This is a genomic window from Actinomadura meyerae (assembly GCF_900188445.1).
GTDB lineage: Bacteria > Actinomycetota > Actinomycetes > Streptosporangiales > Streptosporangiaceae > Spirillospora > Spirillospora meyerae.
Window position 1 is genome coordinate 55,942 of record NZ_FZOR01000007.1, and the last position, 56,000, is coordinate 111,941.

The 56,000-nt window shown below is 73.6% G+C and carries 52 protein-coding genes and 4 tRNA genes (2 of these 56 only partly in view); 35 read left to right on the plus strand and 21 right to left on the minus strand.

Going from position 1 to position 56,000, the window contains the following annotated elements; all coding sequences use genetic code 11:
• A protein-coding gene (locus CHF16_RS09900) for an ArsB/NhaD family transporter (RefSeq protein ID WP_089325653.1) crosses the window boundary here: on the minus strand, positions 1-375 show its beginning. It extends 906 nt beyond the left edge of the window; the window shows 375 of its 1,281 coding nt (coding positions 1-375); it begins with the start codon at positions 373-375; the stop codon falls past the left edge of the window.
• Positions 376-606: 231 nt separating this feature from the next.
• Between CHF16_RS09900 and CHF16_RS09905 the strand changes: the two genes are divergently transcribed.
• From CHF16_RS09905 to CHF16_RS09920, 4 genes are all read left to right on the plus strand, one after another.
• The gene (locus CHF16_RS09905; RefSeq protein ID WP_089325791.1) at positions 607-1,404 is read left to right on the plus strand and encodes an ABC transporter ATP-binding protein; all 798 of its coding nucleotides are present in this window, start codon (positions 607-609) and stop codon (positions 1,402-1,404) included.
• A gap of 1 nt (position 1,405) precedes the next feature.
• On the plus strand, positions 1,406-2,761 hold the full coding sequence (locus CHF16_RS09910; RefSeq protein WP_089325654.1) for an FtsX-like permease family protein: 1,356 nt from the start codon (positions 1,406-1,408) through the stop codon (positions 2,759-2,761).
• Positions 2,762-2,878: 117 nt separating this feature from the next.
• Positions 2,879-3,301, plus strand: coding sequence for an OB-fold nucleic acid binding domain-containing protein (locus CHF16_RS09915; RefSeq protein ID WP_179271462.1), 423 nt, complete (start codon positions 2,879-2,881; stop codon positions 3,299-3,301).
• Positions 3,302-3,347: 46 nt separating this feature from the next.
• Positions 3,348-4,025: a DUF3159 domain-containing protein gene (locus CHF16_RS09920; protein WP_245868326.1), complete on the plus strand. Its 678-nt coding sequence runs from the start codon at positions 3,348-3,350 to the stop codon at positions 4,023-4,025.
• 70 nt (positions 4,026-4,095) lie between these two features.
• Here CHF16_RS09920 and CHF16_RS09925 read toward each other — a convergent pair whose 3' ends face one another.
• Both CHF16_RS09925 and CHF16_RS09930 read right to left on the minus strand, forming a co-directional pair.
• The gene (locus CHF16_RS09925) at positions 4,096-4,755 is read right to left on the minus strand and encodes a potassium channel family protein (RefSeq protein WP_089325656.1); all 660 of its coding nucleotides are present in this window, start codon (positions 4,753-4,755) and stop codon (positions 4,096-4,098) included.
• A complete protein-coding gene (locus CHF16_RS09930; RefSeq protein WP_089325657.1) occupies positions 4,755-5,420 on the minus strand; it encodes a potassium channel family protein in 666 nt (221 codons plus the stop codon). The genes CHF16_RS09925 and CHF16_RS09930 overlap by 1 nt, the downstream gene beginning before the upstream one ends.
• 225 nt (positions 5,421-5,645) lie before the next feature.
• On the opposite strand from CHF16_RS09930, the gene CHF16_RS09935 reads away from it, so the two are divergent.
• Genes CHF16_RS09935 through CHF16_RS09945 form a run of 3 tightly spaced genes read left to right on the plus strand, consistent with a single transcriptional unit; the run spans position 5,646 to position 10,217 of the window.
• The gene (locus CHF16_RS09935; protein ID WP_089325658.1) at positions 5,646-7,679 is read left to right on the plus strand and encodes an APC family permease; all 2,034 of its coding nucleotides are present in this window, start codon (positions 5,646-5,648) and stop codon (positions 7,677-7,679) included.
• Positions 7,672-9,009, plus strand: a complete 1,338-nt coding sequence (locus CHF16_RS09940) for a class I SAM-dependent RNA methyltransferase (protein ID WP_089325659.1) — start codon at positions 7,672-7,674, stop codon at positions 9,007-9,009. The genes CHF16_RS09935 and CHF16_RS09940 overlap by 8 nt, the downstream gene beginning before the upstream one ends.
• 32 nt (positions 9,010-9,041) lie before the next feature.
• Positions 9,042-10,217 carry a GNAT family N-acetyltransferase gene (locus tag CHF16_RS09945; RefSeq protein WP_089325660.1) on the plus strand — a complete coding sequence of 392 codons (1,176 nt, stop codon included), beginning with the start codon at positions 9,042-9,044 and terminating at the stop codon, positions 10,215-10,217.
• 21 nt (positions 10,218-10,238) lie between these two features.
• Here the strand turns inward: CHF16_RS09945 and CHF16_RS09950 are convergent, their stop codons facing one another.
• A complete protein-coding gene (locus CHF16_RS09950; protein WP_089325661.1) occupies positions 10,239-11,264 on the minus strand; it encodes a glycoside hydrolase domain-containing protein in 1,026 nt (341 codons plus the stop codon).
• A 217-nt stretch (positions 11,265-11,481) separates the two neighbouring features.
• On the opposite strand from CHF16_RS09950, the gene CHF16_RS09955 reads away from it, so the two are divergent.
• Both CHF16_RS09955 and CHF16_RS09960 read left to right on the plus strand, forming a co-directional pair.
• Complete coding sequence (locus CHF16_RS09955) at positions 11,482-12,276, plus strand: DUF11 domain-containing protein (RefSeq protein WP_089325662.1); 795 nt, start codon at positions 11,482-11,484, stop codon at positions 12,274-12,276.
• The gene (locus CHF16_RS09960) at positions 12,254-13,180 is read left to right on the plus strand and encodes an LLM class F420-dependent oxidoreductase (protein ID WP_089325663.1); all 927 of its coding nucleotides are present in this window, start codon (positions 12,254-12,256) and stop codon (positions 13,178-13,180) included. Before CHF16_RS09955 ends, CHF16_RS09960 begins: the two co-directional genes overlap by 23 nt.
• A 73-nt stretch (positions 13,181-13,253) precedes the next feature.
• On the opposite strand, the gene CHF16_RS09965 is transcribed toward CHF16_RS09960, so the two are convergent.
• Positions 13,254-14,969 (minus strand): MFS transporter, encoded by a 1,716-nt coding sequence (locus CHF16_RS09965; protein WP_218826610.1) that lies wholly within the window; start codon positions 14,967-14,969, stop codon positions 13,254-13,256.
• Positions 14,970-15,144: 175 nt separating this feature from the next.
• On the opposite strand from CHF16_RS09965, the gene CHF16_RS09970 reads away from it, so the two are divergent.
• Entirely contained in the window at positions 15,145-15,879 is a 735-nt protein-coding gene (locus CHF16_RS09970) for a TetR/AcrR family transcriptional regulator C-terminal domain-containing protein (RefSeq protein WP_245868327.1), read from the plus strand.
• Here CHF16_RS09970 and CHF16_RS09975 read toward each other — a convergent pair.
• Entirely contained in the window at positions 15,876-16,691 is an 816-nt protein-coding gene (locus CHF16_RS09975) for a TIGR02452 family protein (RefSeq protein ID WP_245868328.1), read from the minus strand. The two genes, CHF16_RS09970 and CHF16_RS09975, sit on opposite strands and share 4 nt — an antisense overlap.
• Before the next feature lie 86 nt (positions 16,692-16,777).
• On the opposite strand from CHF16_RS09975, the gene CHF16_RS09980 reads away from it, so the two are divergent.
• Positions 16,778-18,247 (plus strand): 3' terminal RNA ribose 2'-O-methyltransferase Hen1, encoded by a 1,470-nt coding sequence (locus tag CHF16_RS09980; RefSeq protein ID WP_089325666.1) that lies wholly within the window; start codon positions 16,778-16,780, stop codon positions 18,245-18,247.
• Positions 18,244-20,790 carry a polynucleotide kinase-phosphatase gene (locus CHF16_RS09985; RefSeq protein WP_089325667.1) on the plus strand — a complete coding sequence of 849 codons (2,547 nt, stop codon included), beginning with the start codon at positions 18,244-18,246 and terminating at the stop codon, positions 20,788-20,790. The genes CHF16_RS09980 and CHF16_RS09985 overlap by 4 nt, the downstream gene beginning before the upstream one ends.
• 106 nt (positions 20,791-20,896) lie before the next feature.
• Here CHF16_RS09985 and CHF16_RS09990 read toward each other — a convergent pair whose 3' ends face one another.
• The 4 genes from CHF16_RS09990 to CHF16_RS10005 form a co-directional block, all read right to left on the minus strand.
• A complete protein-coding gene (locus tag CHF16_RS09990) occupies positions 20,897-21,163 on the minus strand; it encodes a TFIIB-type zinc ribbon-containing protein (RefSeq protein WP_089325668.1) in 267 nt (88 codons plus the stop codon).
• A gap of 66 nt (positions 21,164-21,229) precedes the next feature.
• Positions 21,230-22,165, minus strand: coding sequence for a phosphotransferase family protein (locus CHF16_RS09995; protein ID WP_218826611.1), 936 nt, complete (start codon positions 22,163-22,165; stop codon positions 21,230-21,232).
• Positions 22,166-22,173: 8 nt separating this feature from the next.
• A complete protein-coding gene (locus CHF16_RS10000) occupies positions 22,174-23,883 on the minus strand; it encodes an AMP-binding protein (RefSeq protein WP_089325795.1) in 1,710 nt (569 codons plus the stop codon).
• A gap of 109 nt (positions 23,884-23,992) precedes the next feature.
• Positions 23,993-24,484, minus strand: a complete 492-nt coding sequence (locus tag CHF16_RS10005; RefSeq protein ID WP_218826612.1) for an Lrp/AsnC family transcriptional regulator — start codon at positions 24,482-24,484, stop codon at positions 23,993-23,995.
• 105 nt (positions 24,485-24,589) lie between these two features.
• Between CHF16_RS10005 and CHF16_RS10010 the strand changes: the two genes are divergently transcribed.
• The 12 genes from CHF16_RS10010 to CHF16_RS10060 all read left to right on the plus strand — a co-directional run bounded on the left by CHF16_RS10010 (position 24,590) and on the right by CHF16_RS10060 (position 32,702).
• Entirely contained in the window at positions 24,590-25,738 is a 1,149-nt protein-coding gene (locus CHF16_RS10010; RefSeq protein ID WP_089325670.1) for an MFS transporter, read from the plus strand.
• A gap of 132 nt (positions 25,739-25,870) precedes the next feature.
• The gene (gene manA, locus CHF16_RS10015; RefSeq protein WP_342750085.1) at positions 25,871-26,992 is read left to right on the plus strand and encodes a mannose-6-phosphate isomerase, class I; all 1,122 of its coding nucleotides are present in this window, start codon (positions 25,871-25,873) and stop codon (positions 26,990-26,992) included.
• Positions 26,989-27,909 carry an ROK family protein gene (locus tag CHF16_RS10020; protein ID WP_089325671.1) on the plus strand — a complete coding sequence of 307 codons (921 nt, stop codon included), beginning with the start codon at positions 26,989-26,991 and terminating at the stop codon, positions 27,907-27,909. Before manA ends, CHF16_RS10020 begins: the two co-directional genes overlap by 4 nt.
• A gap of 181 nt (positions 27,910-28,090) precedes the next feature.
• Positions 28,091-28,354: a sigma factor-like helix-turn-helix DNA-binding protein gene (locus CHF16_RS10025; RefSeq protein WP_245868330.1), complete on the plus strand. Its 264-nt coding sequence runs from the start codon at positions 28,091-28,093 to the stop codon at positions 28,352-28,354.
• 199 nt (positions 28,355-28,553) lie between these two features.
• A tRNA-Ser gene (locus CHF16_RS10030) sits at positions 28,554-28,638 on the plus strand.
• Position 28,639: 1 nt separating this feature from the next.
• Positions 28,640-28,712, plus strand: a tRNA-Met gene (locus CHF16_RS40185).
• A 1-nt stretch (position 28,713) separates the two neighbouring features.
• Positions 28,714-28,786 (plus strand) — tRNA-Arg (locus CHF16_RS10035).
• A gap of 2 nt (positions 28,787-28,788) precedes the next feature.
• A tRNA-His gene (locus tag CHF16_RS10040) sits at positions 28,789-28,860 on the plus strand.
• An 88-nt stretch (positions 28,861-28,948) separates the two neighbouring features.
• Entirely contained in the window at positions 28,949-30,790 is a 1,842-nt protein-coding gene (locus tag CHF16_RS10045; protein WP_245868331.1) for a glycoside hydrolase family 3 protein, read from the plus strand.
• A 91-nt stretch (positions 30,791-30,881) separates the two neighbouring features.
• On the plus strand, positions 30,882-32,015 hold the full coding sequence (locus CHF16_RS10050) for an ROK family transcriptional regulator (RefSeq protein WP_218826613.1): 1,134 nt from the start codon (positions 30,882-30,884) through the stop codon (positions 32,013-32,015).
• Between the two features lie 82 nt (positions 32,016-32,097).
• A complete protein-coding gene (locus CHF16_RS10055; protein ID WP_089325673.1) occupies positions 32,098-32,406 on the plus strand; it encodes a hypothetical protein in 309 nt (102 codons plus the stop codon).
• On the plus strand, positions 32,403-32,702 hold the full coding sequence (locus CHF16_RS10060) for a hypothetical protein (protein WP_089325674.1): 300 nt from the start codon (positions 32,403-32,405) through the stop codon (positions 32,700-32,702). Before CHF16_RS10055 ends, CHF16_RS10060 begins: the two co-directional genes overlap by 4 nt.
• On the opposite strand, the gene CHF16_RS10065 is transcribed toward CHF16_RS10060, so the two are convergent.
• The 10 genes from CHF16_RS10065 to pdhA form a co-directional block, all read right to left on the minus strand.
• Entirely contained in the window at positions 32,699-33,808 is a 1,110-nt protein-coding gene (locus tag CHF16_RS10065) for an AAA family ATPase (protein WP_089325675.1), read from the minus strand. The two genes, CHF16_RS10060 and CHF16_RS10065, sit on opposite strands and share 4 nt — an antisense overlap.
• Positions 33,805-34,455 (minus strand): nicotinamide riboside transporter PnuC, encoded by a 651-nt coding sequence (gene pnuC / locus CHF16_RS10070; RefSeq protein WP_089325676.1) that lies wholly within the window; start codon positions 34,453-34,455, stop codon positions 33,805-33,807. The genes CHF16_RS10065 and pnuC overlap by 4 nt, the downstream gene beginning before the upstream one ends.
• 38 nt (positions 34,456-34,493) lie before the next feature.
• Entirely contained in the window at positions 34,494-35,243 is a 750-nt protein-coding gene (locus tag CHF16_RS10075; RefSeq protein ID WP_089325677.1) for an anti-sigma factor, read from the minus strand.
• Positions 35,240-35,839 carry an ECF RNA polymerase sigma factor SigK gene (gene sigK, locus CHF16_RS10080; protein ID WP_089325678.1) on the minus strand — a complete coding sequence of 200 codons (600 nt, stop codon included), beginning with the start codon at positions 35,837-35,839 and terminating at the stop codon, positions 35,240-35,242. The genes CHF16_RS10075 and sigK overlap by 4 nt, the downstream gene beginning before the upstream one ends.
• A gap of 65 nt (positions 35,840-35,904) precedes the next feature.
• The gene (locus CHF16_RS10085; protein ID WP_089325679.1) at positions 35,905-37,326 is read right to left on the minus strand and encodes a hypothetical protein; all 1,422 of its coding nucleotides are present in this window, start codon (positions 37,324-37,326) and stop codon (positions 35,905-35,907) included.
• Entirely contained in the window at positions 37,323-38,678 is a 1,356-nt protein-coding gene (locus CHF16_RS10090; RefSeq protein WP_218826614.1) for a tetratricopeptide repeat protein, read from the minus strand. The genes CHF16_RS10085 and CHF16_RS10090 overlap by 4 nt, the downstream gene beginning before the upstream one ends.
• Positions 38,636-40,189: a DUF4331 domain-containing protein gene (locus CHF16_RS10095; protein WP_089325680.1), complete on the minus strand. Its 1,554-nt coding sequence runs from the start codon at positions 40,187-40,189 to the stop codon at positions 38,636-38,638. The genes CHF16_RS10090 and CHF16_RS10095 overlap by 43 nt, the downstream gene beginning before the upstream one ends.
• A gap of 230 nt (positions 40,190-40,419) precedes the next feature.
• Positions 40,420-41,751, minus strand: coding sequence for a dihydrolipoamide acetyltransferase family protein (locus CHF16_RS10100; protein WP_089325681.1), 1,332 nt, complete (start codon positions 41,749-41,751; stop codon positions 40,420-40,422).
• Positions 41,748-42,764, minus strand: coding sequence for an alpha-ketoacid dehydrogenase subunit beta (locus CHF16_RS10105; protein ID WP_089325682.1), 1,017 nt, complete (start codon positions 42,762-42,764; stop codon positions 41,748-41,750). Before CHF16_RS10105 ends, CHF16_RS10100 begins: the two co-directional genes overlap by 4 nt.
• Positions 42,765-42,775: 11 nt before the next feature.
• Positions 42,776-43,891: a pyruvate dehydrogenase (acetyl-transferring) E1 component subunit alpha gene (gene pdhA / locus CHF16_RS10110; RefSeq protein WP_089325683.1), complete on the minus strand. Its 1,116-nt coding sequence runs from the start codon at positions 43,889-43,891 to the stop codon at positions 42,776-42,778.
• Positions 43,892-44,041: 150 nt separating this feature from the next.
• On the opposite strand from pdhA, the gene CHF16_RS10115 reads away from it, so the two are divergent.
• On the plus strand, positions 44,042-44,674 hold the full coding sequence (locus tag CHF16_RS10115; protein WP_245868332.1) for a GntR family transcriptional regulator: 633 nt from the start codon (positions 44,042-44,044) through the stop codon (positions 44,672-44,674).
• A 52-nt stretch (positions 44,675-44,726) separates the two neighbouring features.
• Here CHF16_RS10115 and CHF16_RS10120 read toward each other — a convergent pair whose 3' ends face one another.
• Entirely contained in the window at positions 44,727-45,416 is a 690-nt protein-coding gene (locus tag CHF16_RS10120) for a GntR family transcriptional regulator (protein ID WP_089325685.1), read from the minus strand.
• 127 nt (positions 45,417-45,543) lie between these two features.
• Between CHF16_RS10120 and CHF16_RS10125 the strand changes: the two genes are divergently transcribed.
• The 10 genes from CHF16_RS10125 to CHF16_RS10170 form a co-directional block, all read left to right on the plus strand.
• Positions 45,544-46,773, plus strand: coding sequence for an NRAMP family divalent metal transporter (locus tag CHF16_RS10125; RefSeq protein WP_089325686.1), 1,230 nt, complete (start codon positions 45,544-45,546; stop codon positions 46,771-46,773).
• Positions 46,774-46,776: 3 nt separating this feature from the next.
• On the plus strand, positions 46,777-47,385 hold the full coding sequence (locus CHF16_RS10130) for a 5-oxoprolinase subunit B family protein (RefSeq protein WP_089325687.1): 609 nt from the start codon (positions 46,777-46,779) through the stop codon (positions 47,383-47,385).
• Positions 47,382-48,272, plus strand: coding sequence for a 5-oxoprolinase subunit C family protein (locus CHF16_RS10135; RefSeq protein ID WP_089325688.1), 891 nt, complete (start codon positions 47,382-47,384; stop codon positions 48,270-48,272). The genes CHF16_RS10130 and CHF16_RS10135 overlap by 4 nt, the downstream gene beginning before the upstream one ends.
• Positions 48,269-49,060, plus strand: a complete 792-nt coding sequence (locus CHF16_RS10140) for a putative hydro-lyase (protein WP_089325689.1) — start codon at positions 48,269-48,271, stop codon at positions 49,058-49,060. Before CHF16_RS10135 ends, CHF16_RS10140 begins: the two co-directional genes overlap by 4 nt.
• Positions 49,061-49,080: 20 nt before the next feature.
• The gene (locus tag CHF16_RS10145) at positions 49,081-50,418 is read left to right on the plus strand and encodes a protein kinase domain-containing protein (RefSeq protein ID WP_089325690.1); all 1,338 of its coding nucleotides are present in this window, start codon (positions 49,081-49,083) and stop codon (positions 50,416-50,418) included.
• A 199-nt stretch (positions 50,419-50,617) separates the two neighbouring features.
• Positions 50,618-51,904 (plus strand): ABC transporter substrate-binding protein, encoded by a 1,287-nt coding sequence (locus CHF16_RS10150; RefSeq protein WP_089325691.1) that lies wholly within the window; start codon positions 50,618-50,620, stop codon positions 51,902-51,904.
• Complete coding sequence (locus tag CHF16_RS10155) at positions 51,901-52,815, plus strand: carbohydrate ABC transporter permease (RefSeq protein WP_179271463.1); 915 nt, start codon at positions 51,901-51,903, stop codon at positions 52,813-52,815. The genes CHF16_RS10150 and CHF16_RS10155 overlap by 4 nt, the downstream gene beginning before the upstream one ends.
• A complete protein-coding gene (locus tag CHF16_RS10160) occupies positions 52,812-53,699 on the plus strand; it encodes a carbohydrate ABC transporter permease (protein ID WP_089325692.1) in 888 nt (295 codons plus the stop codon). Before CHF16_RS10155 ends, CHF16_RS10160 begins: the two co-directional genes overlap by 4 nt.
• Entirely contained in the window at positions 53,699-55,990 is a 2,292-nt protein-coding gene (gene yicI, locus CHF16_RS10165) for an alpha-xylosidase (protein ID WP_089325693.1), read from the plus strand. Before CHF16_RS10160 ends, yicI begins: the two co-directional genes overlap by 1 nt.
• Positions 55,990-56,000: the 5' end (the start) of a GH1 family beta-glucosidase gene (locus tag CHF16_RS10170; RefSeq protein ID WP_089325694.1), read on the plus strand. The gene runs 1,357 nt beyond the window's last position; the window shows 11 of its 1,368 coding nt (coding positions 1-11); the start codon lies at positions 55,990-55,992; its stop codon lies off the right edge, out of view. Before yicI ends, CHF16_RS10170 begins: the two co-directional genes overlap by 1 nt.

The following is a 56,000-nucleotide window of genomic DNA, read 5'->3' on the forward strand; positions in this document are numbered from 1 at the left end:
GAAGGTGACGGGCGCGATCAGCAGGACGGTGGTGACGTTGTCCAGCAGCGCGGACGCCACCGCCGTCAGCACGATCAGCATGACCATCAGCCGGTAGGGGCGTCCCCGCGCGCGCTTCGCCGCCCAGATCGCGACGAACTCGAACACGCCGGTGCGCCGCAGCACCGAGACGATGACCATCATCCCGAGCAGCAGGAAGATGACGTTCCAGTCGATCCCGGACTCGGAGGAGAAGAAGGCGCCCTCGGCATCGGTGATGTGCAGCAGCAGCATCAGACCGGCCCCGCCCAGCGCCACCGCCGTCCGGTGCACCTTCTCCGACGCGATCAGCACGTAGGCGAAGACGAAGACGACGATCGCGGCGGTGGCCTGCACGGAACCTCCTGGTCGGGTGTACGGCTGACTGACCTGCCGACCAGACTTCCCGGCGCACCGCAGGCGACTCTAGCGGGCCGCGTGCGGCGGGTGGGAAGCCGGGGTTCCGGCGAAGGTGGGGTTTTGCCTACCCCGATCGGCGTGCTGGACCCATCCCCGGCCGCGTCCGCCGTCCGTAGCTTCGTTCCCGAGGCGCCCCGCGAGGGGGCGCCGGGCGGAGGTAAGGGAATGATGTTCGGACGAAGCGGAACGGCCGCGGCGCCCCAGGCGCCCGGTGAGGCGCTCAGGCTGGACGGCGTGCGCAAGGTCTACGGCGCCGAGGGCAACCAGGTGGTGGCGCTGGACCGCGTGTCGCTGTCACTCCCGGCCGGGTCGTTCACCGCGGTGATGGGCCCGTCCGGGTCGGGCAAGAGCACGCTGCTCCAGTGCGCGGCCGGCCTGGACCGCCCCACCGAGGGCCGGGTCTTCGTGGACGGAGCGGAGCTGTCCGGCGGCGGCGAGGCCGCGCTCACCAAGTTCCGGCGGCAGCGGATCGGCTTCATCTTCCAGCAGTTCAACCTGCTGCCGACCCTGGACGTGATGCAGAACGCCGTGCTGCCGCTGAAGCTGGCAGGCCGGAAGGTCGACAAGGCGCGGGTGCGGGCCGTCCTGGAGCGGGTGGGGCTCGGGGACCGGCTGCACCACCTCCCGTCGGAGCTGTCGGGCGGCCAGCAGCAGCGGGTGGCGATCGCGCGGGCGCTGGTGACCGAGCCGCGGGTGGTGTTCGCGGACGAGCCGACCGGCGCGCTCGACACCCGCAGCGCGCGCGCCGTGCTGGAACTGCTGCGCGAGTCGGTGCGGGCGTTCGGGCAGACGGTGGTCATGGTCACCCACGACCCGGTCGCCGCGTCGTTCGCCGGTTCCGTGCTCTACCTGGCGGACGGGCGGATCGTCGGCCACCAGACCGCGCCGACCGCCGAGTCGGTCGCGGAGCGGATGACCCACCTGGCCGACGAGGTCGAGCGCCAGCGCACGATGGCGGGGGCCTGACATGTTCGGACTGGCACTGCGTTCACTGCGCAAGCGCGCGAGCGCGTTCACCGCGAGCTTCCTCGCGATGTTCCTCGGCGCGATCATGATCATGTCGTTCGCCTCGATGCTCGACACGGCGGAGGGGAGCGGCGCGACCGGGGAGGCCCGGGAGACGCTCGTCACGATGGCGACCGTGGTCGGCGGCTGGGGGCTGCTGCTGGTGGTCTTCGCGGTCACCTCGACGCTGACCCTGTCCGTCCGGCAGCGGGCGGCGGAGATCGCGCTGCTGAAGAGCGTCGGCGCGACCCCGGCGCAGCTCGGCCGGATGATCGTTGGCGAGGCGGCGGGCCTGGCGCTGGCGGCGGCGCTGCTCGCCGTCGTCCCCGCCGTCGCGGCGGGCCGGGCGCTGCTCGGGCTGCTGCACGGCACCGACCAGGTGCCGGCGGGGATCGGCCACCACTTCGGCGCCGCCGCGCTGTCGATGGGGTTCGGCGTCACGCTGGTGTCCGCGGTCGCCGCCGCGCTGATCACCGCCCGCCGCGCCGTCCGCGTCCGGGTGGTGGAGTCGATGGCCGCGGCCGCGGCCGACGAGGCGCGGCTGAGCCGCAAGCGGATCGTCTTCGCCGTGGTGTTCCTGCTGCTGGCCGCCACCGAGGCGGTGGTGACGCTCACGGTGATGAGCGACGCGGGCAGCGACACGATGGCGACGTCGGGGCAGGCGGACATCTTCGCCGGGATCGGCCTCGCGCTGCTCGCCCCTGCGATCATGCGCCGGACGGCGGTGCTCGCGGCCGGCCCGCTGCGGGCGTTCGGCGCGGCGGGCGACTTCGTGGCGGCCACGATGCGCCGCCGGACGGGCGCCCTCGCGTCCGCGGTGACGCCGGTCGTGCTGTTCGTCGGGACGGCCGTCGGCACGCTGTACCTGCAGGCCACCGAGAACGCCGCGATGGACGCGGCCGGCCTGGCCAAGACGGCCGATCAGAAGAGCATCGAGACGCTCAACTTCGTCGTCATCGGCATGGTGGTGCTGTTCACCGCGATCATGCTGGTCAACACGCTGGTCGCGGCGACCGCGCACCGGCGCCGCGAGTTCGGCCAGACCCGCCTCGCCGGCGCCACCCCGCGCCAGCTGCTCGGCGCGGTGGCGCTGGAGTCGGCGGTGCTGACCGTCACCGGCGTGCTCCTCGGGACCGTCGCGGCGCTGTTCACGATCGTCCCGTTCGGCCTCGCGCGCCGCGACTCGGCCGTCCCGGACGGCGACGTGTCGATCTACCTCGCGGTCGCCGCCCTGGCCGCCGTGCTGACCGGCGTGACGGCGCACGCCGCGACCCGGCGCACCCTCCGCGTCCCGGCCGTGGAGGCCGCCCTGCGCTGACGGCGTTCCCCGCGCGGCCCTCCACGTGTGCGCCCACTCGCCCGGGTGGGCGCGCACGCGTGTCCGGGTCCCCGGCCGGGGGGCCGATTCGTCCGTGGATGTCATACGCTTCGAGGTATGGACGAGGTTTCGGCCGGTACGCCGTCCCAGGCGGACCCTGGGGGGCACGGGCACGGCAAGGGCGGCCTGCGGCGCTTCCTGCGCCGGATGGCGGCCGGCAAGGCCGAGCTCGAGGCCGAGGAACTGCAGAAGACCACCGGCGACGAGGGCGCGACGCCGATCACCGACTGCGGCGCGCGCACGCGCAACTGCGTGGCGGGTACGCTACGTACCGTGACCCTGCGGCCCCGGGGCGGCGCGCCCGCGCTGGAGGCGGAGCTCTACGACGGCACCGACGTGATCAGCCTGGTCTGGCTCGGCCGCCGCAAGATCGCCGGGATCGACCCGGGCCGCCGGCTGCGCGCCGAGGGCCTGGTCAGCGTGCAGGACGGGCGCAAGGTCATGTTCAATCCGCGATACGAGCTGCGCGGCGGCTCGTGACGGCCGTCCCCGGGCGGCCGGAGGAGCAGATGGGCGAAGTGGCAGCGTGAGCGAGACGACAGCCGGCACCGGGCGGGAGACCGCCGCGCACGACACCGTCGAGGCGGCCGTGCGCGCCCAGCTCACCAAGGCGCTCGGCGGCGTCCGCGGCATGCTGGAGGCCGCCGTCCCCACCATCGCCTTCACCGGTACCTACGTCGCGGCCGAGAACATCCGCCTCGCCGTCGGGGCGGGGATCGGCGCGGCGGTGGTGCTGCTGGTCGTCCGGCTCGCGCAGCGCTCCAGCCCGCAGTTCGTGCTGAACAGTCTCGTCGGCATCGCGATCGCCGCGTTCTTCGCGCTGCGCTCGGGCAAGGCCGAGGACGCCTTCCTGCCCGGCATCATCCTCAACGCCGGCTACGCCGCCGCGATGATCTTCTCGATCGTGGTGCGCTGGCCGGTCGTCGGCTTCATCATCGGCTCGGTCACCGGCGACCCGACCGCCTGGCGGCGCGACCCCGGCATCGTCAAGCTGTGCTCCCGGCTCACCTGGCTGCTGGTGCTGCCCTGCGCGGCGCGCGTCGCCGTCCAGTACCCGATCTACCTCGCCGACGGCGACCAGAGCGGGCTGCTCGGCGCCGCCAAGATCGCGATGGGCTGGCCGCTGCAGGTCGCCGCGCTGGCGGCGATGGTGTGGCTGCTCGCCCGCGGCCGCACCCCCATCGAGCGCGAAGAGCCCGCCTGACCGGTCGCCCGGCCGGACGGGCCCCGCACGAGATCCACCGTGAACGCCGCCGTGAACGTCGCCGTGGGCGTCAGCGCCCGCCGAGCAGCTCGGCGAGCTCGTCCTCCACGTCCTGGCTGGCCACGAACATCAGCTCGTCGCCCGGCTCCAGCGTGTCGTCGGACGAGGGCACCAGCACCCGCCCCTCCCGCAGGATCGCCACGAGCGCGGTGTCGCGCGGCCACTCCACCGACCCGACCCGCTGCCCGCCGAGCGGCGCGTCCTCCGGCAGCGTCAGCTCGACCAGGTTCGCCTCGCCCTGGCGGAACGTCATCAGCCGGACGAGGTCGCCGACGCTGACCGCCTCCTCCACCAGCGCCGACAGCAGCCGCGGGGTGGACACGGCCACGTCCACGCCCCACGACTCGTTGAACAGCCACTCGTTGTTCGGGTGGTTGATGCGCGCCACCACGCGCGGCACCCCGTACTCGGTCTTCGCCAGCAGCGACACCACCAGGTTGACCTTGTCGTCGCCGGACGAGGCCACCACGACCTGGCAGCGCTCCAGCGCCGCGTCGTCCAGCGAGGAGATCTCGCACGCGTCGGCCAGCAGCCACTCGGCGCGCGGCACCATCTCCACCTTGATGGCCTTGGGGCTCTTGTCGATCAGGAGCACCTCGTGCCCGTTCTCCAGCAGCTCCTGCGCGATGGAGCGGCCCACCGCGCCGGCCCCGGCGATCGCGACCCGCATCAGCCGTCCTCCCCGTTCCGCGCCGCGACGGCGGCGTTCACCCGCTCCAGGTCGTCGGCGTTCGCCATGATGTGCACGATGTCGCCGTCCTGGATCACCGTGTCCCGGTCGGGGACGAGCGCCTCGCCCATCCGCGACAGGAACGCCACGCGGGTGCCCGCGTGCTCCTCCAGCGCGCCGACCTTCGCGCCGACCCACAGGTGCCCGGAGTCCAGCTCGGCGAGGACGACCGCCCCGGTCGGGTCGCGCCACAGCGGCTCCGCGCCCTCCGGGAGGAGCCGGCGCAGGATCTGGTCGGCGGTCCAGCGGACCGTCGCGACCGTGGGGATGCCGAGGCGCTGGTAGACCTCCGCGCGGCGCGGGTCGTAGATCCGGGCCACGACGTTGTCGACGCCGAACGTCTCGCGCGCCACCCGGGCCGAGATGATGTTGGAGTTGTCGCCGCTGCTGACGGCCACGAACGCCGACGCGCGCTCGATGCCCGCCTCGGCGATCACCTCGCGGTCGAATCCGAACCCGGTGATGCGGCGGCCCCGGAATCCGCTGCGCAGCCGGCGGAACGCCTCGGGGTTCTGGTCGATGATGGACACCGAATGGCCCTTGTCCTCCAGGATGTGGGCGAGCGTCGAGCCCACCCGCCCGCATCCCATGATCACGATATGCACGGCCGTTCCCTCTTCCGTCCAGGAGGACGTTCCCCCTGTACCCCCGCGCCGGTGCACGGCATTCGTCGCTGCGCCGCCGACGCCGTGCCGCACCCGAGGACCGTTTTCCGACAATGATCCCTGCCGGGCTGCAAACCTACACATCCCCCCAGGCGAGTACTACTCAACCAGGTCCGCGGCGGGGGGAGAAAACCCTGGCCGGGGCGAGGGCTAGGCTCTCCTTTCGTGTCAAGGCTTCCGGACCTCGCGAAGCGGCTCCTGCTGGGCCGCGCGCTGAGCAGTTCCCAGCAACACGAGCAACTGCTGAGGAAGCGGATCGCGCTGCCGGTCTTCGCCAGCGACGCGCTGTCCTCGGTGGCCTACGCCCCCCAGGAGATCCTCCTCGCACTCGGCGCGGGCGGCCTCGTGATGTACCACTACACGCCCTGGGTGGCCGCGGCCGTGGTGGTGATCCTGCTGACGGTGGTCGCGTCCTACCGGCAGAACGTCCGGGCCTACCAGAGCGGCGGCGGCGACTTCGAGGTCGCCACCACCAACCTCGGCGACAACTGGGGCGTGCTCGTCGCGAGCGCGCTGCTCGTCGACTACACCCTCACCGTCGCGGTCTCGGTCTCCTCCGGCGTGGAGAACCTCGGCGCGCTGTTCACCGCCATGCGGCCGCACGAGGTCGCCGTGGCGATCGGCATCGTCGTCGCGCTCACCATCGGCAACCTGCGCGGCCTCAAGGAGGCCGGGATCGCGTTCGCGATCCCCACCTACCTGTTCATGTTCGCGGTGTTCGGCATGCTGGCGTGGGGGCTCATCCGGCTGGTCGCGGGCGCCGACCTGGAGGCCGAGACCGCGCACCTGGAGGTCCGCGGCGACCAGACCGACCTCGCCGGGTTCGCCCTGGTCTTCCTGCTGCTGCGGGCGTTCTCCTCCGGCTGCGCCGCGCTGACCGGGGTCGAGGCGATCAGCAACGGGGTGCCCGCGTTCCGCAAGCCCAAGGGCGAGAACGCGGCCCGCACGCTGCTGGCGCTCGGGCTCATCGCGATGACGATGTTCGGCGGCGTGGTCGCCTTCGCCTTCGTCACCGACGTCCGGTTCACCGACCTCGGCCAGGACAGCGTGCTCGTCGACCCCGCGACCGGGCGGGTGGTCGAGCACGCCGACCCGGTGATCGCGCAGGTCGCGCACGCCGTGTTCAGCAACTTCACCCCGGGCTTCGCGCTGGTCGCCGCGATGACCGCGCTGATCCTGTTCCTCGCCGCCAACACCGCCTTCAACGGGTTCCCGGTGCTGGCCTCGGTGCTCGCCCAGAACCGCTACCTGCCGCGCCAGCTGCACACCCGCGGCGACCGGCTCGCCTACAGCAACGGCATCATCATCCTCGCCACCATGGCGGGGCTGCTGGTCTACGCCTACGACGCGTCCGTCAGCCGGCTGATCCCGCTCTACACCGTGGGCGTGTTCGTGTCCTTCACCGTCAGCCAGGTCGGCATGGTGCGGCACTGGAACCGGCTGCTCGCCGCCGAGCCGGACGCCGCGCAGCGCCGCCGGATGAAGACCTCCCGCGGCATCAACGCGTTCGGCGCCACCCTCACCGGCTTCGTCCTGGTCATCGTGCTGATCACCAAGTTCGCGCTCGGCGCCTACATCGTGTGCATCGCGATGCCGCTGCTGTTCCTGCTGATGAAGGCGATCCGGCGGCACTACGACCGGGTCGCCGAGGAGCTCGTGCCCTCCGGCGAGGACGTCGCGCTGCCCGCGCGCAACCACGGCATCGTGCTCGTCTCGAAGATCCACAAGCCGACGCTGCGGGCGCTGGCCTACGCCCGTGCCACCCGCCCGTCCACGCTGGAGGCGGTGACCGTCGCGGTGGACGCCGAGGAGTCCCGGCAGCTCCAGGAGGAGTGGGACGCCCTCGACATCCCCGTCCCGCTGAAGATCCTCGACTCGCCGTACCGGGAGATCACCCGGCCCGTCCTCGCCTACGTCAAGGGCGTCCGCAGGCGCAGCCCCCGCGACGTCGTGACCGTGTTCATCCCCGAGTACGTCGTCGGGCACTGGTGGGAGCAGCTCCTGCACAACCAGAGCGCGCTGCGGCTGAAGGGGCGGCTGCTGTTCCAGCCGGGCGTCATGGTGACCAGCGTCGCCTGGCAGCTCCAGTCGTCGGACCGGCTGAAGGGGCGGGTCGAGCCGCCCGGGCCCGGGTCGTCCCGGCGTCCGCCGCGGACCGGGGCGCGCCCCGGTGCCGGTAGTGTTTCGGACCGTGACTGAACTCGAACCCGACGTCCTCGAACTGGAGGTCGGCAACGTCGCCAACGGCGGATTCTGCGTCGCCCGGCACGAGGGCCGGGTGGTCTTCGTCCGGCACGCCCTGCCCGGCGAGCGGGTGCGGGCCCGCGTCACCGACCGGACCAAGAGCTTCCTGCGCGCCGACGCCGTGGAGATCATCGAGGCGTCCCCGGACCGCGTCGCGCCGCCGTGCCCGTTCGCGGGGCCGGGGCGCTGCGGCGGCTGCGACTGGCAGCACGCCTCCCTGCCCGCCCAGCGCGAGCTCAAGGCGGCCGTCGTCGCCGAGCAGCTCCAGCGCCTCGCGGGCATCACCCGCACGGTGACGGTCGAGGAGGTCCCGTACCCGGTCGACGCCGAGGTCGCGCCGCCGCCCGGTCTCGGCTGGCGCACCCGCGTGCAGTTCGCCGTCGACTCCGGCACCGTCGGGCTGCGCCGGCACCGCTCGCACGACATCGAGCCGATCGACGAGTGCCTGATCGCCCACCCGGGCGTCGAGCTGATGGGCATCGAGCGCAAGCGCTGGCCCGGGGCGTCTGGTGTCGAGGGCATCGTCTCGGCCACCACGGGCGACCGCCTGGTCGTGCTGCGCGGCCGCGACCGCCGCAGGATCAAGGTGCCGCGGCTGGACGTACCGGTCCGGCTGGTGCGCGGCAAGCCGGAGCCGGGGAGCTCCCTGCCGTACGTGCGCGAGGAGGTCTCCGGGCGGCTGTTCCAGGTGAGCGGCAGCGGGTTCTGGCAGGTCCACCCCGGCGCGGCGCAGCTCCTCGCCGACGCCGTGCTGGACGCCCTGGAGCCCAAGCCCGGCGACATCGCCCTCGACCTGTACTGCGGCGTCGGCCTGTTCGCCGGCGTCCTCGCCGACCGGATCGGCCCGGACGGCCTCGTCGTCGGCGTCGAGTCGGACGGGCAGGCCGTCCGCGACGCCCGCTTCAACCTGCGCGACCTGCCGAACGTGTCGATCGAGCGCGGCCCCGTCGAGGAGGTCGTCGCCGACCTGGAGTTCGGCCGCGCGTCCAGCGGCTCCCGCACGCAGAACAAGCGGGGCGGCGGCCACCACCGGGGCGAGCGCGTCCGGCGCGCCGACCTCGTGGTCCTGGACCCGCCGCGCACCGGCGCGGGCCGCGACGTCGTCGAGCACATCACCCGGCTCGCCGGCCGCAAGATCGCCTACGTGTCCTGCGATCCGGCGACGCTGGCCCGCGACCTCGCCTACTTCAGCGAGCGCGGCTGGACCCTGGAGGGCCTGCGCGCCTTCGACGCCTTCCCGATGACCCAGCATGTGGAGTGCCTCGCGACCCTGGTGCGCGGCTGAGGGGACGGCGCCGGCCCGCATACGGTGGATCCATGATCGAGATAAGGGACCTGCCGGAATCGGATGTCGACCGCATGGTCGACCTGGCCGGCATGGTGTTCCACGTCCGCGTCGACCCCGAGAGGGACCGGTGGAAGCCGCTGCGCGCCGAGCGCGCCGGGGCCTACGACGGCGGCGAGCTGGTGGGCCAGGTCGCGACGCTCCCGATGCGCCTGGCCGTGCCGGGCGCGCTCCTCGACTGCTCGGCGGTCAGCCTCGTCGGCGTGCTGCCCACCCACCGCCGCCGCGGGATCCTCTCCTCCCTGATGGACCGGACGCTCGCCGACGCCGTCGCGGCGCGGCGGCCGGTCTCGGCGCTGTGGGCGTCCGAGGGAGCCATCTACGGCCGCTACGGCTTCGGCCTCGCCACGCGCGCGATCGGCCTGGAGGTCGACACGTCCCGGCCGCTGGCGCTCCGCACGCCACCCGACGAGCGCCCCCTCCGCCTCATCGACCCCGGGTCCGCGCCCGAGGTGCTCGACCCGATCCACCGCCGCGGTCTGGAGGCCCGGCCGGGCGGCCTCGTCCGCGACCCCGAGTGGTGGGCGCGCGCGATCCTGCCGCCGGTGGACGGTGACGCCGCCGGACACACCGGGCCGCGGGTCGTCGTCCACCCGGGCGGGTACGCCGTCTACCGCGCCGCCGGGAACGGAACGATCAGGGTCGTCGACCTCGTGGCCGACACGCCGCGGATCGAGGCGGCGCTGTGGCGGTTCCTGGCGTCGATCGACCTGACGTCCCGCGTCCACGCGCCGAGCCGCCCGGTCGACGACCTGCTGCCGTACATGGCCGCCGACCCGGACCAGGTGTCGGTCAAGGAGGACTACGGCGCGCTGTGGCTGCGCCTGATCGACGTCCCGGCCGCGCTCCGCGCGCGTTCCTGGGCCGCCGAGGACGCCTTCGTCCTGGAGGTCGAGGACGACCGCCTCCCCGCCAACGCGGGCCGGTGGCGCCTCACCACGGGCCCGGCCCCGTCCTGCGAGCCGACCGCGGACCCGCCGGACCTGGCCATGACCGCGGCCGACCTGGCCTCGGTCTACCTGGGCGGTACCAGCCCGCGCACCCTGTCCAGGGTCGGCGCGATCACCGAGCGCACGGAGGGCGCGGCCGCGCGGCTGGCCGCCGCGCTCGCCGTCCCGCTGGCCCCGTACCTCAACGACGAATTCTGATCCGGGCGGTCGCCCGCGGCGTCAGCGCCAGAACAGGGCCTTCGCGGTGGCGCTCTGGAGGGTCGCCGGGGCGGTGCCGTGCTGGACGACCTGCACGCGCAGGCGGTGCCCCGTGCCGACCACGTCGGCGGAGACGCCGTAGAGCAGGTAGGTCGTGTCCCCGGCGGAGACGAAGTCCTGGACGGGCCCGACCTCGTACCTGCTCGCGTCCGCGGCCTCGACCTCGATGGCGCGGGCCTGCAGGAGGGTGCCCGCCGGGACGCCCCGCACGGTGGCGGTGACGGACAAGCTGTACTGGGCGGACCCGTTCAGCATGTCCGGGCCGCCCTTGTCGTAGTGCTGGTGCTCGGAGTCGGAGTACTCGTAGGCCCAGTCGATGGCCGTCCACTGGCCCGGCGGGAGCTGCTGGCCCGCGGCGGCGCCCACCGAGACGTAGTCGGGCGTGTCACCGCCCGAGGGTGCGTCGCCGACGCGCCACTGCCCGTAGTCGCTCTTCACGGCGCGGTCGTAGTCGACGCCGACGCCGTTGATGGTGTGGTCGTTGGAGTACTGCTGGAGCTGCGCGCGGGCGTCCCAGCGGCCCCCGGACCACGCGTACGTCTGCCAGCCGTAGGTGATCTTCCCGGCGTCGAAGGCGCGCTTCATCGGGCCGTAGCCCGCGTAGAGGCCGACGCGGTCGCGGCCGATGACGCTGGCGACGCCGTCGAGGTAGGCGTTGATCTCGTCCTGCTGGGACGCGGAGGCGTCCCAGTCGGCGGCGAAGTAGATGGGGCGCCCGTCGGGCATGCCGCACGCCTTGGCCTGCGCGGCCGCGTCCCTGGCGTCCGCGACGCCCGCTGAACGTCCGTCGAGGGGGCGCTTCGCGCTGGTCTCCCAGACGACCACCAGCCAGATGCCCGCGCTCGACAGGTCGTCCGCCTCGGCACGGGTCAGGTTCTTACCGGTCGTGTCGTGGGACAGGTAGCGGCACGCGAACTTCGCCCCGGCCCGCTTCAGCGCGGTGGTGCCGGGGCGCCCCCACGCGTAGTCGACGCCGAAGACTGCCATGTCAGCTCCATGGGTCGGGTGTCGGTCCCGGCCGATTCAACTACCTCCGCGGCGGAGGCCGCAGCACATTGGGCAGGTTCGCAGTTCGGTGCGCGCGCCGGGCGGGCCCGGTGGACGGTGTCCGCGGCGACACGCCGACACGGCGCTAGGTGGCCGGTGCGGCGCTCGCTAGAACGGACGTATCCGTAACGAAACCGCAGGCCACGGGGGTCTCAACATGGTCTGGACACTGAAGGGGCGGGGGCTGGCGCTGCTGGTCGCCGTCCCGCTGCTGGGTGCGGTCCCGGCGGCGCACGCCGACGGCCCCGGGCCATCGGCGCACAAGGGGGACAAGGGGAGCCACTCCAAACCGGCTCACAAGCACAAGGCTCACAAGCACAAGTCCTCTAAGCACAAGCCTTCCAAGCACAAGCCTTCCAAACACAAGCCTTCCAAACACAAGCCTTCCAAGCACGAGAGCTCGAAGCACAAGGGCTCGAAAGGCTCCAAGCACAAGGGCTGGAAGCACGAGGCGCGGGTGATGTCGCTGCGCATGCGGAGCCCCAAGCAGGCCGTCGTTCCCGGTCGCACCTACACGTGGACGTTCACGGTCGCCGCCAGGGGCAAGGGGACGCGCGGGAAGGCGGCGTTCAAGGCGACGTTGCCGAGGACGCTGGCGTACGTCTCGGGGGAGAAGCACTGCAAGTCCGCCGGGCAGAAGGTCTATTGCTGTCTCGGCACCCTGGAGAAGGGCGAGGAGGCCACCGGCACGATCCGGGCGAAGGTCACCAGGCGCGCGAAGCCGGGGGCGAGGATCAGTCCGCGCGGGACGGCGGTGTGGGGCCGCAACCGGGTCACCCACCGCTTCCCGGCCGTCCGCGTCGCGCGGACCGCCGTTCTGGCGCTGCCGGAGCGGGCCCCGGCGACGGCCCGGTCCGGCGCGGAGATCCCGTACACGCCGCGGCACCCGGTGGCGCGACCAGGGCGGGACGGGTACCAGGATGGGAACCATGCGTCTTCGAATCTTCACTGAGCCCCAGCAGGGGGCGAGCTATGACACGCAGCTGGCGGTCGCCAAGGCGGCCGAGGACCTCGGCTTCGACGCGTTCTTCCGGTCCGACCACTTCGTCAAGATGGGAGACGTCAGCGGCGAGCCGGGCCCGACCGACTCGTGGGTCACCCTGGGCGCGCTGGCCCGCGAGACGAGCCGGATCAGGCTCGGCACGCTGGTGACGGCGGCGACGTTCCGGTACCCGGGGCCGCTCGCCATCGCGGTCGCGCAGGTCGACCAGATGAGCGGCGGCCGGGTCGACCTCGGGCTCGGGACGGGCTGGTTCGACCAGGAGCACACCGCCTACGGCATCCCGTTCCCGAGCCTGGGGGAGCGGTTCGAGCGGCTGGAGGAGCAGCTCGACATCATCACCGGGCTGTGGGGGACGCCCGCCGGGGAGACGTTCTCCTACAGCGGCGCCCACTACACGCTGGCCGATTCGCCCGCGCTGCCGAAGCCGGCGCAGGCGGGCGGCCCGCCGATCATCATCGGCGGGGTCGGGGCGAAGCGGACGCCGCGGCTCGCGGCCCGCTACGCCGACGAGTACAACGTCCCGTTCCACCAGGTGCAGGAAACGGGGGAGGCGTTCGGCCGGGTCCGCGCCGCGTGCGCCGAGGCCGGCCGGACGAAGCCGATGGTCTACTCCGCCGCCCAGGTCGTGTGCTGCGGCCGGGACGAGGCCGAGGTGAAGCGCCGGGCCGACGCGATCGGGCGGGAGGTGTCCGAGCTGCGCGACAACGGCCTGGCCGGGACGCCCGGCGAGCTGGTCGACAAGATCGGCCGGTTCGCGGAGCTGGGCGCGGAGCGCCTCTACCTGCAGGTTCTCGACATGCACGACCTGGACCACCTGGAGCTGCTGGCCGCGGAGGTCATGAGCAAGGTGTGACGCGCCACAAGGCCCGCGGCCGGGGACGTCCCCCGGTCGCGGGCCTTGCCGTTTCCGTCGGGCGGTGTTCTCGTCAGACGGTCTCCTCCGCCGGCTCCTCCTCGGGCCGGGCGTGCATCGGCAGCAGGAAGGTCGCCAGGAAGGTGAGGCCGAGCATCCCGACCTCGACCCACAAAGTGATCTTCATGGCGTCGCTGAAGCCGTTCTTGGCCGAGTCCTCGGCGGCCGCCGCGACGGCCTTCCGCACGGCGGGCGCCGACTGCGGCGCGGCGGCGATCGCGGCCCCGACGTCGCCCTCCAGCCGGCGGCAGGACGCGGGGACGGCGGCGGAGTCCTTCGCGGTGGCGCGGTCGTGGCCGCAGTCGCGCAGGCCGGTGACGACGCGGTCCGGCAGCGGGGCGGGGACGGACGCGGCGGCGAGGTCGCGGCGCAGCGCGGCCGCTCCGTCGTCGGCGGCGCTCGCGACGTGCCCGCCGAGCAGGCCGAAGAACACCGTGCCGAGGACGGCGGCGCCGAGCGCGCTGCCGAGCTGCTGGACGGCGGTGAGCGTGCCGCCCGCCGACCCGGTCTCCTCCGGCTCGACGCCGGCGAGGACGGTGTCGAAGAACGGCGCCATCAGCATGCCCATGCCGAGGCCGGTCACGGTCAGGGCGGGGACGAGCTGCCAGGGCGTGACGCCGGTCCCGGCGTACTGGAGCGTGGCGTAGGTCGCGACGATGCCGCCGGCCATGACGGCGGTGCCCGCGTGGATGACGGTGCGGCCGAAGCGCTGCACGGCCTGCGCGACACCGAAACCGACCATGATGCCGGCCGACCAGGGGATCTGGGCGAGGCCCGCCTTCAGCGGGGAGTACCCGAGCCCCAGCTGGAAGAACAGCGCCAGCACGAGGCCGAGGCCCGCCATCCCGGAGAAGAACACCAGGCCGACGACCAGGCCGCCGGTGAAGCCGCGCTTGCGGAACAGGCTCGGCACGATCAGCGGGTCGCCGCCGCCGCGCTGCTTGCGGGCCTCGTACCAGGCGAACGCGCCCCAGACGAGCAGGGAGGCGCCCATCATCAGGAACGTCCAGAGCGGCCAGTCGTGCTCGCGGCCCTGGACGATCGGGTAGACGAGCAGGCCGGCGGCGGCGGACGCGAGGACGGCGCCGGTCAGGTCGAGCCGGGTCGCGTGCTCGGCGCGCCCCTCCGGCAGGAACTTCAGCCCGGCCAGCACGGCGGCGAGGCCGAGCGGCAGGTTGATCAGGAAGATCATCCGCCAGCCGGTGCCGAACAGGTCGGCGTCGACCAGCCAGCCGGCCAGCACCGGCCCGCCGACCGAGGACAGCCCCATCACCGGGCCGAACAGCCCGAACGCGGCGCCCATCTCCTTGGCGGAGAACATCTGCTTGATCATTCCGATGCCCTGCGGCAGCATCATCGCGCCGAACAGTCCCTGCACGACGCGGGCGCCGACCAGCATCCCGGGGGACACGGCCACGCCGCACAGCAGCGAGCCGAGCGTGAAGCCGGCCGCGCCGACGAGGAACATGCGCCTGCGTCCGTAGAGGTCGCCGAGGCGGCCGCCGGTGATGAGGCCGACCGCCATGGCCAGGGTGTAGCCGGCGGCGAGCCACTGGATGGTGGCGGCGGATCCGCCCAGCTCGGCCCGGATCGTGGGCGCCGCGATGTTGGTGATCAGCGCGTCCAGCATGTCCATGACCTCGCCGGCGAGGATCACGAACAGGGCGACCCAGCGCCAGCGGTAGCCGGCTTCCGCGACGCCCTTGGCGGGGGACGTGAGTGTCGTCATGGTGGTCTCCATGGGGAGGGGAGGAACAGCGTTCGTATCAACGAACACTGTTCTAAAGAAGGAACGGCGTTCGTGTCAAGTACGATGTTCGAGTAGCCGAGTTTCTCTCGCCAAGAGAGAAGATATATCGCGTATCGCGATTGTCAAGATGTATCGCGAGATGGGGAGGTCCGCCGTGGCCAGCGAAGCGCTGCCGACACCGCCCGGGCGCAGGCCCCGCAGGGCCGGGCCGCCGCGCCGCCCGCTCACCCAGGAGGCCATCGTCGAGACGGCGATCCGCGTCCTGGACGCCGAAGGGCTGGAGGCGGTCACCATGCGCCGCGTCGCGCAGGAGCTGGGCACCGGGCCCGCGTCCCTCTACGCGCACGTCTCCGGCAAGGAGGAGCTGCGCGAGCTGATGCTCGACCGGATCGCCGCCGAGGTCCGGCTGCCCGTCCCCGACCCGGCGCGCTGGCAGGAGCAGCTCAAGGAGCTGGCCCGCGAGATCCGCCGCGTCTACACCTCGCACCGCGACATCGCGATGGTCTCGATCGGGCTCATCCCCACCGGCCCCCACCTGCTGGACATCGCCGAGGCGCAGATCGCCCTCATGCGGGCCGGCGGCGTCCCGAAGGAGATGGCGGGGATCGCCGTCGACACCCTCGGCATGTTCCTCGACGCCGACGCCATCGAGGACACGGTCTACGTGGCGCGGACGCCGGAGGGCGAGAACCCGTGGGAGCACATGCAGGCGTACCTGGAGCAGGTCAGGGAGTACTTCGCCGCCCTGCCGCCCGAGCGCTACCCGCACCTCGTCGGCATGGTGGACGAGCTCACCGGCGAGAGCGGGGACGGGCGGTTCGAGTTCGGGCTCGACCTCCTCGTCCGGGGCATCGCGTCCTACGCCGAAGGGGGGAAGCGTCCGGACTAGGCGAAGGCGCTGAACGCCCGCTCGAAGGCGGCGTGCCTCGGGGAGCCAACGGCGGTGTCCCACACGGCGAACACGACGTGCTCGAAGCGTCCGGCGAACTCGCCGCCGGGGCGCAGCGGCTCGGCGAACGCCGCCGCGACCTCGTCCGGGTCGTTGCGGAACACGCCACACCCCCACGCGCCGAGGACCAGCCGCCCGTGCCCGCGCGCGAGCGCGACGGCGAGCACCTTGCGGGCCCGCAGCCGGAGCACCTCCGGGATCCGCGCGGCCGCCGCGCCGTCCCGGATCGCGCCGCGGTTCGGCGCCGGGGACGTCAGGAACGCCACGCCGTACGGCTCGTCGAGCAGCCGCCCGGCGTCGTCCCGGAACACCGGCACGCCGGGCGAGTAGATCATGTGGTCGCTGTAGAGGAGGTCGCGCTGGGCGCGGTGGAAGTCGTAGAACTCCCTGGCCGACCGCAGCGACGCGTAGAGGCCGGACGAGCGCGCCAGCCCCTCCTCCTGGGCGTGCGCCCCGTTGAGGAAGCCGCCGCCCGGGTTCTTCGCGGACGCGAAGTTGAGCGCGAGCGGGTCGGCGGCCCCGCCGCACAGCCTGCGCGCGGCGGCGAGGGTCGTCTCGCCGGTCACCTCGACGCGCGTCCGCACGGCCTCGCCGCCGGGTGGCCCGGCCAGGAGCGCGTCCAGCTCGCCAGGGCGGTACAGGACCGTGCTCTCGACGGCGCGCGCGAGGTCGTCCGCGATCGAGACGGTGCGACCGGAGGGCGCGGTGTATCCGCCGCGTTCCATGATGGCCACGGTCTCCTGGGCGGTCATGCGGCGTGGGTGTCTGCTCATATCGCGCCGCATTCTTCCGGAAAAAGGAATGCGGATCACCCGGTTATGTCCGCCACACTGGGCGCGTGCTTCTGACGATCACCACGACCATGGACCAGGCGTCGGACCTGGGATTCCTCCTGCACAAGCATCCGGAGCGGGTGCAGCGCTTCGAGCAGTCCTTCGGCACGGCGCACGTCTTCTACCCCGAGGCCGGCGAGCGGCGCTGCACGGCGGCGCTGCTCCTGGACGTCGACCCGGTCGCGCTCGTGCGGACGCGGGGCAGAGGCACGCCGGACTTCTCCCTCGGCCAGTACGTGAACGACCGCCCCTACGCGGCGTCGTCGCTGCTCGCGTCCGCCATGGCCGGCGTCTTCCGCACCGCGATGCGCGGCCGGTGCGCCGCGCGCCCCGAGCTGGTGCGCGCGCCGATCCCGCTGGAGGTCGTCCTGCCGGCCCTGCCGTGCCGGGGCGGGCCGGAGCAGGCCGCCCGGTTCTTCGGGCCGCTCGGCTGGGACGTGTCGGCCGTGCCCGTCCCGCTCGACCCGGAGTTCGCCGCGTGGGGCGACTCCCGGTACGTGACGCTGACGCTGACCGGGACGCTGCGGCTCGCCGACGCGCTCAACCAGCTCTACGTGCTGCTGCCCGTCCTGGACGACTCCAAGCACTACTGGCTCGCGCCCGACGAGGTCGACAAGCTCGTCCGGGCGGGGGAGGGCTGGCTCGCCGCGCACCCCGACCGGGGCGCCATCACCCGGCGCTACCTGGCCAACCGGCGCGCGCTCGTCCGCACCGCGCTGGGCCGCCTCGCCGACGCCGAGGACGCCTCCGACGAGGAGCTCGACCCCGTGCAGGTCGAGGAAGAGCACGCGTCCCGCGCCGACGGAGACGCGGCTCCCGCCGAGGAGGAGCAGGCGCCACCTGCCGAGGAGGACCGGACGGTCCCGCTCGCGGAGCGCCGCCTCCAGGCGGTCGTGCAGGCGCTGCGCGACGAGGACGCCCGGCGCGTCATCGACCTCGGCTGCGGCTCGGGGAAGCTGGTGGCGATGCTCGCCAAGGACGACTTCTTCAGCGAGATCGCCGGAGCGGACGTCTCGCACCGCGCGCTGAGCCACGCCTGGCGGCGGCTGCGCTGGGACGACGGGCCGCACACGCGGCAGGGCGAGCGGGGCGGACGCGTCCGGGACGTGTTCCAGGGCGCGCTCACCTACGCCGACGAGCGGTTCGCAGGCTACGAGGCGGCGGTGCTGATGGAGGTCATCGAGCACGTCGACCCGCCCCGTCTCGGCGCCGTCGAGCGGGTGGTGTTCGGGCACGCCGCGCCCCGCGTGGTCGTCGTCACGACCCCGAACGCCGAGTACAACGTCCGCTACGAGGGCCTCGCGCCGGGCGCGATGCGCCACTCCGACCACCGCTTCGAATGGACGCGGGCCGAGTTCCGCGCCTGGGCGGGCCGGGTCGCCGGAGAGCACGGCTACCGCGTCCGCCACGTTCCCGTGGGCGACGACGACCCCGAGGTCGGCGCGCCCACCCAGATGGGGGTCTTCACCCGATGACCGAGATCAAGGTCCCGGAGGCGGGGCTCGTCGTGCTGGTCGGCGTGACCGGCTCCGGCAAGTCCCACTTCGCGCGCAAGCACTTCGCCCCGACGCAGGTGGTGTCGTCCGACTTCTGCCGCGGCGTCGTGTCGGACGACGAGAACGACCAGTCCGCGAGCGCCGACGCGTTCGACCTGCTCCACTACATCGTGGGCACGCGGCTGCGGCGCGGCCTGCTGACCGTGGTGGACGCGACGAACGTGCAGCCGAAGGCGCGCGAGGCGCTGCTGCGGATCGCCAAGGAGCACGATGTCCTGTCCGTCGCGATCGTCCTGGACGTGCCGGAGAGCCTCGCCGCCGAGCGGAACGCGACCCGGCCCGACCGCAACCTGCCGCCGCACGTGATCCCGCGCCAGCGCCGGGAGCTGCGGCGCGGGATGCGGGACCTGGCCCGCGCGTTCCGCCGCCACTACGTGCTGACCGGCGCGGAGGAGATCGACGCCGCGACGATCGTCCGCGAGAAGGCGTGGAACGACAAGCGGGAGCTCACCGGCCCGTTCGACATCGTCGGCGACGTGCACGGCTGCCGCGCGGAGCTGGAGGACCTCCTCACCGGCCTCGGCTACGAGATCGAGCGGGACGCGGAGGGGCGGCCCTGCGGCGCGAACCACCCCGGCGGGCGGACGGCCGTCTTCGTCGGCGACCTCGTCGACCGCGGGCCCGACTCGCCGGGCGTCCTGCGGCTCGTCATGGGCATGGTCGCGACGGGCGACGCGCTGTGCGTCTCGGGTAACCACGAGGCGAAGCTCGTCCGTGCACTGCGCGGACGCAAGGTGCGCGTGGCGCACGGCCTGGAGAACTCCCTGGAGCAGTTCGCCGCCGAGGACGACGACTTCCGCAAGCGCGCGCTGGAGTTCATGGACGGACTCATCAGCCACTACATGCTGGACGACGGCCGCCTGGTCGTGGCCCACGCCGGGCTCAAGGAGGCTTACCACGGACGGTCGTCCGGACGGGTCCGCTCGTTCGCGCTCTACGGAGACACCACGGGGGAGACCGACGAGTACGGGCTTCCCGTCCGGTACCCGTGGGCGCGCGACTACCGGGGCAAGGCCATGGTCGTGTACGGGCACACTCCCGTCCCGGAGGCGGAGTGGGTCAACAACACCATCTGCCTGGACACCGGGGCCGTGTTCGGCGGGAAGCTGACCGCGCTGCGCTATCCGGAACGCGAGCTGGTGTCGGTCCCGGCCCGGCAGGTCTGGTACGAGCCGACGCGTCCCCTGGAGGCCCCGGCTCGGGGCGGCTCGCGGGAGAACGAGGTCCTCAACATCGGCGACGTCCTCGGCAACCAGGGGGTCGAGACCCGGCTCATGGGCCGCGTCTCCGTCCGCGAGGAGAACGCGCGGGCGGCGCTGGAGGTGATGAGCCGGTTCGCGGTCGACCCACGCTGGCTCGTCTACCTGCCGCCCACCATGGCGCCCGCCGAGACCTCGGCGCTGCCGGGCTACCTGGAGCATCCCGCCGAGGCCCTCGCCGCCTACCGGGACAAGGGCGTGGCCCGGGTCGTGTGCGAGGAGAAGCACATGGGCTCGCGCGCCGTGGCCGTCGTCTGCCGCGACGTGGCCGTGGCGGCCGAGCGCTTCGGAGTGGCGGACGGGACGACCGGCGCCCTCTACACCCGCACCGGGCGCGCGTTCTTCCGCGACCCGTCCCGCACGTCCGAGGTGCTGGAGCGGCTGCGCGCCGCGATCGGCGCCGCCGGGCTCTGGGACGAGCTGGACACCGGATGGCTCGTCATCGACGGCGAGCTGATGCCGTGGTCGGCGAAGGCCATGGAGCTCATCCGCACCCAGTACGCGGCGACCGGGGCGGCGGCCCGCGCTGCCCTGCCGATGGCGGCCGACGCTCTCGCGCGCGCGGAGGCGCGCGGGCTCGACCTCGGCGGCCTGCGCGAGCACATCGACCGGCGCGCCGCCAACGCGTCCCGCTTCAGGGACGCCTACGCGCGGTACTGCTGGACGGTGGACGGCCTGGACGGGCTGAAGTTCGCCCCGTTCCAGATCCTCGCGGGTGAGGGCCGTGCCTGGGCGGACGCACGCGACCACGAGTGGCACATGTCGGTGGCGGCGCGGCTCGCGGACGGCGACGCGAGCGGGCTCGTCAAGCGGACGGCCTCGGTGACCGCCGACCTGGGGTCGCCGGAGTCGGAGGCCGCCGTCACCGCATGGTGGGAGGAGCTCACCGCCTCCGGCGGCGAGGGCATGGTCGTCAAGCCGCTGGGGCCCGTCCCCGAAGGCGCGAAGATCCAGCCCGGCGTCAAGTGCCGGGGGCCGGAGTACCTGCGGATCATCTACGGCCCCGACTACCGCGAGCCGGAGCACCTCGACCGGCTGCGCCGCAGGTCGCTCGGCCGGAAGCGGTCGCTGGCGATGCGCGAGCACGCGCTCGGCGCCGAGGCGCTCGACCGGCTCGCCGCGGGGGAGCCGCTGTGGCGCGTGCACCAGGCGGTGTTCGCCGTGCTGGCGCTGGAGTCCGAGCCCGTCGACCCGCGCCTGTAGTCCGGACGGCCGGGCCCGGCCCCGGACGTGCCCGGCCCCGGACGCGCCCGGCCCCGGACGCACAAGGCCCGCCCCTCGGCGAGGGGGGCGGGCCTTGCGGGACGCGTCAGGTCGAGAACAGCATGTGGAAGACACTGCCGTGGTACGGGCGGTGGTGCCCGCCGTGGTGATGGTGGTGCACCGCCGCCGGCGCGCTCCATCCCGGTGCCGCGGCGGGCGGTGGCGGGGCCGCCCGGTACTGCGACTCCATCTGGCTCAGGGCCTCCAGCTCGCCGTAGTCGAGGAAGATGCCCCGGCAGCTGTCACATTGCTCGATGTGGACGCCGCTGCGGGTGTAGGTCCGCATCACGCCACGACACTTAGGGCAGTGCATCGCCTGTCGTCCTTCCGGTCTGGATCCCCAGGTAGAGGCTAAATGTAGGGCAGGTTTCGCGCCACGTCATGCCGCGTCCCCCGCCGCGGATATTCTCACGCAGGCATCGATCATCGCCTGCTCCGGCCCGTCCAGGGCACGATCATCCCTCTCCGCGGATATGACGCACGTGGCCGCGATCTGGATCGCAAGACTTCGGGCGGGTATGTCCAGGCTCGTCCAGGGGTCGCCCTGCGCGGGGACCGCCGGGCCCCCGGCCGCCGTGTACGCGCCGAGGAATCGCGTCCACTCGTCCGGGTGCAGGACTCCGGCTGAGTAGAGCGCGGCGGGGCGGGCGAGGTCCCACGCCGGGTCGCCCCTGCCCAGGTCCTCGATGTCGATGAGCCGCCAGCGGCCGTCGCGCGCGCGGACCATCTGGCCCAGGTGCCAGTCGCCGTGGATGAGGTGCTGCGTCCGTGCCGGGGGCTCGTCCTCCTCACCGCGTATCCATGCGGGAAGGGTGGCGAACGCGCGCTTCACCGCGTCCGGGGCGGGGCCTTCGCCGACCTGTGAGATGAGGCGTGCCACACGGGTCGGACGTCCCCAATGCGGTGCGTCTGCCGGGACGGCCTCCGCATGGAGCGCCGCCAGAAGCCGCGCCCCCTCCTCCCAAGGGAGTGCTTGGTTCGGGTCGACCGGGTCGCCGTACGAGGCGATCGTGACCGTCCGGCCGTCCACGGTGAGGGGCGCACCTGCCGGCCCCAGGAGAAGGTCCGGGAGCGTGGCCGCCAACCTGATACGCGCCAGGAACGGAGCCCCATGCTCGCGGTCGGCCTGATGCGCCTTGACCACTACGTCACCGACGCGCACCACGAGCACACCGTGCCGGTCGTACAGCGTCTCCGGCGACGCGTCTCCCGATGCCGCTTCGGCGGGGCCCGATGCCGCGCCGGCGGGGGCGGAAGCGCGCCCGATCTCAACGAGCCGGGAGAAGAGCCCGGACTGGACGGTCTCGGTCTGCACCCGCCCAGTCAACCACTCCGCGCCGCACCGCTCCGCCCTTGCGCGGAGGCGGCGAACTCGTCCCGCAGCCGCTGCCGGACGACCTTTCCCAACAGGTTCCTGGGCAGTTCGGTACGCGGGAGGAACTCCGACGGCACCTTGTAGCGCGACAGGTAGCGCTTGCAGTGCCGCCGCAGCTCGTCGGCCGAGAAAGGGTAGGCGGGATGCTCCACCACGTGCGCGATGATGCGCTCCCCGCGCCGCGCGTCCGGCACGCCGACCACCGCGCAGTCGTAGACGGCGGGATGGCGGCGCAGCACCTTCTCCACCTCGGTCGGGAACACGGTGAAGCCGTTCACCTTCATCATGTCCCGCAGGCGGGCCAGGATGGTGATGAAACCCTCCTCGTCCATCACGCCGATGTCACCCGTGCGCAGCCACCCCTTCGACAGGGTCTGCGCGGTCGCGAGCGGCGCGTTCCAGTAGCCGGCGAAGACCTGCGGCCCGCGCACGACCAGCTCCCCGGCCTCGCCGGGCGGCAGCACCCGCGTCGGCTCGTCCTGGTCGACGACGACCACGTCCGTCGACGGCAGCGGCAGCCCGACGGTCAGGTTCCGGGCGGTGCCGTCCAGCGGGTTCGCGGTGATGGCCGGGGACGCCTCGGAGAGCCCGTAGCAGTTGGTCAGCCCCTTGGCGCCGAGCCGCTCCAGCCGGTCGATGGTGCTCTGCGCCATGTCCATCGCGCCGGAGATGTAGATGCGCAGCGACCGCAGGTCCGACGGCCGGAACCGGGGGCTGTCGAGCACCTGCTCGTACAGCGTCGGCACGCCCGGGAAGATCGTCGGCCGGTACCTGCGGATCGCGCGCACCACCCGGTCGCCGTCGTAGCGCGGCAGCAGCACCACCGCGCCCGCCGTCATCACCGGCGCGACCAGGCAGCTCATCAGCCCGAACGAGTGGAACAGCGGCAGCACCGCGAGCGTCACGTCCGTGGCGGGGCGCCCGTCGAGGTCCCAGGCGTGCTGCTGGCAGGCGTTCGCGACGAGGTTGCGGTGCGTCAGCATCGCGCCCTTCGGGCGGCCCTCCGTCCCGCCGGTGTACTGGATCGCCGCCAGGTGCCGGGACGGGTCCAGCGGGAGCTGCCGCACGTGCCGCCGCGGCGGCCGCTGCAACTCGCGGAACGGGACGACGCCCGGATCGTCCGGCACGTCCGCCGCGATGGCCGCGCGGCGCCGCTGCATCTGCACCAGCGGCAGCCGCAGCATGAGCCGCCGCGGCGCTGGCAGGTAGTCGACGAGCGACGTCACCACGATGTGGTCGAGCCGCAGCCGGGACCGCACGGCCCGCACCGTCGCGAAGGACCGGTCCAGCACGACGGCGACCCGCGCACCGCAGTCGGCGAGCTGCCGGAGCATCTCCTCCTCGGTGTAGAGCGGGTTGTGCTGGACGGCGATGGCGCCGCGGCGCAGCACCGCGTAGAACGCGATGACCATCTGCGGGCAGTTCGGCAGGATCAGCGCGACCCGGTCGCCGGGCTGCACGCCGAGCCGGTGCAGGCCGTCGGCGAACCGGTCCACCGCCTCGCGCAGCTCGCGGTAGCAGAGCCGCCGCCCGAAGAAGATCAGGGCGGGCCGGCGCGGGTACCGGTCGGCGGCATCGTCGAGGAGCCGTGTGACGGGGATGTCCGGGATGTCGATATCGCCGGGGACACCGGGCTGATACCTCCGCCGCCAGGCCATGGAACGCAGTGACGAGTGCCACATAGCGCACGATTCAACCATTTCTCCGGCGTCCGCGGGGGCGAGCCACCGGGTCCAGGGGCCCGCAGGCTGCCAGGCCCGGAGCGACCTACCGGGTCCAGCCCTCCGAGGCCGTGACCGTCCGCGCGCCCGGGACCGGCGGCTCGACGGCGCGCCCCTCGAACGCGGTCGACAGCACGATGTGCGAGTTCATCTCGCCGTGCTCGCCGAGCCGCTCCAGCAGCCCCTCCAGATGCGCCATCGACCCGACCCGCACCCTGAGCATCGAGCACCAGTTCCCGCTCAGCTTGTGCACCTCGGTGACCTCCGGCAGGTCCTCCGCGGCGGTCGTCTTCAGCAGGCAGCGGCCGAGCGCGCAGCGCATCTGCACGAACGCGGTGAGCGGCTGCCCGACCCGCGCCGGATCGACCCGCGCCGCGTACCCGGTGATCACTCCGGACTCCTCCAGCCGCCGCACCCGCTCCGCGACCGCCGGGGCGGAGAGGTTGACGAGCCCCGCCAGGCGGTTGAACGACAGCCGCCCGTCCCGCTGCAACTCCGCGAGGATCCGCCAGTCGGTCTGATCGAGTTCCCTGTCCACGGGCAAAGTCCTTCCGCCGGAATTCCTTGCAAACTAGAAGCAGAAGGCGCCGATCGCCAGTGATCGCCCATTCTCTCCCGAGACCGGCCTTCATAGCGTTAAGGGATGGCGAAACGCTCGGCACCGATGGCGGCCCTCTGCTCGGGAACCGCGCTGATGAACGCGTCCATGGCGGTCGCGAGCGCGACCGGCACCCTCGTCGCCGGCGACCGGCTCGGCACCGGCTGGGGCGGCGTCCCCGGCACCGCCGGCATCGTCGGGACGGGCGCCGGGGCGCTCCTGCTGACCCGGCTCACCCGCCGGCTGGGCCGCCGCGCCGCCTTCGTCCTCGGCTACGCCGCCGCGGCGGCCGGCGCCTGCCTGGCCGCCGCCGCGGTCGCGGACGGCGACGTCGCGGGGCTGTGCGCCGGCATGCTCCTGCTCGGCCTCGGCAACGCGGGCGCCCAGCTGTCCCGGTACGCGGCCGCCGACCAGTACCCGGCCGGGCGGCGCGGATTCGCCATCGGCCTCGTCGTGTGGTCGTCCGCCGCCGGCGCCGTCGGCGGGCCGCTGCTGCTCGACCCGTCCGGCGCCCTCGCCGGGGACGCCGGGCTCTCCCCGCTGACCGGCCCGTTCCTGCTCGCCGTCCTCACCTGCGCGGTCGCCGCCGTCGCCGCGGCCGGCGTCCCCGGCGCACGGCCGGGCACCACCGCGCGGCCGCTGCCGGTGCGCGGGCTCGTCCGGACCCCGGCCGCGCGGTCCGCCCTTGCGGTCATGGTGACCGCGCAGGTCGTGATGGTCGCCGTCATGACCGCCGCCCCGCTCGACATGCACCTGCACGGCGACGGCCTGGACGCCGTCGGGATGACGCTGTCCGCCCACACCCTCGGCATGTTCGCGCTCTCACCGGTCACGGGCCGCCTCTTCGACCGCTTCGGCGCCCGTCCCGTGATCCTCGGAGGGCTGCTCACCCTGGCGTTCTCCACCGCGCTCGCGGCCGTCGCGCCCGGCTCCGCGGGACGCGCCGCGGCGCTGTTCCTGCTCGGCTACGGCTGGAACCTGTGCTTCGTCGGCGGCAGCGGCCGGCTCGCCCGCGACCTCCCCGAGGCGGACCGCCCGCACGTCGAGGGCGCCGTCGACGCCGCCGTCTGGACGATCGCCGCCGCCGCGAGCCTCGCGTCCACCGCCGTCCTGTCGGCGGGCGGCTACGCGGCCCTGGCCTGGGCGTCCTGCGCCGCGGCCCTGCTGGCCGCCCTCGCCCAGACGCGCCGGTAGCGCGCCCCCCGTCCCGCCGGAACGATCACTCGGGCGGGGCCTGTGCCCGCCGCTCCCGGGCGCTTGTACGCTGTCCCTCACGAGCGCCGACCTCCCGACGTGGCGCACCGAGTAAGGAGAACGCGCGGGTTGGTGCCCCTGCCGCTGTCCACCGTGATCCGGCCCTACGACTGGGGGTCGCGCACCGCGTTGCCGGAGCTGCTCGGCACCGAGCCGACCGGGCGCCCGCAGGCCGAACTGTGGGCGGGCGCGCACCCGGCCGCCCCGTCGTCGGTGGACGGGACGCCGCTCAACGTCCTCATCGAACGCGACCCGGCCCGGATGCTCGGCGCGCCCTCGATGGCCCGCTTCGGCCCCACGCTGCCCTACCTGCTCAAGGTGCTGGCGGTCGAGAAACCGCTCTCCCTCCAGGTGCACCCCACCATGGCGCAGGCGGAGGCGGGCTTCGCCGCCGAAGAGGAGCGCGGCATCCCGCTCGACGACCCCGCCCGCACCTACAAGGACCCGTTCCACAAGCCCGAGATGGTCTGCGCCCTCACCGACTTCCACGGCCTGTGCGGTTTCCGCGAGCCCACCGCGACGGCGGCCCTCCTCGACGACCTCGCCGTCCCCGAGCTGCGCCCCTGGGCCGGCGCGCTCCGCACCGAACCGCCCGCGCGCGCCCTGCGCACCGTCCTCACCCAGATGCTGGACGCGAGCTCCGCCCCGATCCGCAAAGCGGTCGAGCCCGCCCTCACCGGCGTCTACGCCGACATCGCCCGCGCCTACCCCGGCGACCCCGGCGTCCTCGCCGCGCTCCTGCTCAACCACGTCGAGCTGAAGCCCGGCGAGGCCCTCTTCCTGGACGCCGGCGTCCCGCACTCCTACCTCGGCGGCCTCGCGATCGAGGTCATGGCGAACTCCGACAACGTCCTGCGCTGCGGCCTCACCGGGAAGCACGTGGACGTCCCCGAACTGATGCGCGTCGTCGAGTTCGCCCCGTCCGCACCCGCCAGGGTCGACCCCGCGGGCGAGCTGTACCGGGCCGGCGCCGACGAGTTCACCCTCGTCCGCCACGACCTCGCCGACGCCGCCGACCTGCCCACCGGCCTGCCCCAGACGCTCCTCTGCCTCGAAGGCGAGGCGACGCTCACCACCACCGGCACCCTGACCCTCGGCAGGGGAGAGGCGGCGTTCGTCCCCGCCGGCGCCCCCGCGGTCCACCTCACCGGAAAAGGCACGCTCTACCGCGTCCTGCCGGGGATCGGGTCATGACCGTCCTCGCGCTCGACATCGGCGGCACCAAGTTCGCCGTCGCCCGCGTCGACCCGTCCGGAACGCTCCTCGACCGCGCCGAGCACCCCGTCGGCCAGTCGCCCACCGCCACCCTCCGCGGCCTCGTCGCCGACTTCGCCGACCCGTCCGTCACCGCCGTCGGCATCGGCTCGGCGGGCCCGATCGACACCGCCGCCGGCACGGTCAGCCCCATCAACATCCCCCGCTGGCGCGGCTACCCCCTCGTCGCCGCCGTCCAGCGGCTTGTTTCCGGCGTCCCCGTCTCCCTCGCCGGCGACGCCCAGTGCATGGCGCTCGGCGAATGGTGGCGCGGCGGCCACGGCGCCCCGTCCCTGCTCGGCATCGTCGTGTCGACCGGCGTCGGCGGCGGCCTCATCCTCGACGGCCGCCCCTGGACGGGCCGCACCGGCAACGCCGGCCACATCGGCCACGTCCTCGTCGACCCGGAGGGCGAGCCCTGCATCTGCGGCGCCCGCGGCTGCCTGGAGACGGTCGCCGGCGGCCCCAGCATGGTCCGCTGGGCGCTCGCCCAGGGCTGGACCCTCGCGACCGGCCGCCCCGACGCCAAGGCCCTCGCCACCGCCGCCCGCGCCGGCGCCCGCATCCCCCTCGCCGCCTTCCAGCGCGCCGCCGCCGCCCTCGCCACCGCGATCCTCGGCGTCGCCGCCGTCCTGGACGTCGGCGACGTCGTCATCGGCGGCGGCGTCGCCGCCTCTGGCGACCTCCTCCTCGACCCCCTCCGCAAGGCCATCGCCGAACGCGCCGGCATGCCCCACCTCCGCGACCTGAACATCACCGCCACCACCCTCGACCGGGACGCCGGCCTCTACGGCGCCGCCGCCCTGGCCCTCCTGACCTCCGACACCCCCCTCACCCCAACCCCCCTCGATTCCTGAGCGCCATCTGGAGCATTCAGGGGTAGCTCTGCCTTCGCTCCCGTGTTTTCGCAGGTGAATGGCTCTCTGGGGGGCCGCTTGAGACCCACGCGAATGGAGGGCGGATAAGTCCTCCTGAGCGCTTCCTTAACGCGGGCATAAGGGGCGGGCGCTTGGGGCGGTGGGGTGCGAGGTTCTTGGCGTGGCACTGCGCATGGGTAAGCACACCGGTTCGTCCGGCCCCGGTTCGGCGGGGCAGCGGATGCGCCCCGCGGTGGTCGCCCGGGCCTTCCAGAGGCTGCCGTCCGCGCACCGCGAGATCCTCACCGAGACCGTCTTCCGGGACCGGTCGGTCAACGAGGCCGCCGCCTCGCTGGGGGTGCCGGTGGACGTGGTCAAGGTCCGCGTCTACCACGCGCTCCGCGCACTGAGCGCGGCGGTGGAGGCGTCCAGGTCCGCGGTCTGAGGCGCCTGTAAATGGGTTGCCGGGCGGGAATCGTCGCGGCAGCATGGGCGTTGCACGATACGAGACCGAGAGGAGAGGGAAATGCGAAGCCATCGAATGCACAGCAGCAGCCCTTCCGGTCTCGGGAGTCGTCGAAGGACGTGATCAGCGCGTTCTGACGCCGACCGCCCGCAGGCCGCGGGCGGTCTTTTGTTTTCCCGGAGGGTTGGCCGAGTGGGAAGGCAGCGGCTTGCTAAGCCGTCGTCAGGGGCGACCCTGCGCGAGTTCGAGTCTCGCACCCTCCGCGCCAGGTGGGGACGCTGGTGTGTCCGGCGGATTCATAGCCCGCGGTAGGCAGGTTCGATTCCTGCACCTGGCACGTCTCCGTGGCGCAGTGGAGAGCGCGCCGGGTTGCGGACCCGGAGGTCGCAGGTTCGATTCCTGCCGGAGACACGGCCTTCGTGGTGTAGTGGTCTGCACGCCAGGTTGTGGTCCTGGAGGTGTCGGTTCGATCCCGATCGAGGGCCCTTTGTCCGTGGTGGGGACCGCCAGAAATTGCTCATGCCCGGACATCCGGTTGGGTTGCGTTTGATCAACCCTGGAAATGCTCTCCGCATGGGCACCTCCCTGCAAGCGATGCGGTCCCGGCTCCTCGCGTTCGGCGTGCTGGGGGTGCTGGCGCTCGCCGCCTACGGCGGGCCGGTGCGGGCGCAGCCGGGGCCCGCCCCCTACCTGGACCCGCACCTGTCCGTCCAGGACCGGGTCGCCGACCTGCTCGGCCGGATGAGCCTGGCGGACAAGCTCGGCCAGATGACGCAGCCGGAGCGCAGGTACATCACCCACGACGAGGTCACCCGATACCGGATCGGGTCGGTGCTGTCCAGCGGCGGGTCGGCGCCCGTGCCGAACACGCCGGAGAACTGGGCGGACATGTACGACGGGTTCCAGCGGGCCGCGCTCGCCGCGCCGCTGCGCGTCCCGCTCATGTACGGCGTGGACGCCGTGCACGGCCACAACAACATGGTCGGCGCGACGATCTTCCCGCACAACATCGGGCTCGGCGCCACCCGCGACCCGGCGCTGGTCAGGAGGATCGGTGCCGCGACCGCGGCGGAGATGGCGGGGACGGGCGTCGACTGGAACTTCGCCCCGTGCGTCTGCGTCGCCCGCGACGACCGGTGGGGACGCACGTACGAGTCGTTCGGCGAGGTGCCCGAGCTGCCGACGATGATGACGACGGTCATCGACGGGCTCCAGGGATCCACGCTCAGCGGGCCCACGTCGGTGCTGGCCACGGCGAAGCACTACGTCGGGGACGGCGGCACCGTGGGCGGCGACGACCGGGGTGACGTCCGGCTGCCGGAGAAGGAGCTGCGCGCGCTGCACCTGGCGCCGTTCCAGGCCGCGGTGAAGCGCGGTGTCGGCTCCGTGATGGTCTCCTACAGCTCGTGGAACGGGCTGAAGATGCACCAGAACAAGTACCTGATCACGGACGTGCTGAAGGGCGAGCTGGGCTTCGGCGGGTTCGTGGTGTCGGACTACAACGGCATCGACGAGATCGACGGCAAGCCCGGATTCACCCGGGACGAGGTCGCCGCCGCGGTCAACGCCGGCATCGACATGGTCATGGTGCCGGCGGAGTGGCGCCGGTTCCTGGAGTACCTGCGGGACGAGGTGCAGAAGGGCGACGTCCCGATGGCGCGCATCGACGACGCGAACCGCCGCATCCTGACCAAGAAGTTCGAGATGGGCCTGTTCGAGCGGCCCATGGCGGACCGGTCGCACCTGGCGGCGGTCGGCAGCGCGGCGCACCGCGAGCTGGCGCGGCAGGCGGTCGCCGAGTCGCAGGTGCTGCTGAAGAACGAGGACGTGCTGCCGCTGGCCGGTGACGACAAGGTGTTCGTCGCTGGCCGCAGCGCGGACGACATCGGCATGCAGTCCGGCGGCTGGACGATCACCTGGCAGGGCGAGCCGGGGCCGATCACCCCGGGCACGACGATCCTGGACGGCATCCGCAAGGCCGCCGACCGGGGCGCGACCATCACCTACAGCAAGGACGGCGGCGGCATCGACCCGTCCTATGACGCGGCGATAGCCGTGGTGGGGGAGACCCCGTACGCGGAGTACCACGGCGACCGGACGGACGGCCTCCGCCTGGACGAGGCCGATCTGCGGACCATCGACCGGCTGCGCGCCTCGGGCGTCCCGGTGATCGTGGTGCTGGTGTCGGGCCGACCGCTGGACGTCGCCGCCCACCTGCCGAAGTGGGACGCGCTGGTCGCGGCGTGGTTGCCGGGCACGGAGGGGCAGGGGGTCGCCGACGTCCTGTACGGCGACGCCGAGCCGCGCGGGAAGCTCCCGGTGACGTGGATGCGCAGCGGCGACCAGGAGCCCATCAACAGGGGCGACGGCAAGAAGCCGCTCTTCCCGTTCGGCTACGGCCTGACCTACGGGTAGCCGAAATCTCGATCAAGCCCGCTGACCTGGCTATCCTTGGCGCAGCCCGGCGCCGGGCGACCCCGGGCGCCGATCGCCGTCGAGAGGTGCCGTGTCGCAACATCCGCTGCACGGGGGAGATCCCTCGGTGCTCCGCCGCCTCAACGCCGCCGCGACCCTGCGGGCGCTGCGCGACGGCGGCGAGGCGACGCTGTCGGAGCTGGCGGCGCGGGTCGGGCTGTCGCGGCCGACGACCGAGGGCGTGCTCGGCGAGCTGATCCGCCGCGGGCTGGCCGCCGAGGACGCGCCGCGCCCCGGTGCCGGGCTCGGCCGTCCCGCGCGCCGGTACCGGTTCCGCGCCGAGGCGGGGTACGCGCTCGGCATCGACGTCCGCGCGCACCGGGTGCGGCTGCTCGTCGCCGACCTCACCGGCGAGGTCATCGGCGGACGCGGCGCCCCGCTCGACCCGCGGGCCCCGGCGGCGGAGCGGATCGCGGCGGTGCGCGCCGCGGTCACGGCGTGCCTGGGCGCGGTGCGGGTCGGCCGCCGGTCGCTGTGGGCGGTCGCCGCCGGCACCCCCGGCGTCGTCGCCCCGGACGGGACGGTCACCTCCTGCACGGTGCCGCCGGGCTGGGCGGGGGTGCGCCTGGCCTGCGAGCTGGGCCGCTCGTTCCGCTGCCCCGTCCTCGTGGAGAACGACGCCAACCTCGCCGCGCTGGCCGAGCGGTGGGTCGGCGCCGCCCGCGCCGCCGACGACGTCGTGTGCGTGTACGCCGCGCTGGACGCCGGGACGGGCGCGCTGATCGGGGGCCGGCTGCACCGGGGCCGCCACGGCGCCGCCGGGGAGGTCGGCATGCTGCCCGAGCTGGGGCTGCGCGACACCGCCGCGGCGCTGGCGGGGGAGCCGTCCCTGGACGGGGCGGTGCGGGTGCTGGAGGCGGCGGCCGCCGGCGACGCGGCGGCGACGGCGCGGGTGAACGCGCTCGCCGCCCGGATGTCCCGGGGCGTGGCCGCGGTGGCCCTCGCGCTCGACCCCGAGATGATCGTGGTGGCCGGGCCGCTCGGCACGGCCGGCGGCCCGCTGGTCGCCGAGCTGCGCCGGCTGGTCCGGCCGCTGTGCCCGGCCCCGGTCCGGGTCGAGGGCTCCCGGCTGGGGGACGAGGCGGTCGGGCTCGGCGCCGTCCGGCTCGCGCTCGACCGGATCGACGAGGACCTCTTCCGCCTCGACCGCCGCGCCGCGACGTGACCTCCCCGGTCCTGTCGGCGGCGGGTTGTAGGGTCCCGGTGGTACGGGCGAGCGGGGACTGTACGAGACGGACGGGAGCGACATGAGCGCACAACCGGTCGAGCCTCTCCTTCCGGGCCAGGTCCACCGGGTCCCGCGGACGATCGCGGGCATCGCCGCCTGGCTGTCCGAAGAGCGGCGCGCCGAGTTCCTCGCGGAGATCACCGCCGCCGAGGAGGAGGACGAGTACGAGGACGTCCTGGACGGCTGGTGGGCCGAGGCGCACTTCGCGCAGATCCCCGACCGCGAGGCGCGGCGCGCCGAGGCGATCGCCGAGATGCGGGCGGGGAAGAAGGTCTCGCTGGACGAGCTCCGCGCCCGCTGGCGGCTGCGCGGCGATGACGCCGGGTGACCACCGTCAAGGGCGGCTGGACCGTCTTCTGCTCGGAGTCGGTGTGCGAGGTCATGGAGTCGATGCCCTCGCTGCGGGGCTTCTTCGTCGACTTCTTCTGTGACTTCGCGGCCGGGGCGGGGGCGGCGGTCGACCGGGGCTCGGCTCCTCCGGGCAGGCCGCAGGCCGAGCCGGGCGTCTACAGCCTCCTCGTCGAGAGCTCCGGCATCTTCATCGAGTACGCGGTGATGGCCGACATCAAGGAGTTCCTCATCTCGAAGATGCTCTACAGCTGTCCGGCCAGGCCCGGGGGCTAGGGGGTCAGCGGTTCGCCGAAGGTCCAGCCCTCGGCGAGCAGGGCGTCGGTCGCGGCGACGGCGTCGGCCAGGCGGCGTTCGTGCGGGCCCGCCACGGTGATGTGCGGCAGGCGCCGCTTCTCGAGTTCCTCCCGGAAGCGGTCCGACATCCACCGGCGGATCGACTCGCCGTCGCGCCAGCCATCCTGCTCGAACGGGACACCCTCCGGCGACGCCAGGATCCACAGATGGTGCGGGACGCGCTCGTGGACGGCCTCCACCTCCGGCGCCGGCGTCCCGAGGTAGCGCTCGTGCCACACGACGGTCGCGAAGGCGTCGGTGTCGCAGACCAGCAGCGGCGACCCCGACCGGGCCGCCGCGTCCTCCAGCGCCGCGTGCCGTTCGGCGATCTCCGTGAACTCGGCGCTCTCCCAGGTCAGGCCGTCCAGCCACAGCGACGGGTCGCCGGTGGCGCGGCGCGCGGCGGCCAGTTTCTCCTCGGTGTACGTCCGGCCGTACTCGGGCACCCACCGGGTCGCGGCCCACACCCCGCCGCGCTCCGCGTAGTGCGCGGCGAGCGCGCGGGCGAGCGTCGTCGTCCCGGTCGACTCCGCGCCGACCACCACGACCCGCCGCGCCAGGTACGCCCGGACGGGCGGCGACAGGAACTCCCAGTGCGCCACCGGGTCCGCCCGGACGGCGGTGCCGCTGACCGGGAAGCGCTCGCGCGGCGGGTCGACCGGCACGTGCACGGCGGAGAAGCGCTCCGCCAGCTCGGGCCCGTACGCCTCGGAGCTGAACACCGCGTCCACCGGCGGGACGGAGACGCCGAGGCCCGACCGCATCGCGAGCCCCGCCCGGAACGCCGCGACGTGCGCCGACCAGGCCTCGCCCGACTCGTAGTCGATCTCCGCGTCGTCCACGACCGGGAAGACCTCGACGTTCGGCTGCCGGTGCGCCTCGCGCAGCCACGCCGTCCGCAGTGCGAGCGGGACGCTCTCCACGCTGGACGCGGCGACGACCACGCTGACCCGGGCGCACGCCGCCGCCGCGGTGTCGATCAGGTGGTGGTGGCCGGCGTGCGGCGGGTAGAACTTGCCGATCACCAGCCCGTGCGCGTACCTCACGCCGCCGCGGCCGCCGCGTCCGCCGGGCGGGACCGCAGGTCGCGGCGCCAGGCCAGCAGCCCGGACACGCACAGCGCCAGGAAGATGACGTACAGGACGCCGGTGAGCTTGAGGTCCTTGTAGAGGTAGAGCGGGATGTAGACGAGGTCGGCGGTGATCCACAGCCACCACGACTCCAGCAGCTTGCGCGACTGCCCGTAGGTCGCCATGAGCGAGATCGAGGTGGTGAGGGCGTCCCAGAACGGCACGGTCGAGTCGGTCCACTCCGACAGCGCCCAGGTCAGCAGGGCGGTTCCGGCGGCGCCCGCCGCGACGAGGCCCGCCCATTCGGCCCGCCGCGTCCGCCGCACGGGGAGCGCGTCCCGGCCCTCGCCGCCGTACAGCCACACCCACCACCCGTACAGCTGGAGCGCGACGTAGACGACCTGGAGCCCGGCGTCGGCGTACAGGCCGCCGTCCAGGAACACCAGCCCGAGCAGGATCACGTTCGCGATGCCGATCGGCCAGTTCAGGATGTTCTGCCGGACGACCAGCCACACGTTCACCGCGCCGGTCGCGAAGCCGAGCAGCTCCGCCCAGGTGGTGGGGACGGTCCCGATGTGGAACGCGGGCTCCAGCAGCGGACCCAGCGGAACGTGCACCGACATGCCGGCAATGATCACATATCGCCGGGCGGCGGCACAGGTCAGGCGGGGCTGAGCAGGACGAGCGGTTCCGTGGTCGGGCGCGCGGAGCCGCCGGCGGGCTCGACGGTGACGCCGAGCTTGTCGGCGGGGCGCCAGGTCCCGGCGACGACCGGGTCCGTCCGGCCGGCGGGCAGCAGGCCCGCCGAGCGAGGGCCGCTCCGGTCGATCAGCCACAGCTGGTACGCCTGCGACGGCGGCAGCGCCCGCAGCCCGGACGCCGAGACGACGACCCGCCCCCGCAGCGCGGACGCGACGATCGTGACCGTCCCGCCTCCGGCGGCGCGTCCGGTGGCGGTGCGCGCGTCCGGCGCGGACAGCACCGAGGCGACCTCCCGGTACGCGGCCTCCGTCCGCTCCACCCGGTGCCGTTCGCGGACCACGGCGGTGACGGACGCGGCCGTCACCAGGCAGGCGGCGGCCGCCAGCCCGGCGGCGACCGCGCGCCGCCACCGCCGCGGCCGGGACGCGCTCGGAGCGGCCCGGCGCGCCGGCGCCGCGGGGGCCGCTGAGGCCGCGGGCGGGAGCTGCCGGACGTCCCGGATGCCCGCCAGCACCCGGCCGCGCAGCGCCGCCGGGGGAGCCTCGGCCGCCGCCATGGCAAGCCGGGCCGTCGTCTCCCGGAACTCGCGCAGCTCGGTCGCGCACGCCTCGCAGCCCGCGAGGTGCGCCTCGAAGAGCCGCCGCTCCGCCGCGTCGTCGATCGCGTCCAGCGCGTACGCGCCGGCGAGGGCGTGCGGTTCGTCGCTCATCCCGCCACCCCCAGGCAGTCGCGCAGCCGGATGATGCCGTCGCGCATCCGGGTCCGGACGGTGTTGGGCGGCGCCCCGACCAGGGCCGCGACCTCGCGGTAGGTGTGGCCGCCGTAGTAGGCGAGCGTCACCGACTCGCGCTGCAGGCGGGTGAGCGTCCGCAGGCAGCGCCGCACCCGCTCGTGCTCCAGCCGGGTCTCGACCCGCTCGGCCACCGGGTCGGGCGCGCCGCCGGACCCCGCGCCGCCCTCGCCCTCGCGGGCCGCGCGCGCCTCGCGCTCGCCCGCGGCCTGCTCGCGCCGCACCCGGTCCACGGCCCGGCGGTGCGCGATCGTCGCGATCCACGCCATGGCGCCGCCGCGCGCGGGGTCGTAGCGGGCCGCGGACCGCCACACCTCGATCATCACCTCCTGCGCCACCTCCTCCGCCATCGCGGGGTCGCGGACGACCCGCCGCGCCAGCCCGAACACCGCCGGTGCCGCCACGTCGTACAGCTCCTCGAACGCGCGCTCGTCGCCGCGCGCGACCCGGCCGAGCAGCACGTCCGCGTCGCGCGCGGGCAGGGTGCCGCCCGGCGGTCCCGTCTCCGCCGGCATCCCGCGCTCCCCTCGGTGGCCCGCCTCTTCGGCGCCGCGGACCGGGCGCCGCCTCGGACCGGACGTCATGGGACGAGTCCGCGCAGCGTCAGCCCGAGCCCGAGGAGGACGACCGCCGCGGACGTCCCTACGGGCATCATCCCGCTCGGCAGCCGCGGGCGCATGGCCGGAATGCGCCGCGTCAGCGCGCGGCCGGATCCGGCGACGAGCGCGCCGACCGCCGCGAGCGCGGCGGCGAGGCCGAGCCCGTAGGCGAGGACGAGCACGACCCCGAACCAGGCCCGCCCGATCGCCGCGCCGCCGACCAGCACCACCACGGCGGACGGGCTCGGCACCATGCCGCCCGCGAGGCCCATGAGCACGATCCCGCCCCGTCGCGAACGCGCCTCCCCGTGGCCGTGCCCATGCCCGTGTCCGTGCCCGTGGCTGTGCGGATCTCCGTGGCCGTGCGCGTGGGGATGGCGGCGGTTGCGGAGGGCGCGGCGCAGCAAAACGATGCCCGCCGCCGTCACGAGGACGCCGCCCGCCGCGCCGAGCCAGGAGAACAGCGCGTCCGGCGCGAGGACCGTCCCCGTCGTCACCAGCACGCCGAGCGCCAGCACCCCGGCGGTGTGGGTGAGCGCGACCGTGAGTCCCAGCGTGAGGACGTCCCGCGCCCGCCGCCGCCCGTCCCCGATCGCGTGCGCGGCCATGATCGTCTTGCCGTGCCCGGGTGCGAGCGCGTGCAGGGCGCCGAGCAGCAGCGCGATCAGGAAGGCGAGCGCGGCGAACCCGGGCGTGAGGTCCCGGCGGGCGACCAGGGCCGTGAACCGCTGCGTGAGACCGTCCGCGCCGCGCGGCAGCAGCCGCTCCGGACCGCCGGACGCCCCGCCGCCGGACGCCCCGCCACCGGAAGCGGGCGCGGCGAGCGGCGGCCCGCCCGCCCGGACGGTGAACGCCGCCGACCGCCGGTCGGGCGGGGAGGCGAGCAGGTCCGCCGGGTAGGCGGTGAGGCGGCGGCTGGCGGAGGTCTCCGGCACGTCGGACGCGGCCAGCGTCATCCGGTCGCCCCGCGCGGTGATCTCCCGCCAGCCGGTCCGGCCGTCCGTCCCGGCGTTCCGGAAGGAGACGGCGCCGGCCCCGGCGGGCGCGGTGACGCGGCATTCGAGGCGCAGCGTCGGCAGGCCCGCCTGCCCGCGCGGCGCCGTCGCGGACGCCGCCGCCACGGACGCGGGGACGGTGCGGCCGTCCACCGTGATCCGCATGGCCGAGGCGGCCCGCCGGCAGGCCCCGGCCGCCCAGGCGGACAGCTCGGCGGGGGACGGGCGGCCGTCGCGGTCGGCGTCCACCTCCGGCATGGCCTGCGCGGCGGGGATCTCCGCGAGGTCCTCGACGTGGTCGACGCGCAGCTCGTGCGGGGTCGCGACGAGCCCGTCGTATTCGTTGGCGGAGAAGTTCCCCAGCGGGTGCGCCGCCAGCAGCCCGGCGGCGATCACGGCGGCGATCACGGTGCGCCTCCCAGGTCGTCCAGAGCGGCCCTGGCCCGCGGCGCCCACAGCGGGGAGAACCTCGGGTTGAGGTCGAGGGCGGCGGCCAGGTCGCGCCGCGCGGCGGTGTGCTTCCCGGCGGCCTTCTCGATGGCGCCGAGATGGAAGCGGAACAGCGGGCTGCGGTATCCGGTCGCGGTCGCCTGCCGGGCGTAGCGCAGCGCCTCCGCGTGGCGCCCGTTGACGTGCAGGGCCCAGGCCAGCGCGTCGGCCGCGTGCACGCTGCACTGCCGGACTCCGGGGCCGGGGCAGCGCCGCTCGTACTCGGCCCGCGCCGCCCGGAGCGCCGCCTTCGGGTCGCCGTGGTCGGCCTCGGCCAGCGCGATCTCCAGGTCGGCGGTGACTCCGTTCGCCTGGGCGATCCGCGTCCACGCCGCCGCGACCGCGTACTGCCGCTCCGCCTCGGCGCGCCGTCCCGCCGACTCCAGCAGCTCGCCGTACTCGGTCAGGTGGCGCGGCAGCGGCAGCCGCCGGACGGTCTCGGCCCGGTCTTCGAGCGCGCCCGCGACGTCGCCCCGCGCGGCCCGGACGCGGGCGCGCCCGTCCAGCGCGGGCAGGTGGCCGGGCGACGCGCGCAGCGCCGCCGCGTACTCGCGGCCGGCCCGCCCGAGGTCGCCGTCGTTCCAGGCCAGCTCGCCGAGCTGCACCGCGATGTAGGCGAGGTCGCCGCGGTCGGCGGCCGACGCGCGGGCCAGCTCCAGGACCCGCCGCGCCTCGCGCACCTCACCGCGCAGCTCCCGCACGTACGCCAGGCGCGTGAACACCGGGACGCCGGGGCGGACGGAGTCGGCGCGCCGGGCGGCGGCAAGAGCCTCGCCGTAGCGGCCCAGTTCGACGAGCGCGTCCACCCGGACGGCGGCCGCGCGCTGCCCGTACGGGTTCGCCGCGAGCGCCCGGTCCGCGTACCGCAGCGCCCCGTGGAAGTCGTGCCGGGCCGCCGCCAGCGCGCCGAGCCCGGCGAGCGCGCCGTCGCCGCCGGGCGCCTCCCGCAGGGAGCGCCGCAGCGCGTCGTCCGCCTTCGGGTAGTAGGTCGGGTCGCCGGTGACCCGGGCCTGCTCGACGTAGGCGGCGCCCAGCGCGGCCCAGCCCGACGCGTCGCGCGGCTGCTCGCGGAGCCGCGCCTGCAACCCGGCGATGCCGGAGCCGGGGGCCCCGGCCGGCCGGGCCTGCGCGGCGGGCGCACGGGACGGGCGGCCGAAGGCGACCGCCGATCCGAGCGTCAGCGCCGCGGCCAGCCCGGCGGCCGAGACTACGGCGAGGAGGGCGCGCATCAGATGCCGCGCCGTCCCGCCGCGGGGCGCCGGCGCCGCCACCACAGCAGCCCGCCGGCCAGCGCGCCCGCCCCGGCGCCCGCCAGCGCCGCGACCGGAAGCGTCGAGAGCGGCCCGCCGCCGTCCGGCTCGGGAGCGTCCTCGACCGCGCCCGCGTTGAGCAGGTTCACCTGCTCGCCGTCCTTCTTCGCGGAGGTGCCGGACGCCCGCGCACCGGACCGGCCGGCGCCGCGCACGTCCGAGCCGGAGTGCGGCAGCGCGACGTACGGGAATGCCTTGCCGAACGCGGCGTCGTTGGTGTTGACGGCGTCGCCCAGATCGTTCTTCGTGCCGAGCAGCTCGCCCTCGACGGCCTGGAGCTCGATGTCGACGACGTCGTCGGTGAGCCGGCGGCCGTTCGGGAAGCCCGCGGTGTCGCCGCCGAGCACGCCGAGCCGGTCGGGCTTCGCGGCCGGCCTGATGGAGGTGTTGAGCCGCAGCAGCTCGGCCGGCCGGACGCGGGCCGGCTTGTTCAGCCCCGGTACCCCGGTCAGGAACGCCTGGACGAGGTCCTGGCGCGGCCCGGGCGGCGCCGGGATCTTGTAGATCTTCTCGATCAGCTTCGGCAGCTCCGGATCGGTGACGAACCCGGCGAACTGCGCGTCCTGCCAGGGGGTGGACGCGTTGAAGGCGTCCTTGCGGCCGCGCGGGATGACGACCTCGTTCACCAGCGGGCTCCCGAGCCGCGAGACCTGCGTGTACTGCCCGGACGCGGTGAGCCGCGACACCGTCGAGTTCACCCCGATGACGGGGTCCTTCCCCGCGACGAGATGCCGCGTCGGCACCTGCACGGCGATGGTGTTGACGTTGTAGCCGCGCAGGGTGTCGTTGCCGACCTCCTTGAGGTTCGCCCCGTAGAGCAGGTCGAACACGCGCAGGTCGAGGAAGAACGAGTCGTCGGCCTGCCCGGCGAACGACGCCACCCCGTCGCCCGCCGCCCGGACCGCCTGCGCGCGCAGGGCCGCGTAGTCCGGCATCGACGCCTTGCCCACGTTGGACGGTGCGACCGGCGCGTTCCCGGCGAGCCGGTGGACGCTGCGCACGTTCCCGTCCGTGCGCCGGATCAGCGTCAGGTCGTAGGTCTGGGTGAAGTTGAGGTCCGGGTCGTCGAGGCTCGTCACGGGCCCGGTGTTGTAGAGGAACGTGTCCGGGTTCCTCAGCCGGTCGTGGAACCGGAACCGGTAAGTGAGGTCCGGCAGCGAGTCGCCGTCGTTGTCGATGTTGAGGTCGTAGCGTGCGTCGCGGGCGAACTTGGAGAAGTTGGGCCCGCCGGCCGGGTCCTGGAACGGGATGAAGTTGGCGATCAGCGTTGTCGTGTCCGGCTTGTCCGGGCTGACGAACGCGTAGACGTCGGTGTTGTCGTACTGCGGCTGCCCGGAGATGAGCGGCGCCTCGCGGTGGCTGGACGCGGTGCCCGGCCTCGGCGCGAGCCCGGCGGACGCGCTCGCCAGCAGCAGGCCCCCGGCGGCTGCCAGCGCGGCGACCCGCGCCCTGGACGTCTGGAGTGTCGGCATCGTGAACCCCTGCCCGGTCCCGGATGCCCGCCGCGGCGGCGCCGGTCCGTCGGCGCTGGGCCAGATCTGCCGCGACGCCGGATCGACCGGTCTCTTCGCCTTGCCCGCCCCTTCTTCGCGGGCCGCCGCCGATCTGATCGGTCCGCTTCGCGCGGTGGCCGGATACGGCCACGCCCCGAACCGCGAAGGGCCTCCCGCCGACCGGCGGGAGGCCCTTGGAGCGCGTACCGCTACGCGACGATCAGCAGCGGGTTCTGCAGCAGTTCGGCCAGGCGGGCGAGGAACCGCGCGGCCGTCGCCCCGTCGGTGGCCCGGTGGTCGACCGACAGCGTCACCGCCATGCGCTTGCCGGGGACGACCTCCCCGTCCCGGACGACGGGCTCGTCCCGCACGGCGCCGACGGCGAGGATCGCCGCCTCCGGCGGGTTGATCACCGCGGAGAACGAGTCGACCCCGAACATGCCGAGGTTGCTGACGCTGAACGTGCCGCCGCTCATCTCGTTGAGGGTGAGCTTGCCGTCGCGGGCCTTGCCGGCCAGCTCGCGGCTCTCCGCGCCGATCTGGGAGACGCTCTTGCGGTCGGCGTCCTTCACGACGGGGACGACGAGTCCGTCCTCCACGGCGACGGCGATGCCGACGTGGATCCGCTTGTGGAAGAGCAGGTTCTCCTCGGTGTAGGAGACGTTGACCGCCGGGTGCTCGCGCAGCGCGGTCGCGACCGCCTTGACGATCAGGTCGTTCACGCTGACCTTGGCCGGGGCGAGCGCCTCGTTCAGGGTCTTGCGGAACGCCAGCAGCGCCTCGGCGTCCACCTCGCGGTTGAGGTAGAAGTGCGGGGCGTTGCGCTTGCTCTCGGTCAGCCGCTTGGCCGCGACCTTGCGGAAGCGGTTCAGCGGGACGGCCTCGACGTCCTCGTCCGCCGGGCCCGCCTGGGCGGCGGCCGGAGCGGACGGGGCGGACGGCGCCGGGGCGGCCGGTGCGGGGGCGGCGGGAGCCTCGGCCGCCGGGGCCGCGGCCGTGCCGCCGGCGCGGATCGCGGCCTCGATGTCGGCGCGGACGATGCGCCCGCCCGGCCCCGACCCGGACAGCGTCGCGAGGTCGATGCCGTGGTCGCGGGCCAGCCGGCGCGCCAGCGGCGACGATGGCGGGCGCGTCGCCGCGGAGCGCTCCGGTGTGCGCGCGGGCGCGGCGGCCGGTGCCGGAGCGGCGGATTCGGCGGGCGCCGGCTCCGGCTTCGACTCGGCCTTGGCCTCAGGTTCGGCCTCTGCCTCGGCCTTCGCCTCCGGCTCGGCGGCGGGCTCCGCCTTCGCGGCGGGCTTGGCGCCCCCCGCCGGGGCGATCCGGGCGATCGGCGCGCCGATCGCGGCGGACTCGCCCTCGGGGACGAGGATCTCCTCCAGCACGCCGGCCTCGTAGGCCTCGTACTCCATGACCGCCTTGTCGGTCTCGATGTCGACGATGACGTCGCCGACCGCCACCTCGTCCCCCGGCTGCTTCTGCCAGGAGCTGATGACGCCCTCCTCCATGGTGTCGGAGAGGCGGGGCATGAGGATCTCGGTCATGAAACGTTCTCCAGAACCGGGCGGCCGGTCGCGCGGAGCGTGTCGCGGACGGCGGTGAGCAGGGACTCGGCGGACGGCAGCGCCGCCGACTCCAGGGACTTGGCGTAGGGGAGCGGCACCTCGGCCATCGCCACGCGGCGGACCGGGGCGTCCAGCCAGTCGAACGCGCCCTCCTGGATGGTCGCGGCGATCTCCGCGCCGATGCCGTAGGTGAGCCAGTCGTCCTCGGCGACGACCGCGCAGCCGGTCTTGCGGACCGACTCCACGATGGTCGCCCGGTCGAGCGGGCGCAGGCTGCGCAGGTCGACGACCTCCGCGGACACGCCCTCGGCGGCGAGCTTCTCGGCGACCTCGCCGGCGACCCGCGCCATCCGCGAGTAGCCGATGATCGTGATGTCGGTGCCCTCCCGGGTGACGCCGGCGCGGCCGATCTCGGTCGGCTCCACGTCCTCGATCTCGCCGGGGATCTCGCCCTTGGTGTTGTAGAGGGCGAGGTTCTCCAGGAACAGCACGGGGTCGTCGTCGCGGATCGCGGCCTTCAGCATCGCCGACGCCTCGGCGGGCGTGGACGGCGCGACGACCTTCAGCCCGGGGATGAACGAGTAGAACAGCTCGACGTTCTGCGAGTGGGTGGCGCCGAGCTGCTGCCCGCCGCCGCCCGGCGTGCGGATCACCATCGGGACGCTGGCCTGCCCGCCGAACATGCCGTAGATCTTCGCGGCGTGGTTGACGATCTGGTCCAGCGCGAGCAGCGAGAAGTTGATCGTCATGATCTCCACGACGGGGCGCAGGCCGAGCATCGCGGCGCCGATCGCGGCGCCGACGAAGCCCTCCTCGGCGATGGGGGTGTCGCGCACGCGCTTGGGCCCGAACTCCTTCAGCAGCCCTTCGGTGATCTTGTACGAGCCCTCGAACAGCCCGATCTCCTCGCCCATCAGCAGGACGTTCTCGTCCCGCAGCATCTCGGCGCGGAGGGTGTCCCGGAGGGCCTGGCGGTAGGTCACGGTTGCCATGGGGGTGCCTCTCAGGAACGGAAGACGGGGTCGGCGGGGAACCGGTGCAGGTCGCCCGGGACCGGGGTCGCGTAGGTGTAGTCGAACAGCGTGGAGATCTCGGGCGCGGGGCTCTCGTCGGCGAAGGCGGCGGCCTCGTCGACCTCGGCGGTGACCTCCGCGTCGAGGCGGTCGCGGTCCTCGTGGGAGAGGATCCCGGCCTCCTCCAGCTCCAGCGCCATCTTCGCCAGGGGGTCGGCGGCCTTCAGGGCCTCCTTCTCCTCCTTGCTCCGGTAGCGGGCCGGGTCGACGACCGAGTGGCCCTTGAGCCGGGGGCTGAGGGTCTCCAGCAGGTAGGGGCGGCTCTCGGCGCGGGCCCGCTCGACGGCGACCCGCGCGGCGTCGCGCACCGCCACGACGTCGGAGCCGTCCACGCGGGCGCTCTCCATCCGGTAGGCGGCGCCGCGCTTGTAGAGCTCGGGCTCGGCGGCGGAGTTCTCCACGGTGGTGCCCATACCCAGGCCGTTGTTGATCACAACGAAGACGATGGGGAGGTCCCACAGGCCGGCGATGTTCAGCGACTCGTGGAACGCGCCGATCGCGGCCGTCCCGTCGCCCATCTGGCACATGACGACCTCGTCGCCGCCCTTGTAGGAGACGGCGAGCGCGGCGCCGGTCGCGAGCGGGAGCTGCCCGCCGACGATGCCGTACCCGCCGAGCAGCCGCGTCTCGACGTCGAACAGGTGCATCGAGCCGCCCCAGCCCTTGGACACGCCGGTGGAGCGCCCGTACAGCTCGGCCATGACCCGGTCGGCGCCGATGCCCTTGGCGATCGCGTAGCCGTGCTCGCGGTAGTTCGTGAACAGGTAGTCGGTGGGGCGCAGCGCGGCCATCAGCCCGACGACCGTGGCCTCCTCGCCGAGGTTCAGATGGCAGTAACCGCCGATCTTGGCCTCCGTGTAGGCGCGGGCGGCGCGCTCCTCGAACCGCCTGATCAGCAGCATCTGCCGGTAGTAGCCGACGAGCGTCTCGGCGTCCTCCGCCGGGGCGGTCCCGTTCGGCGGCGGTGCGGCGGACTCCGGCCCGGCGGCCTTGGCGCCGCGCGTCCTCCGGCCCCGCGCCGGAGCGGCCTTGGCGGTCTCAGCCATCGGCGACCTTCCTCTATCCGGGGTAGCGCCGTAGGATCGCCACGACACTCCCGATCATCATTGATCTATGATCGATCATATTCTACGCGGTCAGGATTCGCCTACCCCATCACGAGGTACTTACCCATCGTGGCGCTACGATCGAGTTTCGTGAACACGCCCGCCCAGCTGCTGCGCACCGGACTCGCCGACCAGATCCGCGAGTTCATCGTCGAGGGCATCAGCTCGGGCCGCTGGGAGCCGGGCGAGCGCGTCGTCGAACGCCGGATCGCCGCCGAGCTCGGGGTCAGCCAGGGCCCGGTCCGCGAGGCGCTCCGCCAGCTCGAGGCGCAGCGGCTGATCGAGTCGCTGCCCAACCGCGGCGCCCGCGTCCGCGACTTCACCGAGCGCGACCTCGCCGAGATCTTCCCGGTGCGCGCCGGGCTGGAGCGCACGGCGGTCGAGCTGGCCCTGCCCCGCCTGGCCGGCTGCGTGGACGCCCTGGAGCAGCACAACGAGCGGCTCGCCGCGGCCGCGCGGGACGGCGACCTGCAGGCGCAGATGCGGCTCAGCATCGCCTTCCACCGCGAGATCGTCGAGACGGCCGGGAACCGGCTGCTCGTCTCGGTCTGGGAGGGGCTCGGCATCGAGCTGTGGACGACCCTCTCGCTGCGCCTGCACCACACGGAGATCTACTCCAAGTCGGCCGAGCACGCCGAGCTGATCGAGGCGTTCCGGCGCGGCGACCCCGAGGCGCCGCAGCTCCTGCACGACCACGTCATGAACTACGCGCCCGCGTCCTGAACCGCGCCTTCTGAACCAGACGTCGTGAGGCGCGCCCGCGAGGGGCGGGCCGTCACTCCTGGGCGCGGTACGCCTTGGTGAGCTGCGCCTCGGCGTCGTCGAGGTAGGAGCGCAGCTCCCGCTCGGCCGCCGCGGTCTCGCCCCGCGCGATCAGGTCGTGCAGGCGCCGGTTGCGGGCGAGGTAGGGCTCGTGGAACTCGCGCGGCGAGCCCATCTCGTGGAAGACGAGCCGCATCTCGGCCAGCAGGTGCCGGATCATCTCGTCCACCCGCGGGCTGCCCACCAGCGCGGCGAGGGCCTGGTGGAAGCGGATGTCGGCGGTGCCCACGTCCGCCCAGCGGCCCGCGGCGGCGGCGCGCTCGCCGTCCAGCACGGCGGCCTCCAGCCGGGCGAGCGCCGCCGGCGGGGCCTCCCGCGCGCACCGCACGCCCTCGCACTCCAGGATGCGCCGCACCCGGTACAGGTCGGCGAGGCCGTCGGCGGTGACGCGGCGCACGAACACGCCGCGGTTGAACTCGTGGACGAGCAGCCGCTCCTGGACGAGCAGCCGGAACGCCTCGCGCATCGTGTTGCGGGACACCTTCACGGCGCGGCACAGGTCCTCCTCGGGGAGGCGCGCGCCGGGCACCAGCCGGCCGTCGGTGATCTGCTCGCGGAGCAGATCGGCGACCCGCGCGGCCGTGCTCGACCGGTCCAGGTCGTGCCGTGCCGCCGCGATCTCCTCGAGCCAGGACTCCGCCATCGATCCCTCCCGCCGCGTGGGGGCAAGCGTATCCCATCGGCCGGAAAATCTCTCAACAAGGGGATTGCTGGATTGTTGAACAATCCTTACCCTGACGGAAAGCCGACACCCGAGAAGGGTCACCCCCATGAAGGACCGGACCGCCCTGGACACCCCAGCGGCCCCCTCCGCCCCGTCCCGCCGCGGCGCGCTGCTCGGCGCCATGTTCCTGATGGCCACCAGCGCCATCGGCCCCGGCTTCATCACCCAGACCACCGTGTTCACCGCCAAGCTCGGCGCCGCGTTCGCGTTCGCGATCGTGGTGTCGGTGCTGGTGGACATCGCGATCCAGCTGAACGTGTGGCGCGTCGTCGGCGTGTCCGGCATGCGCGCCCAGGAGCTCGGCAACCGCGTCCTGCCCGGCGCCGGCTACGGCCTCGCCGCCCTGGACGTGTTCGGCGGGCTGGTCTTCAACATCGGCAACATCGCGGGCACCGCGCTCGGGCTGAACGCGCTGCTCGGCCTGGACGTCAAGGTCGGCGGCGGGATCTCCGCGCTGGTCGCCATCGGGATCTTCCTGAGCCGGCGCGCGGGCGTCGCGATGGACCGCATCGTCGTCGTCCTCGGCGCCGCGATGATCCTGCTGACGCTGTACGTCGCGTTCGTGTCCGACCCGCCGCTCGGGGACGCGCTCAAGCAGAGCGTCGCGCCGGAGACCGTCGACTTCCTCGTCATCACCACCCTGATCGGCGGGACGGTCGGCGGCTACATCACCTACGCGGGCGCGCACCGCATGATCGAGTCCGGGCTGACCGGGCCCGGCAGCGTCCGGGAGATCAACCGCAGCGCGGTCACCGGCATCCTCGTCACCGGCCTCATGCGGGTGCTGCTGTTCCTCGCCGTCCTCGGCGTCGTCGCCGGCGGCGTCACCCTCGCCGAGGCAAACGCCCCCGCGTCGGCGTTCGAGCACGCGGCGGGTCAGGCCGGGCTGCGGGTCTTCGGCCTGATCATGTGGTCGGCCGCGATCACCTCGGTCATCGGGGCGTCCTACACCTCGGTGTCGTTCCTCGTCTCGTTCTCCTCGTTCGTCGAGCGGTACCGCAACCGCCTCGTCGTGGCGTTCATCCTGGTCTCCGCGGCCTTCTACCTCGCCATCGGCACCGCGCCGGCCAAGCTGCTCATCCTCGCGGGCGCGCTCAACGGGCTCATCCTGCCGTTCGGGCTCGCGGTGCTGCTGTGGGCCGCCGGCCGCCGCCGCGACCTGCTCGGCGGCTACCGGTACCCGCTGTGGCTGCTCGTCCTCGGCGCCGCGGCCTGGCTGCTCTCGCTCTACCTGGGCTGGAACTCGCTGTCCCAGCTCGACGACCTCTGGAGCTGACGGGTGCGGATCATCCCGAGCGGCGACGCCGCGCTGCTGGTCGAGCTGCCGGACCTCGCGGCCGTGCTGGGCCTGTACGCGGCGCTCGCCGCGTCCCCGCCGCCCGGCGTCGCCGACGTCGTCCCGGCGGCCCGGACGCTGACGCTGCCGCTCGACCCGTCCGCCGACCCGGCCGCGGTGGCCGCCGCCGTGCGCGCCGCCCGGCCGGGCGCGGCGGGCGGCGGCGCCGGGGCCGTCGAGATCCCCGTCGTCTACGACGGCGCCGACCTCGCCGAGGTCGCGGACCGCACCGGCCTCACCCCGGCCGGGGTCGTCGCCGCGCACACCGGTACGCCGTGGCGGGTCGCGTTCACCGGGTTCGCGCCCGGCTTCGGGTACCTGGAGGGCGGCGACCCCCGGCTGGACGTCCCGCGCCGCGCCGCGCCCCGCGTCCGCGTCCCGGCGGGGTCGGTCGGCCTCGCCGGGCGGTTCAGCGGGGTCTACCCGTCCGAGTCACCGGGCGGCTGGCAGCTCATAGGGCGCACGGAGGCCGTCCTATGGGACCTCGACCGCGACCCGCCCGCCCTGCTCCGCCCAGGAGTCACGGTTCGCTTCGTCGATCGGGAACCATGAAGCGCGGTCTGGACGTTCTCGAGACAGGGCCCCTGGCGACAGTCCAGGACATGGGCCGTCCGGGTCACGCGGCGCTCGGTGTGGGGGTGTCGGGCGCCGCTGACCCGGATTCCCTCCGCCTCGCCAACCGCGCCGTGGGCAATCCCGGCGGCACCGCGGCGATCGAGGTCACCTTCGGCGGGCTGCGCGTCCGCTGCCGGGGCGGGGTCTTCGCCGCCGTCACCGGCGCGCCCGCCCCGCTGCTGGTGGACGGCCGCCCCGAGGCGCCCTACACGGTCCTGCACCTCCCGGACGGCGCCGAGCTCCGGATGGGCGTCCCGCCCGCGGGCCTGCGCAGCTACCTGGCGGTGCGCGGCGGGATCGCCGTCCCGCCGGTCCTCGGCTCCCGCGCCACCGACACCCTCGCCGGGCTCGGTCCCGCGCCGCTCAAGCCCGGCGACGTGCTTCCCGTCGGCCCGCCGCCGCGCTCCGCGCCGCAACTGGACGTCCTGCCCGTCCGTCCGCCCGCCGCCGGCGAGGTCGAGCTGCGCGCCGTCCCCGGCCCGCGCGCCGACTGGTTCGCCCCCGGCGCGCTGGACGCGCTCTTCACCGCCGCCTACACGGCGACCAGCGACATCGACCGCGTCGGCATGCGCCTGGACGGGCCCGCGCTGCCCCGCGCCGGACGCGGCGAGCTGCCCAGCGAGGGGACGGTCACCGGGGCGCTGCAGGTCCCGCCGTCCGGGCGGCCCGTGCTGTTCCTCGCCGACCACCCGCTCACCGGCGGGTATCCCGTCATCGCGGTGGTCGCGTCCGCCGACATCGGGCGCGCCGCCCAGATCCGCCCGGGGCAGCGGCTCCGTTTCCGGCCGCATCCCCCACCGCACCTCGGAAAGGACCGACCATGACCGCACCGCTCGACCCGGCCGCGCTCAGCCCGGACCAGGCCAGGGCACTGTTCCGGGCCGGACTGCGCGTCCCCACCTCCGGCTGGTGCGCCGGCTGGACGCAGGCCAACCTGATCAGCGTGCCCCGCGAGGACGCCTACGACCTGCTGCTGTTCGCGCAGCGCAACCCCAAGCCGTGCCCGGTCCTCGACGTCACCGAGCCCGGCGAGACCTCGGCCGGGCTGTTCGCCGGCGACCTGCGCACCGACCTGCCCGGCTACGTCGTCTACGAGCACGGCGAGCCGGTCGCCGAGGTGGCCGACGCGACCGCCTTCTGGCGCGAGGACCTCGTCTCGTTCCTCATCGGGTGCAGCTTCACCTTCGAGGACGCGCTCCGCGAGGCGGGCGTCCCCGTCCGGCACATCGAGCAGAACCGGAACGTCCCGATGTACCGGACGAACCGCATGTGCCGCCGCGCCGGCGCCTTCGGCGGCCCGCTGGTCGTCTCGATGCGCCCGGTCCCCGCCGCGCAGGTCGCCGACGCCGTCCGGGTGACGGCGCGGTACCCGTCCGTCCACGGCGCGCCCGTGCACGTCGGCGACCCGGTCGAGCTCGGCATCGAGGACCTCGGCGCGCCCGACTTCGGCGACCCGGTCGAGGTCCGGGTGGACGAGATCCCGGTGTTCTGGGCGTGCGGCGTGACCCCGCAGGCGGCGGTGATGGCGTCCCGGCCGAAGCTCGCCATCGGGCACGCGCCCGGCCACATGGCGATCACCGACGCCCGCGACGGCAGGTACCTCGTGCCGTGATCCCGGCATAGGCTGCCCCCATGCCCGAGACCGTCGCCCCGGGCGACCTCCTGGGGGAGCGCTACCGCCTGGACCGTCCCGTCGGCGCCGGCGGCATGGCGACCGTGTGGCGCGCGGTCGACCTCGTGCTCGACCGCGCCGTCGCCGTCAAGGTGCCCGGCGAGGGATGGCCCGAGGAGTTCACGCGGCGGCTCCGCCAGGAGGCGAAGGCCGCCGCCGGCCTCACCCACCCCAGCATCACCGGCGTCTACGACTACGGCGAGCACGAGCGCATCCCCTACGTCGTCATGGAGCTGCTGGACGGGGAGAGCCTGGCGGCGCGGCTGGCCCGTGGCCCGCTGCCGTGGCGCGAGGCCGCCGGGATCTGCGCGCGCGTCGCCGACGCGTTGGCCGCCGCCCACGCCGCGGACGTCGTCCACCGCGACATCAAGCCCGCGAACGTGTTCCTCACACCGGTCGGCGTCAAGGTCCTGGACTTCGGCATCGCGTTCACCGGCCCGTCCACGGCCGGCGGCCCGGTGCTCGGCACGCCCGCCTACGTCGCCCCCGAACTCCTGAGCGGCGCGGCCCCGACCTCGGCGGCCGACATCTACTCGCTGGGCGTCGTCCTGAACGAGTGCCTGCGCGACGCCTCCGCGGTTCCGGACGAGGTCACCGCGCTGGTGCGCGACTGCCTCGGTGACGATCCCGGAGCCCGCCCCACCGCGCGGGAGGCGGCGCGCGTCCTGGCGGCGGCGTCGGGCGTCCAGCTGGCGCAGGCGCCGGGGACGGCGCCGCCGCCCCCGCCCGATGACACCGTCCCCCGGCAGCCGACGCGGGTGCTGGACGAGCCGCCGCCCGCGGCCCCTCCGGCGAGCGCGGCCCCTCCGGCGAGGGCGTCCGCCCGGCGGCCGCTGATCGCCGCCGGGGCGGTGGCGGGCGGGATCGCCCTGGTCGCCGCGCTGCTGGCGGCCCTCGCGCCCGACTCGCCCCGCGGTTCCGCCGGGCCGCCGCGCGGTTCCGCCGGGGCGTCGCCCGCGAGCCCGTCGCGTCCGGCGGCCGGGGCGTGCTCGGTCTCCTACCGGGTGGACGGCACCTGGCCGCAGGGCTTCCAGGCGACGGTGCGCATCACGAACCTGGGGGACGGCGCCATCGACGGCTGGCGGCTCGCGTTCGAATTTCCCGACGGCCAGTCGATCACGCAGCTCTGGAACGGCAGCCAGGTGCAGGACGGCGCGTCCGTCACGGTGACGGCGGCCGACTGGAACCGCTCGATCCCGCCCGACGGCACGGCGGAGTTCGGGTTCCTCGGCCGGCAGGACGGCGCCAACGCGGCGCCCACCCGGTTCACCCTCAACGGCGGGGAGTGCGCCGGCTGACCACCGATCATGGGAGCGCTCCCAGGTCGTCCGCGCAGGTCACCCGGCATCCAGGCGGATTGAGGGGCGGCGACCTATTGTGTCCGCCCGCACCGAGGGCTTACGATCCCGGCAATCGAAGCGCTTCGACAGATCGACGCCCCACCCGGCCCAGGACCCGGTTCCCCGCCGGCATCCGTCCCACCCCGGAGGAATTCCCATGTTCAAGGCAGGCAGGAGCGCGGCGGTGCTCGCCGCCCTTGCCGCGGCGGCGCTGTCGCTCACCGCGTGCGGCGGTGACGACGACGGCGGCTCCGGCGGCAAGGAGCTGAAGCTCTGGCACTACGAGGCCCCCGAGAGCGCCATGGGCAAGGCGTGGAACGAGGCCATCAAGGAGTTCGAGGCCACCCACCCCGGCGTCAAGGTCACGTTCGAGGAGAAGGGCTTCGAGCAGATCCAGAAGACCGCGCCGATGGTCCTGAACTCCAAGGACGCGCCGGACCTCATGGAGTACAACAAGGGCAACGCGACCGCCGGCCTCCTCTCCAAGCAGGGACTGCTCACCGACCTCACGTCCGAGGTCGCCAAGCGGGGGTGGGACAAGCTGATCAGTCCCAACGTCCAGGTCACCGCCAAGTACGACGCCAAGGGCACGATGGGCGGCGACACGTGGTTCGGCGTCCCGAACTACGCCGAATATGTCCAGGTCTACTACAACAAGGACCTGTTCAAGAAGAACGGCATCGAGATCCCGACGACGTTCGCGGAGTTCACCGCCGCGATGGACGCCTTCGTCGCGAAGGGCGTCACGCCGCTGACCAACGCGGGCGCCGAGTACATGGCGCACCAGTTCGTCTACCAGCTCGCCCTCGACAAGGCGGACAAGAACTGGGTGGACGCCTACCAGCGCTACACCGGCGAGGTCGACTTCCACGACCCCGCCTGGACCTACGGGGCCACCACCTTCGCCGACTGGGTGAAGAAGGGCTACATCGCCAAGAACTCCGTCAGCCTCAAGGCCGAGGACGCGGGCGTCGCCTTCATGAGCGGCAAGTTCCCGATGATGTTCTCCGGCAGTTGGTGGTTCGGCCGGGTCGCCGCGGAGGCCGAGTTCGACTGGGAGACCCGCGTGTGGCCCGGCGCCAAGACGACGCTCGGCTCCGGCGGCAACCTGTGGGTCGTCCCGAAGGGCTCGAAGAACAAGCAGCTCGCCTACGACTTCATCGACATCACGATGAAGAAGAAGGTGCAGAACATCCTCGGCAACGCGGGCGGCGTCCCGGTCGCGGCCGACCCGTCGGCGATCACCGAGCCGAAGGCCAGGAAGCTCATCGACGACTTCAACGGCCTCGCGCAGTCCGACGGCCTCGCCTACTACCCGGACTGGCCCGTCGCCGGTCTCTACGACGTGTGGGTGTCGCAGACGCAGAAGCTCATGAACGGCGAGTCGCCGGGCAAGGCGCTGGACGGCGTCCAGAAGTCCTACGAGGACGGTCTGCCGAAGTGACGGCGCAGGGCCGCGGCCGGTCGCGGGAGCAGTGGGGCTACCTGCCCTACCTGCTCCCCGGCCTGCTCCTCTTCACCGCCGTCATCGGCGTGCCGTTCCTGATGAACATCGGGACGAGCTTCACCGAGTGGACGGGCGTCGGCACCCCGGAGTGGGTCGGGCTCGCCAACTACCGGGAGCTGGTCCGGGACGGCGACTTCTGGGCGTCCTTCGGGCACAACGCGCTGGTCATCCTCGGGATGGCGGTCGTCCCGACGCTGATCGGGCTGGTGCTGGCCTCGGCCCTGACCGACCTGATCGACCGGCACTTCGGGGCGCGGACCGCGAGCGTGCTGCGCGCCTGCGTCTACCTGCCGCAGGTGCTGCCGATCGTCATCGCGGGCGTGGTGTGGAGCTGGCTGCTGGCCCCCGAGAACGGCGCGGTGAACGCGCTGCTGGACGCGGTCGGGCTCGGCTCGCTCGCGCACGACTGGCTGGGCGACCCGGCGACCGCGCTGTGGAGCGTCCTCGGCGTGATGGTGTGGATCCAGATCGGGTTCCCGCTGGTCATCTTCATGTCGGGGCTGCAGCGGGTCGACCCGTCGCTGTACGAGGCGGCGGAGATCGACGGTGCCACGTGGGCGCGCCGGTTCTGGCACGTCACGGTCCCGCAGATCCGCCCGGAGATCTTCGTGGTGCTGCTCTGGACGACGATCGCCGCGCTGAAGGCGTTCTCGCAGATCTTCGTGCTCACCAAGGGCGGTCCGGGCGGCGCGACCAACGTGCCCGCCTACTACTCGTGGGTCCACTTCTTCGAGAAGTCGGAGGTCGGCTACGGCTCGGCGATCGCGACCGTCCTCACGCTCGTCATCGTCGCGCTCACCGTCGTCTTCCTGCGCATGCAGGCACGTGAGCTCGGGGAGGCCCGATGACCGCGACTCTGACGAAGAGGGCCGGGGCGTCGCCGCGTGCCCGCGAGACCGGGCGCCGGCGCCGCCGGGGGCCGTCCGCCTACGCGGTGCTGGTGGCGCTGACCGCCTTCGCCGGCATCATGCTCATTCCGTTCGTCGTGGTGGTCTTCAACGCGCTGAAGACGCCGGAGGAGTACTCCTCGTCGGGGCCGCTGTCGCCGCCGGACGGCGTCAACCTGGACGCGGTCCGCGCGTTCTGGGAGCGCACCGACTTCGGGAACGTCCTGCTGAACAGCGTGCTGATCAGCGGCTCCGTCGCCGTCCTCGCCGTCCTGCTGTCGGTGCTGAACGCCTACGCGCTCGGCATCGGCCGCATCAAGGGCCGGATGTGGGTGCTGGTGCTGCTCCTCATGGCGAACACGGTGCCGCAGGAGGCGCTCGTCTACCCGCTGTACTACCTGTCGAAGCAGGTCGGCCTGTACGACACCAGGCTCAGCGTGATCATCGTGTTCACGGTGATCCAGTCGGCCTTCGGCACCTACCTGCTGTCGTCGGTGCTGTCGGCGTTCCCGCGTCCGCTGCTGGAGGCCGCCCGGATCGACGGCGCGGGCCGCTGGCAGATCCTCTGGCGCGTGGTCGTCCCGGTGGTGCGCCCGACCCTGTCGGTGCTGCTCGTCTTCTTCTTCGTGTGGACCTGGAACGAGTTCCTGATCCCCATGACCTTCCTGATCTCCAACGAGAACCAGACGGTCTCGGTCGCGCTCGGCGTGCTGCAGGGGCAGCGCCTCATGGACGCCACCATGTCCAGCGCCGCGTCGCTGCTCGGCCTCCTCCCGACCGTCGTCTTCTTCCTCATCTTCCAGCGCACTCTCTCGCGCGGACTCACTGCGGGGGCCATCAAATAATGAAGTTCAGCGACGGCTACTGGATGATGCGCGAAGGTGTGCACGCGTCTCATCCGGTGGAGGTCCTCGACGTCGACGCGGGGGCGCACTCCTTCACGGTGTACGCGCCCGTGCAGAAGATCCGGCACCGGGGCGACCTGCTCAAGGGCCCGGTGGTGACGGTGACCTGCGAGGCGCCGTTGCCGGACGTCATCGGCGTCACGCTCACCCATTTCGCGGGGGAGCGGCGTCGCGGGCCGGACTTCGAGCTGGCCACCGACCCGGGCGGGGAGGTCGCGGTCGACGAGGGGGCCGCGACGCTGACGTCCGGCGCGCTGTCGGTGCGGGTCGGGCGCGGCGAGGGCTGGCGGGTCGACTTCCTCGCGGGCGGGCGGCGGCTGACCGGCAGCGCGCCCAAGGCGCAGGCCGTCATCGACACCGACGACGGGCGGCACTACGTCCGCGAGCAGCTCGACCTCGGCGTCGACCACTTCGTCTACGGGCTCGGGGAGCGGTTCGGGCCGCTGGTGAAGAACGGCCAGTCGGTGGACGTGTGGAACGCCGACGGCGGGACGGCCAGCGAGCAGGCGTACAAGAACGTGCCGTTCTACCTGACGAACGCCGGGTACGGCGTGTTCGTCGACCATCCGGGGCGCGTCTCGTTCGAGGTGGCGTCGGAGGCCGTCGCGCGGACGCAGTTCAGCGTCGAGGGCCAGTCGATGCGGTACTTCGTCATCTACGGGCCGTCGCCGAAGGAGATCCTGCGCAAGTACACCGCGCTGACCGGGCGGCCCGCGCGGCTCCCGGACTGGTCGTTCGGGCTGTGGCTGTCGACGTCGTTCACCACGTCCTATGACGAGGAGACCGTCTCGTCGTTCATCGACGGCATGGCCGAGCGCGACCTGCCGCTCAGCGTGTTCCACTTCGACTGCTTCTGGATGCGCGAGTTCCAGTGGTGCGACTTCGAGTGGGACCCGCGCGTCTTCCCCGACCCGCCGGGCATGCTGCGCCGGCTGCGGGACCGCGGCCTGCGGATCTGCGTGTGGATCAACCCCTACATCGGGCAGCGCTCACCGCTGTTCGAGGAGGGGCGCTCACGCGGCTACCTGCTCATGCGCCCGGACGGGGACGTGTGGCAGTGGGACAAGTGGCAGCCCGGCCTGGCGGTGGTCGACTTCACCAACCCCGAGGCACGGGAATGGTACGCGGGCAAGCTCGAAGCGCTCATGGACATGGGCGTCGACTGCTTCAAGACCGACTTCGGGGAGCGCATCCCGACCGACGTCGTCTACCACGACGGCTCGGACCCGGAGCGGGCGCACAACTACTACACCTTCCTCTACAACCGGACCGTCTTCGACCTGCTCCGCAAGAAGCGGGGCGAGGGCGAGGCGGTGGTGTTCGCCCGGTCCGCGACGGCCGGCGGGCAGCGGTTCCCGGTGCACTGGGGCGGCGACTGCGAGTCGACGTTCGAGGCGATGGGGGAGAGCCTGCGCGGCGGCCTGTCCCTGGGCGCGTCGGGGTTCGGCTACTGGAGCCACGACATCGGCGGCTTCGAGGGGACGCCCGATCCGGGGCTGTTCAAGCGGTGGATCGCGTTCGGGATGCTGTCCTCGCACAGCCGCCTGCACGGCAGCCACTCCTACCGGGTGCCGTGGCTGTTCGACGAGGAGTCGGTGGACGTCCTGCGCGACTTCACCCGGCTGAAGATGCGGCTGATGCCGTACCTGGCCGGTGCCGCGCGGCAGGCGTCCGGGGAGGGCCTGCCGATGATGCGGGCGATGGTCCTGGAGTTCCCCGACGACCCCGCGTGCACGCACCTGGAACGGCAGTACATGCTCGGCGACGACCTGCTCGTGGCGCCGGTGTTCTCGTCCGACGGCGACGTCTCCTACTACGTGCCGGAGGGTGTGTGGACGCACTACCTGACGGGTGAACGGGTCGAAGGCGGCCGGTGGGTCCGCGAACGCCACGGCTTCGACAGCGTGCCGCTGCTCGTCCGGCCGGGTGCGGTCATCCCGGAGGGCGCGGTGCAGGACCGTCCCGACTACGACCACGCGGACGGCGTCACCCTGCGCGTCTACGAGCCGGCCGATGGGTCCACGGTCGTCACCCAGGTCGGCGACGTCGCCTTCACGACCGTGAAAGACGGTGAAAACGTGCGCGTGACCGGCCAGGGAACCTGGAACGTCCTTCTCGTCAACGCGCGCGTAGCGGCCGTAGAGGGCGGCGAGTCTTCCGACCATCCGCACGGTGCTCTCATCAAGGCGACCGGTGACGAGCTGGTCATCACTCTGGCAGAGGAGAACTAATGGGGTTCCC

Excerpts from the sequence above, each read along its gene's own strand:
- CHF16_RS09905 (WP_089325791.1), top strand. The coding sequence starts at position 607 with ATGTTCGGACGAAGCGGAACGGCCGCGGCGCCCCAGGCGCCCGGTGAG.
- CHF16_RS09910 (WP_089325654.1), top strand. The coding sequence starts at position 1,406 with ATGTTCGGACTGGCACTGCGTTCACTGCGCAAGCGCGCGAGCGCGTTC.
- CHF16_RS09915 (WP_179271462.1), top strand. The coding sequence starts at position 2,879 with ATGGACGAGGTTTCGGCCGGTACGCCGTCCCAGGCGGACCCTGGGGGG.
- CHF16_RS09925 (WP_089325656.1), bottom strand. The coding sequence starts at position 4,755 with ATGCGGGTCGCGATCGCCGGGGCCGGCGCGGTGGGCCGCTCCATCGCG.
- CHF16_RS09945 (WP_089325660.1), top strand. The coding sequence starts at position 9,042 with ATGATCGAGATAAGGGACCTGCCGGAATCGGATGTCGACCGCATGGTC.
- CHF16_RS09950 (WP_089325661.1), bottom strand. The coding sequence starts at position 11,264 with ATGGCAGTCTTCGGCGTCGACTACGCGTGGGGGCGCCCCGGCACCACC.
- CHF16_RS09955 (WP_089325662.1), top strand. The coding sequence starts at position 11,482 with ATGGTCTGGACACTGAAGGGGCGGGGGCTGGCGCTGCTGGTCGCCGTC.
- CHF16_RS09960 (WP_089325663.1), top strand. The coding sequence starts at position 12,254 with ATGCGTCTTCGAATCTTCACTGAGCCCCAGCAGGGGGCGAGCTATGAC.
- CHF16_RS09965 (WP_218826610.1), bottom strand. The coding sequence starts at position 14,969 with ATGACGACACTCACGTCCCCCGCCAAGGGCGTCGCGGAAGCCGGCTAC.
- CHF16_RS09975 (WP_245868328.1), bottom strand. The coding sequence starts at position 16,691 with ATGACCGCCCAGGAGACCGTGGCCATCATGGAACGCGGCGGATACACC.
- CHF16_RS09985 (WP_089325667.1), top strand. The coding sequence starts at position 18,244 with ATGACCGAGATCAAGGTCCCGGAGGCGGGGCTCGTCGTGCTGGTCGGC.
- CHF16_RS09990 (WP_089325668.1), bottom strand. The coding sequence starts at position 21,163 with ATGCACTGCCCTAAGTGTCGTGGCGTGATGCGGACCTACACCCGCAGC.
- CHF16_RS10000 (WP_089325795.1), bottom strand. The coding sequence starts at position 23,883 with ATGGCCTGGCGGCGGAGGTATCAGCCCGGTGTCCCCGGCGATATCGAC.
- CHF16_RS10010 (WP_089325670.1), top strand. The coding sequence starts at position 24,590 with ATGGCGAAACGCTCGGCACCGATGGCGGCCCTCTGCTCGGGAACCGCG.
- CHF16_RS10020 (WP_089325671.1), top strand. The coding sequence starts at position 26,989 with ATGACCGTCCTCGCGCTCGACATCGGCGGCACCAAGTTCGCCGTCGCC.
- CHF16_RS10045 (WP_245868331.1), top strand. The coding sequence starts at position 28,949 with ATGGGCACCTCCCTGCAAGCGATGCGGTCCCGGCTCCTCGCGTTCGGC.
- CHF16_RS10055 (WP_089325673.1), top strand. The coding sequence starts at position 32,098 with ATGAGCGCACAACCGGTCGAGCCTCTCCTTCCGGGCCAGGTCCACCGG.
- pnuC (WP_089325676.1), bottom strand. The coding sequence starts at position 34,455 with ATGTCGGTGCACGTTCCGCTGGGTCCGCTGCTGGAGCCCGCGTTCCAC.
- CHF16_RS10075 (WP_089325677.1), bottom strand. The coding sequence starts at position 35,243 with ATGAGCGACGAACCGCACGCCCTCGCCGGCGCGTACGCGCTGGACGCG.
- sigK (WP_089325678.1), bottom strand. The coding sequence starts at position 35,839 with ATGCCGGCGGAGACGGGACCGCCGGGCGGCACCCTGCCCGCGCGCGAC.
- CHF16_RS10095 (WP_089325680.1), bottom strand. The coding sequence starts at position 40,189 with ATGCCGACACTCCAGACGTCCAGGGCGCGGGTCGCCGCGCTGGCAGCC.
- CHF16_RS10100 (WP_089325681.1), bottom strand. The coding sequence starts at position 41,751 with ATGACCGAGATCCTCATGCCCCGCCTCTCCGACACCATGGAGGAGGGC.
- CHF16_RS10105 (WP_089325682.1), bottom strand. The coding sequence starts at position 42,764 with ATGGCAACCGTGACCTACCGCCAGGCCCTCCGGGACACCCTCCGCGCC.
- pdhA (WP_089325683.1), bottom strand. The coding sequence starts at position 43,891 with ATGGCTGAGACCGCCAAGGCCGCTCCGGCGCGGGGCCGGAGGACGCGC.
- CHF16_RS10120 (WP_089325685.1), bottom strand. The coding sequence starts at position 45,416 with ATGGCGGAGTCCTGGCTCGAGGAGATCGCGGCGGCACGGCACGACCTG.
- CHF16_RS10125 (WP_089325686.1), top strand. The coding sequence starts at position 45,544 with ATGAAGGACCGGACCGCCCTGGACACCCCAGCGGCCCCCTCCGCCCCG.
- CHF16_RS10135 (WP_089325688.1), top strand. The coding sequence starts at position 47,382 with ATGAAGCGCGGTCTGGACGTTCTCGAGACAGGGCCCCTGGCGACAGTC.
- CHF16_RS10140 (WP_089325689.1), top strand. The coding sequence starts at position 48,269 with ATGACCGCACCGCTCGACCCGGCCGCGCTCAGCCCGGACCAGGCCAGG.
- CHF16_RS10145 (WP_089325690.1), top strand. The coding sequence starts at position 49,081 with ATGCCCGAGACCGTCGCCCCGGGCGACCTCCTGGGGGAGCGCTACCGC.
- CHF16_RS10150 (WP_089325691.1), top strand. The coding sequence starts at position 50,618 with ATGTTCAAGGCAGGCAGGAGCGCGGCGGTGCTCGCCGCCCTTGCCGCG.
- CHF16_RS10160 (WP_089325692.1), top strand. The coding sequence starts at position 52,812 with ATGACCGCGACTCTGACGAAGAGGGCCGGGGCGTCGCCGCGTGCCCGC.
- yicI (WP_089325693.1), top strand. The coding sequence starts at position 53,699 with ATGAAGTTCAGCGACGGCTACTGGATGATGCGCGAAGGTGTGCACGCG.